At 40.1% G+C, this 57,671-nt stretch carries 41 protein-coding genes (1 of these 41 running past the window's edge); 9 read left to right on the top strand and 32 right to left on the bottom strand.

From position 1 onward, the window contains the following. The 3 genes from QZZ41_RS04400 to QZZ41_RS04395 form a co-directional block, all read right to left on the bottom strand. Nucleotides 1–7,594, bottom strand: the 5' portion of a protein-coding gene (locus tag QZZ41_RS04400) for a YodL domain-containing protein (protein ID WP_367267444.1). 1,577 nt of this gene lie to the left of the window's left edge; 7,594 of the gene's 9,171 nt are visible here — the first part of the coding sequence; its start codon is at nucleotides 7,592–7,594; its stop codon lies beyond the left edge, outside the window. A 1,298-nt stretch (nucleotides 7,595–8,892) separates the two neighbouring features. Further along, nucleotides 8,893–9,186, bottom strand: a complete 294-nt coding sequence (locus QZZ41_RS15415; protein ID WP_367267443.1) for a hypothetical protein — start codon at nucleotides 9,184–9,186, stop codon at nucleotides 8,893–8,895. A gap of 1,374 nt (nucleotides 9,187–10,560) precedes the next feature. Continuing rightward, complete coding sequence (locus tag QZZ41_RS04395; RefSeq protein WP_295068684.1) at nucleotides 10,561–11,343, bottom strand: helix-turn-helix domain-containing protein; 783 nt, start codon at nucleotides 11,341–11,343, stop codon at nucleotides 10,561–10,563. A 75-nt stretch (nucleotides 11,344–11,418) separates the two neighbouring features. Between QZZ41_RS04395 and QZZ41_RS04390 the strand changes: the two genes are divergently transcribed. Beyond that, complete coding sequence (locus tag QZZ41_RS04390) at nucleotides 11,419–11,574, top strand: hypothetical protein (RefSeq protein ID WP_295068682.1); 156 nt, start codon at nucleotides 11,419–11,421, stop codon at nucleotides 11,572–11,574. Between the two features lie 18 nt (nucleotides 11,575–11,592). On the opposite strand, the gene QZZ41_RS04385 is transcribed toward QZZ41_RS04390, so the two are convergent. The 23 genes from QZZ41_RS04385 to QZZ41_RS04275 all read right to left on the bottom strand — a co-directional run bounded on the left by QZZ41_RS04385 (nucleotide 11,593) and on the right by QZZ41_RS04275 (nucleotide 38,595). Continuing rightward, nucleotides 11,593–13,743 carry a type IA DNA topoisomerase gene (locus QZZ41_RS04385; RefSeq protein WP_295068680.1) on the bottom strand — a complete coding sequence of 717 codons (2,151 nt, stop codon included), beginning with the start codon at nucleotides 13,741–13,743 and terminating at the stop codon, nucleotides 11,593–11,595. A 255-nt stretch (nucleotides 13,744–13,998) separates the two neighbouring features. Next, on the bottom strand, nucleotides 13,999–14,193 hold the full coding sequence (locus QZZ41_RS04380) for a helix-turn-helix transcriptional regulator (RefSeq protein ID WP_295068678.1): 195 nt from the start codon (nucleotides 14,191–14,193) through the stop codon (nucleotides 13,999–14,001). 18 nt (nucleotides 14,194–14,211) lie between these two features. Further along, nucleotides 14,212–14,583: a hypothetical protein gene (locus QZZ41_RS04375; RefSeq protein WP_295068676.1), complete on the bottom strand. Its 372-nt coding sequence runs from the start codon at nucleotides 14,581–14,583 to the stop codon at nucleotides 14,212–14,214. Further along, nucleotides 14,576–16,693 (bottom strand): ZmpA/ZmpB/ZmpC family metallo-endopeptidase-related protein, encoded by a 2,118-nt coding sequence (locus tag QZZ41_RS04370; protein WP_295068674.1) that lies wholly within the window; start codon nucleotides 16,691–16,693, stop codon nucleotides 14,576–14,578. The genes QZZ41_RS04375 and QZZ41_RS04370 overlap by 8 nt, the downstream gene beginning before the upstream one ends. Continuing rightward, nucleotides 16,690–17,046: a hypothetical protein gene (locus QZZ41_RS04365; RefSeq protein WP_295068672.1), complete on the bottom strand. Its 357-nt coding sequence runs from the start codon at nucleotides 17,044–17,046 to the stop codon at nucleotides 16,690–16,692. Before QZZ41_RS04365 ends, QZZ41_RS04370 begins: the two co-directional genes overlap by 4 nt. Nucleotide 17,047: 1 nt before the next feature. Then, nucleotides 17,048–18,463 (bottom strand): hypothetical protein, encoded by a 1,416-nt coding sequence (locus QZZ41_RS04360; RefSeq protein WP_295068670.1) that lies wholly within the window; start codon nucleotides 18,461–18,463, stop codon nucleotides 17,048–17,050. Between the two features lie 36 nt (nucleotides 18,464–18,499). Continuing rightward, the gene (locus QZZ41_RS04355) at nucleotides 18,500–20,971 is read right to left on the bottom strand and encodes a VirB4-like conjugal transfer ATPase, CD1110 family (protein WP_295068668.1); all 2,472 of its coding nucleotides are present in this window, start codon (nucleotides 20,969–20,971) and stop codon (nucleotides 18,500–18,502) included. Between the two features lie 10 nt (nucleotides 20,972–20,981). Beyond that, nucleotides 20,982–21,377 carry a PrgI family protein gene (locus QZZ41_RS04350; RefSeq protein ID WP_295068666.1) on the bottom strand — a complete coding sequence of 132 codons (396 nt, stop codon included), beginning with the start codon at nucleotides 21,375–21,377 and terminating at the stop codon, nucleotides 20,982–20,984. A gap of 35 nt (nucleotides 21,378–21,412) precedes the next feature. Further along, complete coding sequence (locus QZZ41_RS04345; protein WP_295068657.1) at nucleotides 21,413–22,573, bottom strand: hypothetical protein; 1,161 nt, start codon at nucleotides 22,571–22,573, stop codon at nucleotides 21,413–21,415. An 11-nt stretch (nucleotides 22,574–22,584) separates the two neighbouring features. Next, on the bottom strand, nucleotides 22,585–23,079 hold the full coding sequence (locus QZZ41_RS04340; protein WP_295068654.1) for a hypothetical protein: 495 nt from the start codon (nucleotides 23,077–23,079) through the stop codon (nucleotides 22,585–22,587). A gap of 59 nt (nucleotides 23,080–23,138) precedes the next feature. Next, nucleotides 23,139–23,621, bottom strand: a complete 483-nt coding sequence (locus QZZ41_RS04335) for a hypothetical protein (protein WP_295068651.1) — start codon at nucleotides 23,619–23,621, stop codon at nucleotides 23,139–23,141. A gap of 21 nt (nucleotides 23,622–23,642) precedes the next feature. Next, nucleotides 23,643–26,114 (bottom strand): VirD4-like conjugal transfer protein, CD1115 family, encoded by a 2,472-nt coding sequence (locus QZZ41_RS04330; protein WP_295068648.1) that lies wholly within the window; start codon nucleotides 26,112–26,114, stop codon nucleotides 23,643–23,645. 108 nt (nucleotides 26,115–26,222) lie between these two features. Beyond that, entirely contained in the window at nucleotides 26,223–28,214 is a 1,992-nt protein-coding gene (locus QZZ41_RS04325) for a DUF3801 domain-containing protein (protein ID WP_295068645.1), read from the bottom strand. Between the two features lie 78 nt (nucleotides 28,215–28,292). After that, on the bottom strand, nucleotides 28,293–28,514 hold the full coding sequence (locus QZZ41_RS04320) for a hypothetical protein (RefSeq protein WP_295068643.1): 222 nt from the start codon (nucleotides 28,512–28,514) through the stop codon (nucleotides 28,293–28,295). Nucleotides 28,515–28,592: 78 nt separating this feature from the next. Then, a complete protein-coding gene (locus QZZ41_RS04315; protein WP_295068640.1) occupies nucleotides 28,593–28,991 on the bottom strand; it encodes a single-stranded DNA-binding protein in 399 nt (132 codons plus the stop codon). A gap of 104 nt (nucleotides 28,992–29,095) precedes the next feature. Beyond that, nucleotides 29,096–29,362 (bottom strand): hypothetical protein, encoded by a 267-nt coding sequence (locus QZZ41_RS04310; protein WP_295068637.1) that lies wholly within the window; start codon nucleotides 29,360–29,362, stop codon nucleotides 29,096–29,098. Nucleotides 29,363–29,640: 278 nt separating this feature from the next. Continuing rightward, a complete protein-coding gene (locus QZZ41_RS04305) occupies nucleotides 29,641–29,970 on the bottom strand; it encodes a hypothetical protein (RefSeq protein WP_295068634.1) in 330 nt (109 codons plus the stop codon). A gap of 194 nt (nucleotides 29,971–30,164) precedes the next feature. Beyond that, on the bottom strand, nucleotides 30,165–31,160 hold the full coding sequence (locus QZZ41_RS04300; protein ID WP_295068632.1) for a ParB/RepB/Spo0J family partition protein: 996 nt from the start codon (nucleotides 31,158–31,160) through the stop codon (nucleotides 30,165–30,167). Continuing rightward, complete coding sequence (locus QZZ41_RS04295) at nucleotides 31,157–31,834, bottom strand: ParA family protein (protein WP_295068628.1); 678 nt, start codon at nucleotides 31,832–31,834, stop codon at nucleotides 31,157–31,159. The genes QZZ41_RS04300 and QZZ41_RS04295 overlap by 4 nt, the downstream gene beginning before the upstream one ends. Nucleotides 31,835–32,008: 174 nt before the next feature. Further along, nucleotides 32,009–33,028: a site-specific integrase gene (locus tag QZZ41_RS04290; RefSeq protein ID WP_295068626.1), complete on the bottom strand. Its 1,020-nt coding sequence runs from the start codon at nucleotides 33,026–33,028 to the stop codon at nucleotides 32,009–32,011. A gap of 556 nt (nucleotides 33,029–33,584) precedes the next feature. Next, nucleotides 33,585–36,395 (bottom strand): glycoside hydrolase family 11 protein, encoded by a 2,811-nt coding sequence (locus QZZ41_RS04285; RefSeq protein WP_295068624.1) that lies wholly within the window; start codon nucleotides 36,393–36,395, stop codon nucleotides 33,585–33,587. A gap of 451 nt (nucleotides 36,396–36,846) precedes the next feature. Next, nucleotides 36,847–37,068, bottom strand: coding sequence for a hypothetical protein (locus tag QZZ41_RS04280; RefSeq protein WP_295068621.1), 222 nt, complete (start codon nucleotides 37,066–37,068; stop codon nucleotides 36,847–36,849). A 108-nt stretch (nucleotides 37,069–37,176) separates the two neighbouring features. Further along, complete coding sequence (locus QZZ41_RS04275; protein WP_295068618.1) at nucleotides 37,177–38,595, bottom strand: GGDEF domain-containing protein; 1,419 nt, start codon at nucleotides 38,593–38,595, stop codon at nucleotides 37,177–37,179. An 855-nt stretch (nucleotides 38,596–39,450) separates the two neighbouring features. Here QZZ41_RS04275 and QZZ41_RS04270 point away from each other — a divergent pair. The 7 genes from QZZ41_RS04270 to QZZ41_RS04240 all read left to right on the top strand — a co-directional run bounded on the left by QZZ41_RS04270 (nucleotide 39,451) and on the right by QZZ41_RS04240 (nucleotide 51,154). Then, on the top strand, nucleotides 39,451–41,853 hold the full coding sequence (locus tag QZZ41_RS04270; RefSeq protein WP_295068615.1) for a glycoside hydrolase family 11 protein: 2,403 nt from the start codon (nucleotides 39,451–39,453) through the stop codon (nucleotides 41,851–41,853). Nucleotides 41,854–42,407: 554 nt separating this feature from the next. Then, complete coding sequence (locus QZZ41_RS04265) at nucleotides 42,408–42,980, top strand: sigma-70 family RNA polymerase sigma factor (RefSeq protein WP_295068613.1); 573 nt, start codon at nucleotides 42,408–42,410, stop codon at nucleotides 42,978–42,980. A 9-nt stretch (nucleotides 42,981–42,989) separates the two neighbouring features. Beyond that, on the top strand, nucleotides 42,990–44,219 hold the full coding sequence (locus QZZ41_RS04260; RefSeq protein ID WP_295068610.1) for a hypothetical protein: 1,230 nt from the start codon (nucleotides 42,990–42,992) through the stop codon (nucleotides 44,217–44,219). Nucleotides 44,220–44,279: 60 nt separating this feature from the next. Continuing rightward, a complete protein-coding gene (locus tag QZZ41_RS04255; RefSeq protein WP_295068607.1) occupies nucleotides 44,280–46,040 on the top strand; it encodes a hypothetical protein in 1,761 nt (586 codons plus the stop codon). Nucleotides 46,041–46,669: 629 nt separating this feature from the next. Next, nucleotides 46,670–47,890 (top strand): hypothetical protein, encoded by a 1,221-nt coding sequence (locus QZZ41_RS04250; RefSeq protein ID WP_295068604.1) that lies wholly within the window; start codon nucleotides 46,670–46,672, stop codon nucleotides 47,888–47,890. Nucleotides 47,891–48,216: 326 nt separating this feature from the next. After that, entirely contained in the window at nucleotides 48,217–49,935 is a 1,719-nt protein-coding gene (locus QZZ41_RS04245) for a SulP family inorganic anion transporter (RefSeq protein WP_295068601.1), read from the top strand. A gap of 415 nt (nucleotides 49,936–50,350) precedes the next feature. Beyond that, nucleotides 50,351–51,154, top strand: coding sequence for a hypothetical protein (locus tag QZZ41_RS04240; protein WP_295068598.1), 804 nt, complete (start codon nucleotides 50,351–50,353; stop codon nucleotides 51,152–51,154). Nucleotides 51,155–51,550: 396 nt separating this feature from the next. Here the strand turns inward: QZZ41_RS04240 and QZZ41_RS04235 are convergent, their stop codons facing one another. Continuing rightward, nucleotides 51,551–52,423 carry a transporter substrate-binding domain-containing protein gene (locus QZZ41_RS04235; RefSeq protein ID WP_295068595.1) on the bottom strand — a complete coding sequence of 291 codons (873 nt, stop codon included), beginning with the start codon at nucleotides 52,421–52,423 and terminating at the stop codon, nucleotides 51,551–51,553. A 429-nt stretch (nucleotides 52,424–52,852) separates the two neighbouring features. Here QZZ41_RS04235 and QZZ41_RS04230 point away from each other — a divergent pair, with 429 nt between their 5' ends. Next, entirely contained in the window at nucleotides 52,853–54,457 is a 1,605-nt protein-coding gene (locus tag QZZ41_RS04230) for an ABC-F family ATP-binding cassette domain-containing protein (protein ID WP_074714651.1), read from the top strand. A 51-nt stretch (nucleotides 54,458–54,508) separates the two neighbouring features. Here QZZ41_RS04230 and QZZ41_RS04225 read toward each other — a convergent pair whose 3' ends face one another. The 5 genes from QZZ41_RS04225 to QZZ41_RS04205 form a co-directional block, all read right to left on the bottom strand. After that, complete coding sequence (locus tag QZZ41_RS04225) at nucleotides 54,509–55,240, bottom strand: hypothetical protein (protein WP_295068591.1); 732 nt, start codon at nucleotides 55,238–55,240, stop codon at nucleotides 54,509–54,511. Between the two features lie 10 nt (nucleotides 55,241–55,250). Then, the gene (locus QZZ41_RS04220; protein ID WP_295066597.1) at nucleotides 55,251–55,964 is read right to left on the bottom strand and encodes an NAD-dependent protein deacylase; all 714 of its coding nucleotides are present in this window, start codon (nucleotides 55,962–55,964) and stop codon (nucleotides 55,251–55,253) included. A gap of 3 nt (nucleotides 55,965–55,967) precedes the next feature. Then, nucleotides 55,968–56,363 carry a secondary thiamine-phosphate synthase enzyme YjbQ gene (locus QZZ41_RS04215; RefSeq protein WP_295066599.1) on the bottom strand — a complete coding sequence of 132 codons (396 nt, stop codon included), beginning with the start codon at nucleotides 56,361–56,363 and terminating at the stop codon, nucleotides 55,968–55,970. Nucleotides 56,364–56,534: 171 nt separating this feature from the next. Next, nucleotides 56,535–57,176 (bottom strand): endonuclease III, encoded by a 642-nt coding sequence (gene nth / locus QZZ41_RS04210; protein ID WP_295068588.1) that lies wholly within the window; start codon nucleotides 57,174–57,176, stop codon nucleotides 56,535–56,537. Further along, on the bottom strand, nucleotides 57,173–57,532 hold the full coding sequence (locus QZZ41_RS04205) for a hypothetical protein (RefSeq protein ID WP_295068585.1): 360 nt from the start codon (nucleotides 57,530–57,532) through the stop codon (nucleotides 57,173–57,175). The genes nth and QZZ41_RS04205 overlap by 4 nt, the downstream gene beginning before the upstream one ends. Nucleotides 57,533–57,671 lie beyond the last annotated feature (139 nt).

Here is a 57,671-nt window from a genome sequence, read left to right as displayed (position 1 = left end):
GTGGCTTTCCTGTCTTAACCTTTGGTACAACTATTGTCGGAGCATTACCGTCCTTATCAGGTGCAGCTATCTTCTCAATTGTTATAAGGTCTGCAAAGTCCTTATACATTTTTATTAGCTCAGGTCTGTTCTTAAATCCAGCAAAGCACGTTTTCAGCTTCAGCTCTCCTGTTGCCGTTTTCTTGTTTTGTGTCTTTATCATTCCGAACGTAGCAGCCCAATCATCGAAACGAGCACAGCCACAGTCCTCTAATAGACCAGGGCGAAGATAACGTGTCATGACATAAAGCTCTGTCATTGAATTTGATACAGGCGTTCCTGTAGCAAATAAGATATGACCGTTGCCGAGTTCACTATTGAAGTAATCACACTTCATCTGCATATCACCGGCACGTCCTGACTCTCTTGTATTAACGCCTGATACATCACCCATCTTTGTTGAAACGAAACCGTTTTTATACGCATGAGCTTCATCGACTACAAGATAATCGAAACCGAGCGACTCAAAGTTAAGCAGTGAGTCTTTCCCTCTTGACTTTGATTTTGGATTTGCAATAGCGTCTATTCTTGCTTCAATTCTCTTTATAGCAGCTTCAAGTTCCTTTACAGTAGGATCACGTCTGCCGTTTTCACGCTTACTCTGTGTTAGCTGGTCAAGCAGTTCAGCTTTTTGCTTATTCAGGAATTCAAGCTGATGTTGTGGTGACATTGGAAGCTTTTCATACTGCTCCTGTGACATTATAATAGCATCATAATCACCGGTTGCGACACGAGCTGTAAAGAGTTCTCTTTTCTTTTCGTCTGATAAGTCCTTATTATCGACTACAAGAAGCTTTGCGTCGGGGAAAGCTGTACGCCATTCTCTTTCCGTCTGCTCTGTAAGCGGCTTAGGCACTACTACACAAGCCTTGCGTATCAGTCCAAGCTCTTTTTTCTTCATTACCGATGCTGCTATTACCGCCGATTTACCAGCACCCACGCAATGTGCAGCGAGTGTGTTACCACCGTATATTGTTCTTGCTACACAGTTGAGCTGATGAGGACGGAGCTTAAAGTCATTTGCCATTCCTGAAAATGTCAGGTGTGAACCGTCATATGTTCGTCCTACAAGATTATTGAATTTCTCATTATAACGCTTAACATATTTTTCCTTGCGCTGCTCAGTAGCAAATATCCATTCTGAGAACTTTTCCTTAATAGCCTTTGCCTTAGACTGAGCAACCTGTGTTTTGTTTTTGTTAAGAACAGATTTAACTTTTTTAGCATCATTGGGATCAGGGAAATAATCAAACACCTGTATCTTTTTCTGATTGAGTAGATTCTCCAAGATATGGTACATATTCATATCTTCTGTTCCATATGTAGATATTTCATTCGGATTGAAAGTAGAAATATTTTTGGTTTTGGAATTTTCTATGCTGAATTTGCCTGTTATCTCCGAGAAGCGAATAGAGAAATTCCTTGAGTCATATTCCGTTCTGCCTGAAAGCTCACGCATGAATGCTTCATAATCAGATGTGTCTATCCATGTACAGCCGAGATCAGCACTAATCTCCGCAGCTCCTATCTCCTCTGGAATTACTTCCTTGAGAGCTTCAACATTTTTGCTAAAGCTACTGTCCTGATTTGCAAATGTCTCTGCCATCACAAGCTTCCTGCGTACATTACCACAGAGGTATTCAGACTTGTCTACGATTTCAGCATACGGCTTATCAGTTGCTATTTTCTCTGGATCACGGAATATCATTCCTTTATCGAGAAGCTCATCGGAAATATACTTCATTACGTCTGTAATTTCAGCATTTTCATACTTGTTTTGAAGCAGCGTTGCCATATATGCTATATCAACTCTGCCTTTTTTATCAAGCGAAATCTGCATAGCTTCCTCAGATGAAGCAACTTCTGTAATCTCTGCAACAGGACTTACTGTTCTTCTTGTGAATATATCTGCCTTTGTAATTTTCTTTGTATCGGGATCTATATTTTCCAGTGCGTCAAGTATCGGATAATCAGCATCGAGACTGAAAAGCTTTTTAACACTCTTGCTACTGAGTTCACCGTTATCCTTTACAAAGCTGTCATACTTTGCATTGAGCTTATTTCTGAGAGGAATGAGTTCTTCATCACGAGCATAAGACTGCTGCTTATTAAGAAGCTCTCTTGTTACATCACGCAGCTCACAAAGCAATTTCAACTTTGCTATTGTCTTATCACTGCCCTCAACTTCCTCCATAGCATTTCCTAAATTGTAGTAAACCTTATCGTCCTTAATCTGATATGTGAAGCTCTTTCCCCAAGGCTCAATATATCCTCTCTTTTCGAGGTTTGAACGCTCACGGTTTTCTATTGTAATCTTAGCATTGAGCTGACGAAAAGCAGTTTCAAGCTGTTCTTGCAGTGTTCTTCCTTCATTTGGTTCACAGGTAAGCATATCAAAATGAGTTGTCTGCTTTATAGTGCCGAGAACCATCTGCGGATTTTTTGCAAAATATGAGTTTATATATGCTGTGCGCTTTTCTCCCTCATATTTCTTTCCGACCATCTCTACCTCAATAGGTGCGGTGTAGCACCAATCAGGCTTTGCATCGTAAACATTAAGAGGTGTCTTACGCTTCTGCAAGAAGATAATATCTGACGTAACCTTTGTGTCTGCATCGGCAAATGCGTTATTCGGCAGCCTTACAGCTCCTATAAGGTCAGCTCTCATTGCAAGTTGCTCTCTTACTTTCGGATTTTTCTTATCAAGAGTACCCGATGATGTAATAAACGCTACAACGCCGCCAGCTGCAACCTTATCAAGAGCTTTTCTGAAAAAGGCATCATGTATAAGCCAGTCGTTCGTATAATCGGGATCGTTAAGTTTATAGTCACCGAAAGGAACATTACCGATTACTACATCAAAGCTGTTATTTTCAAGGTTTGCTTTTTCGAAGCCACAGTTCAGTATCTTTATATCTCTTGTATCCTCCAGTGCTGCTTCGTCCTTTTTCGCATATGGATTATGCTTAGGAACGTTCAGATGTTTTGCTATCTTTGCGGTTATTGGATCAAGCTCAACTCCTACGATACCACCCTTACCCATATCATGCGGCATTCTTGTTATAAAGTTGCCTGTACCGCAAGACGGTTCAAGAATACGGGAATTCTCAGGAAGTCCCATATTTCGGATAGTTTTGTACATTTCGTCAATGATGACTTGCGGAGTATAATGCGAATTAAGTGTACTGGAACGTGCTGCTGCGTATTCTTCAGCGGAAAGCTGCTCTCTCAGCTGTTTTCTGAGATTACTCATTGCTGTGAAACGCTCATCAAATACCTGCGAAACGCCGCCCCATCCAGAGTAACGTCTTAATCGCTCAGTACAAGCTTCTTCACTGTAATAAGAGTTCCTTCCAGCTGCATAAGGATAGTCTCCTTTTTCTTCACACTCTTCCAATCTGCGCATTTCTCTTATAGCTGTTATGTTGTCTCTAACTTTGCTGTAGGGATTATCAGCATATTTAATCTCAGGAAGATCATCCTGAACCATAGGAAGCTCCGTAATACCAGCATGATTTTTAGCCAAATTCTCATGGTTAATCTGCTGTGGAACTGTATAGCCGTTCTTTTCAGCTGTCTTTTCAAAGTTTTCAAGCGCAGCTGAGACTTCTTCGACAGTTAGCGGCTTTTCAGCGTTATACTTTGTTATGTACCATATTGGAACAGACATACCGTCATTAAATTTCTCATTTATGACAAAGCCATTGTCATTTGCTCTTATATTAAGTTCTCCCAAACCATATTTTTCGGAGAATTCATTAAGCACTTCACGGTAATATGCGCTATCATCGTGAATTTCAGGCTGTTCAGGTTCAGCGATATGTTCGGACCATTCCTGTAGCTCATGTTCTTCTCCGTCTGCATCGGTATATGCTGAAAGCTCTCTGCCGACTGCTACCGCATTTCTTATGTTCATGCGGAAGTTTTCTTCCAATGCTGCTTGCAGCTGATAGTCAGCAGTACCATCTTCAAGCTCTACGTTCTGATATATAGTACCCATCGGCGGTACACCGTCTATCTGATATTCCCATACATGAAGCTCTTTTCTTTCATGGTCAAGAGTAAATACAAAATCAGGATCACGCATTAAGTCACCATTCTGAACATACCACGTCATAAATGCATAGGTATTATCGCCCAGTGCTTCTACTGAAAGCGGCTCAAATGCATCGTTTTCGCCGTATTCATCGTAATCACCGTATCTTTCATGAGTATGTGAACCATTGGCAATATCAGGGAAAGCTTCTATGAACTCTCTATACAGCATTTCAGCTCTGGAAGCTCTCTTATGAGTTATATCTCTTGGGAAAATAGGTCTTATTGATGCTTCAATGTTTTTGCTACTTGTAACAACATCTGTTTCATCATTGCTACTTGTAGCAACACTATTCTGCTGCTGTTTCAGTTCTTCCTGATAATTCTTTGTAAAGCGTAATATCGGGAAATCTGTATTTTCATCGAGAAGTGTTTCTTTCCAGTGACCGTTTATAATACCCTTTGTTGCAAGTCCTATTTCGTTGTAGTCGTTTCCGGCAGCATCGGCAACACGAGTCATGCTAACCATGAAGTTGTCGTTCATACTGTCAATACGGAAATACATTGCTTCACCAGTTTCGGGTTCTCTTGTAAGAAGAATGTCACCGACTTCCACATCTGCCAGTGTCATGGCGTTCTTTTCATCGGTCAACTTCTCTATATCGTTACTACTTGTAGCAACGGCAGCTTCCTGAACTGATATATCCTGTATTTTTCCGTATTTTTCGGTATTTATTAAGAGCTGCTCAGAATTTCTTATAAAAGCTGCAACTTTATCTCTCAGCTCATGTACTTCATCTTTATTTGAAAGGTCAAATTCTGAATTTGTTGTAGGGCTGAAATCCGAATAACTGTTATATTCTTCGACATTTGCAGTTCCATAGGCATCGAGTGTTACGGTAAGTGTTGTACTCTGCGAAGAAAAATTATCCTTACGCTCATGACCGTTGCTATCAATACCACCTTCATATACAGAATAATCATCTCTGAGATAGAGCCTGTCTGTTTCCTTTAAATCTACGGATATACCGTATTCGGGAACATCAATGACTGTATTATACTTCTTGAACGGTGCACCATAATTGTTGTACTCAACGAGAGTATCATGTGCTATGTCAGCTCTTATGCTATCACTTGTGTCCTGAACGGCAGTGAGATATTCGTCTATAAAGCTGTAATTATGCTGTATAAGTGCTTTTTCAACATTCTGATATACGTTCAGATTATCATTCCACTCAAAAGCATTATCTTCATTGGTCTCAATAAAACCACGAATATCAACATACCTGTCCTCGTCCATTACAGCATCGAGTTCATGTATATTATCTGCGATAATGTCTATCATATTCTGCTGCTTCACATCACCGAAAGCCGCTGTGAATATCTTATCATCACTGAATGTTTCTGTTCTGTCAAAGTTTTCAGGTGCTTCATTCATATTTGGAACAGCTTCATCATTATAATATACTGTAAAGCCGTTCTCCCACATAGAAATCGCATCTTCTGCATTTATAGTGATTTTTTCAGCACCAAGACCTGTATTCTGTCTGCGATACTCAGATAACTTGTAATTCTCAATACTTATGTTATCATCGGTTCTATCGCCCTCTGCAATACCGCCCTGTCCACCATTAACGCTATAAATGCTTACGGTATCTTCATCAAAGTTAAGCTCAACTGAGATTAAGAATACTGAACTCTGCTGTATTTCGGCATATTCAACTTCACTTATACGTGTACCGATGTTTTCATAGCTAAGCAGCGGAGCTTCAGCTTTTGCAGTATTCATTATATCTTCCTGTGATACACCTGAAAGCTTATAGTAACTGATCTCTCCGTTTATCTCAGCACTTACAAGAGCCTGTGGCTCTGCCTTTGCTTCTTTTGCACGGATCTGAGTGATAATATCATTGAGTTGCTGTTCATAGCTGTCTATATCAGCTGCGGACAACCACTCTGGCTTCTCATTATCTGGAAGCTTATCATAGAACTCACGCATTATCCTAATGCAAGAAGCAGCATCTCCACCGTACATATACTTGTTAAGAGCAGTAAGATTATTAATTTTATCTGCTCTGTTTATAGCATAGTTGCAATCCTGCTGGCAACGCGATAATGTCATGTATATAGAGGAATATCTTTCAGTCTCTGGAACGTCTGACTGTTCATGGCGTTCTATTACATCATCTGGAACTGAAACAAGTTCATTAAAGTCAAGACCTGTCAGACCGTTTTCAACCATGTCTCTTATTCCGCTATACTGCTCTGTACTGTATATCTCACCGTCAAATTCATAGGTTATTCTATGATCTATGAGGTCAGCTGAAACCTGAACTGGTAGTTCAGCGTCGGTCAGAGTTGTATACGCAATACCTATGTTATGCATATCACTGAAATCAGCTTCACTGCCGTATTCACTCTCACAGAATGAATTGATAAGATACTGAGCTTTTTCAAAATCATTCTCGAAAGTACGCTCAAATTGCAGGAGCTGAACCTCTGTGTCAGGCAGAACTGCTTTCATTGCTCTTGCGACCATTGCAGGAACAGCACTTAATTCTTCGTAAGGTTTTACCGAAAATACATCATTTTCAAGCAGAACAGCACAAGCAGCGTTACCGTTGTGGTATACTTCGGCAAATTCGTTTCCGTCAGTATAGTTGATAGACCATGTACCGTCTGCACTCTTTACCTCTGAGCTGTCAGAACCATAGAACTTAGCAATAACTTCATCAAGTGTCACAGGCTCTTTCTCAGAAGTCTTTGCTATATTTGTCTGAATAGCAGCTACAAGCTCTCTTTCGGTACTTCCCAAACGTCTGCCGAAGATGTTACGGCTTACATACTCTCTGTTTCCGTAAGTGTTATGGAAAGCAGCAGCCTTTTCAAATGCCGTATCAATTATATTCGCTGTAACATTTTCGCTTACAGCAAAGTTTTCAAGGCGTTCCAAGAACTGCTTTTGCTTGTCGGAATAATTATGATTACCGTAAACAGCAGCAAATCCGTCATGAATTGCCTGTTCATTATCGTTGCTACTTGTAACAACGGCTGTTTCTTCGTTGCTACTTGTAGCAGCATTCACAGCTGTATGTTCAAGCTTTAAGAACTCAGGTACTCTCTTAAAGCCTACATCATCTACATAGTAAGCAGCCACATTTCCGTTATCATGTACTACGATAACATCACTTACTGAGAGCGAGTGTCCCTTGAAATCTTCTGGATGTTCAGCATTGAAACGAGTATATATATCCTCCAGTGTTGTACCACTTGTAAGCTCTGCTGTATATATGAGATTATAATTATCAGCGTCAACGATGTTTCCTTCTTTTGTAAGCTGTTCATAGCTTGTAAATCTGTGATAATGAAACTCTTCGCCATTTTTGAGCTGATATATCTCATAATAATTCTCAGGAGTGTTGCTATTTGTAGCAACGCCGTTCTCAGCTACAAATGATTTGAAGTTCTCAGAAGTAATTTCAACGCCCTGTTTTGCGGCAGTTTGTAGGAAATTCAGCATATTGACTTGTGTTGCAAGCTCATTCGGATCACCGTTAGCAGCTTCTATACGTTCAATACGCTTCCTTATATCGTCCATTGTCGTTTCAATTGCATGATTTCTGATTTCAGCAGTCTCAGCTTCATCAGCTTCGTCTGCTACATTATCTGCAAATGAAAGCTGTCCGATTTCCTCTGCCTGTTCTTCAGGAGAAAGTGCATTGAAAAGAGCTACTTCTCGGCTGTCCCAGTATTTACTATGCCAACGCTGTATGCTTTCGTTAAGGCTATCGGAGTAAAGAGAAAAGAATTCATCTGTTTTCTTGTTGTACTGTCTTGAAAAATATAAATCAATATTATCAAACAGCCCTTTATCAAGAAGCTCCCTTTTAGCAACAGCATAGTCGCAATCTTCCTCAAAATAATACCAGCCGTTTTCTTTCTGTGCAACAGCCTGGGCTTCTTTTGAAAGCACGATCCTCGCTATTTCGGATTTTATCATAATACCGCCATGTGAAGCTGTTGATACTTCATATATGCCATTATTAATATTAACGCTGCTCTGAACTTCACCCCATATACTGTTTTCAGGAGCTTCCACGAATTTAGAGTGACTATAATTGAAAGTCTGACTTTCGTTAAGCTTTGTAAACCTTGTATTTCTGAGAGAAGCACGGTATGCAGCATAGTTCTGATTGTCTATTAAATTGTCAAGCTGCTGAGTATATTCGTTTATGAACATCTCTATTTCCTTTGCATTGCCTGTTCTACAAACGAATAATGCCTTATTATTATCTGCAAAATCATAATAATAATTGGCAGTATCTGCGAAATCTGCCGCAGAAATATCAATAAGCTCCTGTTTTGCAATTGACTGTAAATAGTCATACGGATCTTCAAATCGTGCAGCATCTTTAAGCTGGTCATGAGATATATGGTTGATGACAAGCTGTCCGCCCTCTGTGCTGTCAGGATTGTAATATACCCAATCAATGGACTCATCACCGCCGGTTACGATAACGTCTATGTTTGTCCATTTATCGGCTATTCTATCATTTGGAGTTATTCTGTCTGAAACGTCAGTATATATCCGTTCTGCCAGTTCATTTGTGAAAAGTTCATCTGAGCTGAACTTTTCGGATAAGGCATCATGAAAGCTGCCAAAGTCCTGTAAGTTTTCCACAGTCATAAAGGTCAGTGTTTTCGCACACTGCGCCTTTATCTCGATAACAGCATTTTCTTTATCGCTGTTAATGACAGCATTTATAACAGGAGTTAATCTGCTGACTCTGGATATAAGGTCATTCAGGAGTGCTTCATTTATTCTGTCGTTACCGGAACGAGAACTATTTCCGTCATTACCAAGTGGTCTATTTCGTACTTCTTCATTCTCGACCACTGCTGTACTGCTTCGTACCCTGTTGTCGGACGAGGATTGTCCCTGTCCCACTTCTCGCTCAGCTGTTCGTAATACTCCGCTGCTCTCTTGTCCACTGACCGAGCTACCGTCAGATAATTGTGATTGAACATCATCAGCTCTACCTTCGATGGATAGTTCTTCTCCATGTTCTCCATCCACATTCTGCCATACAGTCCCACCGGTTCTTTCTCCATTGACGGTTCGTTCTGTATCATCGGGATATACAGTCCGTCCAACGGGTTCAGAAGATACGGCTGCTCTATCGTCATTTCCCCTGATGTTATAGTTTTCGTTATTGTTTCCGCTATCCAGTATGATTTCTCCTGATCTCCGACTTTCTGAATTATTGTCCAGCCCAGCTGTCCGTCCTTCTTCTCCAGACGGGACTCTGTCAGTCCGTTCTCCAGCTGCTCTTTCGGTATCTGAGGATAGTACGTTTCGGGGACTTGCATTTTCTGCTCTTCGCTGAGAGCTTTCCACTGTTCGTAAGTCATTATTCTGTTCTTCCTTTCGTAAAGCATTTTCGGTTCTCAGGGTATCAAAGGCATATTCTACGCTTGTAAGTGCTTTCCTTGCGGAAGATGAAGCACTTGTCAGAAGCATAAGCATTTGTTCATCACTTTTACAGAACTCTAATGCAGCTCTGTCAGGCTGAACATTGTACCTTGCACCGTTGATTTCTAATCTTCCAGCTATCATCGTCTGTATCATGTTATGATAAGAGTTGCGGAATTTGAGCTTATCTTCGTTTGAAAGGTCTGTAAGCTCCAGATCCTGAATTAAGCTCAGATCGTCAATAGCGGAAGCTGCGGACTCATCTAACGCACTGAAAAGAGGAGTATCCTTCGGAAGCCCAAGCTCTTTACGGATAGCATCGACATTCTTGTTCGTTATAGTCCAACGTTTTGGGGGATAATCACCTATTACATCTTCAAAATCGTATAGTGTGACTTCATTGCCTTTCTGATCGAGGAACTGAATGCCTATGCTTGCAGGATTTACCTGATAGCCAGCACGTTTCCATTGATTTCCCGAAGCAATGAACTGTGCTTCAGGTCTGTTCACATAGAATTCCAGTGCCACAGATACAGGATGCTTGAATACTCTTCCAAAATATTTGAGGAAGTTCATGTACTCAACATCATCGTTTGCCATTCGCTTGATTGTTTGCTTACCCAACTGACTGTAATGTCCTACGGGTATAGAATTTGCCATGATAATTTTACCTCCCTTTATCATAGTAACACTTTAAAGCGGAGAAGTCAAGATTTTTGCACGGATATTTGATTTTTTTGAATTCATTCTCTCTCCGCTACAAAAGCAAGAATGAAAAATAAAGTCTGATTGTGCAGATTAATGGCATTTCTTTAAAAATGACCGTCAGGAAAGTCTCTTTACAAAGTATTCAACAATGAAAAACCTCCTTTTTTTCTTTCTTTGCTTTATTGAAAAAGAAAAAACGCACCGAGCTTTTTATCATTTTCGGGCGCAAATCTGACTTTATATTATAATAAAGTTTTATATACTTTAAGTTATTAATATACTAAAAGTAAATCTCTTTTTTTATTTCAATAAAGTAAGTTATTGGGTACTTGAAGATGACTGTAAAATTGCGGACTACCCCTTTTATAAAAAGTGTTGCCGCTGACTTGACAAATCTTCTTTTTTGTGATAAGATTACAAGTGAACTTAAAGCTTTTTAAAAGCGATACACCAGTCCGATTGCATTTGCAGTACAATCGGGCTATTTTTTTGCCCTGTTTTCTTATCGTTCCTCTGACATACATTATGAGGAAGTAATGATTATCTACATACACTCTCTTGTTGTCTTTAGCCTTACGCTTATTCCTACGAAGCAGCTTCAGCTTTTCAAGCTCTGAGATTGTTTCTATTATTGTCTCACGCTTCATACCTGTCTGTGCAGCTATGTCATTGTAACTGTTCCAGCAGTCCTTGAGCTGCATGGAGAAGCTTTTACAGATGAATAAGTAAATCATCAGCTGTCTCGGAACGAGCTGTCCGAACACACTGCGATCTACAAAAAAGAAGCTGTCATTTATTGGCAGCTTCTTTACTTCATATATGTATGTACCTTTATATCCATTGGCTTTCACTGAGCGTTTAAGCGGTATTACAAGCTCTTTGGCTGCAAGACTATCAATTATCTTTGCAACTGTTTGGACAGCTTTTAAACCGCATTTCTGAGCAATTGTAGCTTGCTTCACCTTAATGGCAGCTCCGTCAAGCGTTGGATAATCATTCGGCAGACTGCAAAGGTAGGCATATATGCTAAGTTCCTTTGCAGTCAATCCGAGTTCGAATATCTTATTTGATAATTTTATATTTGTCACCTTTACACCTCTTTATTGACTTATTTTGATAAAAATGATATAATGCTCTTAATAAAACGATAGGGGGGAAACAATATGGATATTATTGATTTTGAACCTAATCCTTCATTAGGCGGTAATGACTGCTTAGGTAATGGAGAACACGAAGAAGTAGAAATCCAGTGCGATGAATGTGATTATTTCTTAGAATGTTTTCCTGAACAGAATATTGAAAAGAAAAGCAAGGACTAAATGTCTTTGCTTTTTCGTTTATTTTCCTTTCTTATAACTATTCTTTTGTACTTCAGGAAACATGAAACTTACTTCTTCCTTTTCTTTATTTACGATGAGATAAGCATCGAATTCACTCCCTTTTTTACTTTTAAATCCTTTTATTATATTAGTCATGCCTTTTTGACAAAGAAGAATCGCCTGTTTTTCTGTTATTGTCTTACCGGCAATGCTCCTGTTTATATGAAACTTGCATCCTTCTTTATATTCTTTACAACTCCAACCCCAATCAAGCTTTATAAGGTATTTACCGCAGAAAGGACATTTAAGCTGCTGCTCTGCCTCTGATGTAAACGTCTGAGACTTAGACTCAGCGATCAGCTTGTACCACTCTGCTGTCTTTTTCTTGATAAAAGCTATGTACTTATCGTAGCTGGCTTTGCCGAGAGCGATATTATTCAGCTGCTTTTCAAGTTCACCTGTGTACGCAGCTGATATCAACTCTTTCACAGGCAGACACTTTATAAGATACATTCCAAGCTCCGTTGGATATATGGACTTTCCTTTCCTTGCAAGGTATCCCTTTTCAAACAAGGATTTGAGTATCGGACCTCTTGTAGCGTCAGTTCCAAGTCCTTTCTTCTGTAACTTCATAAGCGTCCGAGCTTCCTCATCCTCAAGTTTCTGTCCTGCAAGCTCCATTTCGGATAGCATTCCAGCTTCTGTATAACGCTTTGGCGGCTCTGTCACTCCCTCTGTTAGCTTGTAATCGCCTTGCAGTTCCTGTTCCTCAGACAGCTGCGGCAACGCCTTTGTTTCCGCAGTTCCGTCAACGGCATACCACCCTTCATTGGTGATAACCTTTCCTGTTGCCTTGAAAACGTGCTTTTCAACGGTTATCTTTGCCGTAGTATCGTCATATTCAGCTTTCGGATAGATAATCTTGATAAGAGACCTTGCTAAAAGGTCATAGAGCTTTATTTCGTCCTCGGATAACCCTTTAAGGTCTTTAGGTACACTCTCAGTAGGTATCACAGCCGTATGACTGCCTACCTTGCTATCATCGAAATGCCTTTTGGAGAATTCTGCCCACTCAGGAATGATGTAGTGTGCGTATTCTGGCATTTTAAGCAGCTTTTCAAGTGTACGCCTTACTTCTGGTATCATTGCTTCTGTCAGATGTTCCGAATTTGATCGAGGATAAGAGATTAAATGTGCCAAATAGAGCTTCTCCATTAACTCAGATGTTTTGTCAGCTGACCACCCGAACTTATTACTGCAAGCAATCTGTGTCTGTGTTGTGTTATACAGCAGCGGCGCAGCTTCCGTCTTGTGTTTTACTTCAATAGACTTTACAATGCCCTTCTTGCCATTACACTCAGACAAGGCTGCCTGTGCAGCTGCTTCCTCTGTGAAGTTGCCTTGCTCATAAACAGCTTCAATCTTGCCTTTCGGAGAAGAAAAAATAGCTGTTAGCTTCCAGAAAGGTGCTTTTTTGAAATGAAGAATTTCCAGTTCGCGCTGTACTACCATATTAACAACGACTGTCTGAACTCTGCCCACCGTCAAGAGCTTGTTCCTTACATCGGATTTGCCATATTTAACTGTGCTTGCAACAGAAAAATTAATACCGTATAGCCAATCCGTTATATCTCTGGCTCTTGCTGCAAGCCTGAGATCATGTGCATTACCTGATACTGTAGGTGAAAGCTGTTCTGTAGGAGCTTTTAGATTTGCAAATGCAGTCTTTATCTTCTTTTCCGTCAGATCTTCTATCCATACTCGTTTGTAAGGCTTATCGCACTTGCAAACGTCACAAACATAGGTGAATATAAGCTCTCCTTCACGGTCTGGATCAGTCGCATTTATAAGCCAGTCAGCTTTATCGAAGAAACTCTTGACAAGCTTAAGGCATTTTATAGTTGCAGCCTTTGGTGCTGCTCTGAATGTATCAGGAATACATGGATATACGGACAAGTCCCATTTTTCGTATTTTTCATCATAAGATTTTGCAGGAACGAGCTGTGCAAGGTGTCCTACACCATGACACAGTACAGCAGGCTCTCCATTGAAAGTGAACTCATAGTAGCCCACAGTAGGCTCTGATTTCAATGGTATACGCTTCCCAGCACCTAATGCATGAGCTATTTCCTTTGCAAGACTTGCTTTTTCTGCATATATTACGACCATTTCTTTCCTCCATTACGAGTTTGACATTTGTTTTTTCTTGAATTATAATATATATGTGCATACATCAAAAGAGCAGCTCGTTAATCTCTATGATACGGCTGCTTTTTTATTATTCATTACCATATTCATGAGTACACTCCTTTAATTAAAGTCTTGACGTATATATAATTTAATGATATAATAAACTTGCTGTTACAGCAGCTACAAAATGCAGTCCGTTGCTTCAACTCTTTATGGCACGGGCTGTTTTTGTTATTATAAAAGATAAGTTATTTTAATACCAAGAGCTTTACACACTTTTTCATAGGTTTCAAGCTTTGCAGCCCCCTTATTGGCTTCTAAATTATATATGGTATTAAGACAAAGCCCAGCTTTATCAGCTAATTCTTTCTGTGACAAGCCTAATCTCATTCTTCTTTCCTTAATAATTTTGTTCGCAGCCGCTTTCATTATATTTCTCCTGTTCTATTATTCGTTGCTATTTGTAGCAACGTTTTCTTTTTCATCACTTGTAACAACGTTGTCTTCTGTTAATAATGAATTTAGCTCACCAGACATGATACGTTTTGTAAGTAGTTCAGCCTGTCTCTTTGAGAACTTGCTTAATATTGCATCATCGAGCTTCTGTAGAGCAGAAGAATACTCAGCCTTTTTAAGCAGAGCTTCTTTCTGTACAAGTTCAGCCTCTGTTTCCTCAATGCTTTTTTCAGTTTCAGAAAGTTCAGACTGTAGGGACGTTATTTTGTCCCTACACTTGTCTGCTGCTTCCATTTGCTTCTTTTTAGTGGTCTTGAGCTTCTGAATATCCTTTTTTAAAGCATTCATTTCCTGTTTATCCATTTGCATTTACCTCCATAATTGTTTTTGAAAATAAGTCCTCAATATTTTCAGGGTAACTTAAAGCTCCTTTTTCTTTGTCTCCAAATACATCGGAGCTATCAAACTTGAATATACCTGTAAAAATTTCCTTTGGATCATCAGGATTAACCGTAGGACTATTAATTACAGTGATGATGTTCCCCTGATAAAAAGCATAGTCAGGAGCTTGTCTTACCGTCTCATCATATTTAGATTTTATTTTCTTGCCAATAACAAGTTTATCGGCAACAGATACGGTATTTGTTACGGTATGACCATTCTTAAATGCACCTTCTGTACCGATAATACCGCCACAGATACCCTCTTTCATAAGAGTTTTCTTATCTTTTGAATATTCACCGCAATTGAAGTACATCTCCATTGCATAACAATTTGATATAATAGGATTTTCAGCATCGCTACCACCTACAGCAGCAATGCCACCAGCGGCTACTTCATTATTGAACCATACCATTCTTGCAGCACAGCCCTGTATGTTTCCACCGTAATAATCAGGAAGTTCTCTGCCTTTTGCATCATACATTCGAGAACCGGCAGCCGAACCTACAATTCCACCAGCATTGAATATATTACCATTTGCAGAGTAATTGAAAACAACACTGTTGATTACATTTGCTGGTTTGCCAGAAATACCACCTACATTGAGAATATAATCATCGGCATTTACCGTAATACCCATATCCTCAACGTAACAGTCCTCAATCTGACCTCCGTTACCGCTTATACCGCCTATCGAATATCCTTGTGCCATTTTTGTAGGCTCCGCTTTCTCTTTTTTGTCCTTTTCATCATGCTCAATAACTTTACCATTTTCGTCATATTCAATGAGGTCAGGTGGTACAACTTCGCCTGTTGCAACTTCTGTTGTTTCTTCTTCAGGCTCTGCACCAATAATAATCGATGCGTGAGCCACAGAACAATGCTTTATAAGCGTTTCTCCTGTCTGGTATAAATTATTGTCAGTTCTATATTGATAATTATAAGCATTACATACTATTGCACCATAATCTTTGTACAAATCACTCTCAACAACAACGTTTCTGAGATTTACATTCTTGATTGTTGCACCTGAAATCTCTCCAAACAACGGATTATCAAGATTATCAATTACAAATCCATTACCGTCATACTCAAAGCGTTCTGAGTCAGGATCGCTTTTAAGTTCATTTACAGTATTTATCGGAGTATGAGATGCATATTCAGGAAAGCTTATATCTTTAACCTGTTTGAAGTAACCTCTCGCTTCCTCCGAAGCCATAAGTTCGAGCTGATCGTAATAATCTATCAGATACGGATCTTCCTTAGTGCCTGAACCACCACCATATTTGACAAGCACACGATACAGTTTCTTGTTTTCTGTAAAATCATAAGTCTGACCACCATAATACTCTATTTTCTTACCGTCAGGGACGGAAGTAAACCCCCATGTATAGCCAGATACATGAGTAAAAAAATCAGTTTTATCAAACTCGGGAAGTGTGATAGCAGCTTTTCCATCAACTATTGCACCTTTCAGTTCCAAGTCCTCCGTAGGAATTGCTGAATATGAACGGTCAATTGAAACTGTTATTTGCTCCGCATCAGGTTCGAGTGCTATTTGCTGGGGGACAATCATTCCGTCCTCGTTAGTATGTGCTGCTTCAACTTCCTCAGACGGAGCTGCCTGTATGCGTCCGAAAATAAATTTTCCGCCTACAAGCCCAGCAAATCCAGCTATCAAAGCACATATACAGCTGATAAAAATTATAGTGCCTACCGATGTTTTTTTCTTTTTTACCACTTTATTTGAAGTAATAGTAAGCTCTCCCTGAGAATAATAAGTAGAATTCATACTTATTATATTTTCAAAAGTTTCAGGCTGCATACTGTTGTTTAACGCTTCATCGGTATAATATACGGCGTAATCTACATATACAATCTTTGGCTTATAGTCATGCATGAACTCTTTGAACTGCTGATTTTCTCTAAGAATATCTTCATTCAACTGCTGCTGGTTTTGGTCAAAAATAATATATGTAGTTATTTCTTTGTTTTTTGAACTTACACAGTGAACACGACTGAAATAAATCATTGTAATTTCTCCTTCGCCTTCTTCTTTTCTTGTAAAATCTTAATCAGACAGAAACCACCACCGCCAAGTAATATCCAGAGATCTATCCAGTAGAACCGCCAGTGTGTTTCATCTTCTTGATTGATATTTGTATCAGCAGAGCTTTCTTCCATATTATCCATTGTTTCTGTCACTGAGGAAGATACCATGTCTTTTGCCTTTGCTTCAGCAACTTTATTGACTATGAAATTGCCTATAAGCGCAACGACTATAATAGCTACTACAACAGAAAAAAGTTTATTTTTTTCAAAGTAAGAACGAACTATTTTAGCTCTTTCTGAATGAGATTTCATGTATTCTGTACCTTCTTTCATATTAGTCTTGTATATTCGGATTATTCAGGAAACCCTGATATGTAAGCTCTACCCACTGCTTATAATTATCATCGAAGCCCCATGAGTCCATAATGCTGTCTTTAGAGATTATGTCAAGTCCAATTGAATGCAAGTCATGTACTCTATCACAGGTAACTGTCTCAATAACATTGTTTTCTGGAGTCTTATTCAAGATGTCTATATAGTAGTCGGATATTCGATCCAAATCTGCAAGACAATCATATCCATAATTCGATGTATATGCGTTTCCCATTAATGAAGAATATACCAAATTCCAGTTGTCTATTCGCCAGCCTATGTTGGCGTCCCAATCCTGAGACTGAGCTGCACCATTAGGGATATGCATATTATGCTCTATTAGTGGCTGTATAACGTCCCTCCACTCATAAAATGCATTCACAGATGTATCGCAGTTATACTTTGCAGTATCCCAGTCTGGATTATGAACTTCTTCTTTATGAACAGTACAATTATGCTGTGGGCATTCTTGATTAGCATAAGTTGTCTCTGTCCATGAAACCATCTTATTAAGAAGATCATCAAAAGACTGTTGCGTAAACTCAACTTCATAAATCTGAGCAGATGTACTATTCTCATCATTTTTCTGCTTTTCGAGATATACATATACAAGAGCTATGGCTTCTGCTTTTGAAAGAGAATTGCTGAACTTGTCTTTTAGCTGTTGCTTTCTATTATCCGTAGCCATACTTGTCTGATATTCAGAACCGTCATGACTACACTTCATATACACAAGATTTGAATGAGAAAGATCGTCAGTAGAATAATACAGTGAGTCTATCATGGAATTAAAGGCATTTTGCTTGTTTTCAGCTGCTATTTTGTAGAATTCCTCAGCTTCAGGAAAAGCAGTTGTTATATCTTTATTAACTCCTGCGGCTGTTCCATAAGCTTTATTCGTTGTAGAACCACCACCAGCACCGCCAGCCAGTATAAGAACTACAGGAATTATGAAAACAGCAACCACAAGTAAAACAACTAAGAATATCCAGAATATTGGATTTAACAAGACCGCAGCAGTATGGACAACCAAGCTTCCAGCAAGTTTTACTGTGCCAACTGCTATCCTTGCTGTCTTGACAGGAGCCTTATATAGTACTTTGACACCTCTAACGGTCTTTTTTCCTGCCTGATATGTCTTTTTGGTAACTCTATATCCGAGCTTTAAAGACTCCGTTCCTGTATCCGCCGTATCAGCTTTGTTTACAGGCTTATCGAAAGGATTAGCCTTACCAGCTGTATTCTTTAGAACTGAAAATGATTTTTTTGCAGTTACCTTAGCGGCAGAACGTAATGGATGAAAAGGACTGCTTATTGGTACCTCATTGTTAAGAGAGTTATTGCTCTGTGGTCTTAGTTGTGTTTCTATGACACTCACCTCCATTCTTCGTTGATACAAATATCAACCATATCATCAGACAGCTTTTGTCTCACCAAATTTGGTTGATATGATTTCATAAATATGAGTATTTGTCGGGAATTTGTTTTCAAATGGGATTACACCATATTCATCAGCATATAGCAAACCACTTCCAGCACTGGCATTTGTTACAAATGCCATTGTATCATTTGAAATCTTTAGCAGTCGTGCAAGCTGTTCTCTGTCCGTAGCATTTTGTGAAAGCATAACAACAAACTGGGTATTAGACAGCATTGTTCTTGCTTGCTCTGATCGCAGCAGATCTTCTACATTCTGAGTAATGCCTGTTGGGACGCCACCCCATTTACGAGCACGTTTGTAAAGCTCATAGAAAAATGTAGCGGACTGCTCTGATTTGAAAAGAAGATACATTTCATCTATGTAAATTCTTGTACCGATGTTTCTTGCACGGTTTTTGGCAACTCTGTCCCACAAATTCTCAAGAACTATCATCATGCCAAGAGTCTGCAAATTTTTTCCAAGTTCTTTGATGTTATATACAACAATTCTCTTGTTTATATTAACATTCGAGGAATTTGAGAATACGTTCATTGAACCATGTACATAGAGATGTAACGCTTGTCTAAGATATGCAACAGCTGATTTCGTTTCATCGGCAGCTGTGTTTTCATACTTTTCAAGTTCACCATAATATTCCTTTAAAGTCGGAGCTGTATGGTTGTTATATGTTTCGTGCATTACATTGTCTATAATGGTTTTCTGGATAGGCGAAATTTCCTGATTTCCAAGAATTGTCGAGAAAAACGATAAAAGAAAATCAAGTTTTGCTTTAATCGGATCATATTCTTTATCTTCCTTATCAGGATTTTCTGTAAGGTCAAGAGGATTGATATGCGTCTGAGAATTCTCAGAAATATATATGACTTCTCCACCGAGCATTTCTGCAATAGCAGTATACTCGCCTTCAGGATCGACAATAAGTATCTCTTCGTCTGTTTGTAAAATAGAGTAAATCATTTCCAATTTTGCGAGGAAACTCTTTCCGCTTCCGGGGACTCCGAGTATAAAGCCGTTTGGATTTTTAAGCTTTCTGCGGTCAAAAATAATGAGGTTCTGTGTCATTTTGTTTTGTCCGTAGTATAATCCCCCTTCATGAAGCAGTTCCTTTGAATTGAACGGCATAAAACCAGCTGTGGCAGATGAAGAAAGAGTTCTCCTTATCTGGAGGTTTTTTTCCTTGTCAATTGAAGAAGAATTACCAACAGGTAAAACACTGCAAAAAGCTTCTTCTTGAAGTCCAGCACATTTCATAGGCTGTAACTGAAATTTGCGAAGCATGATTTTTAAAGCATCGGTATTCTTTTCAAGTTCATCGAACGTGTCAGCTGTTATCATAATAATAATATGTCCACGAAGCATTTTTTCATTTTTTTCCTGTAAATCAGAAAGGAAAGATTGAGCCTGTTCCATATCTTTCTGGAGCTGAGATCCCTCAATTGGATCAACGAAAGCTCCTTTTGCTGCTTCGGAAGATCTTCTTGTCTTTACAATAGCTTCCTGTCTCATATCCGTATTTTTACGCTGTAGAAGCCTTATTGCTTCTGCTTGTTCTACGAAGTCAAGATTTTCAGTTATTATCATAGTCTGGTTAAGCTCTATGATTTCCTTGAAAACTGTATCAATTATAGATGCTGGATACTTCTGGATAGCTATACAGCGAGCATACTTATCATTGAAAAGAAAGTAATCTCTTTTGAATTCCATATATTCGGGACAACAGTGCTGCTTTTCGGCTTTTCTTGCAAACTCATCACGGGAACAAGGAAAAATCTTACAGTCAACGTCCCTGAGTATATCAGCCATAAGTCTTACACGTTCATTGGCATTTAAAGGAATAAGGTCAGTTCCCATACGGTTCAAACAGTTTATCATGTGAGCTTCTAAATTAAAGAAACGTGTATTAGCAGTGTCAAAGTTGATAGCTGTTACTGTAACAGTGAACAGCTTTCTACACTGTAGACCATTCTGTCCATGAATAATCTTATCACTTAAAATGCCATTGAATTCCTGACGTTCAGAGTCGAGCCCATCATGTTTATCTTTGAGAAGAATTCTATCTGCAAAATCCTCCTTGTTTATCTGAGAATTTATGATAGAAATCTGTAAGCTTGCTGTATCATCGAAACCATTCAGAAGTTCAATATACAGAGCTTGCAAACCTTCCTGTTCTTCTCTTGTTACAGCAGAATAGTTAATATCAGGAACAAGATATGTTTTGGAATAGAGATTTGCTGTCTGTTTTCCTACCTTTATTCCTGTTTTATTAAGCATTACATAATTGCTGACAAAACACTCATATGGTAATGTTTGAATGGTAGTACGCTTTATTTTGCGCTTTTCTTTCTGAACTTTATCTTTTTTCTTTGATTTTCCCTGAACTTCACGCTCACGGTCACGATCTTTAGCTGAAGGCTTTTTATCATTTTTCTTTCCAAATAAATTCATATCTCTTGTTTCACTCCTCCTGATCTATTTCATATTCTCCACTGTCCACTCTTTGCTGTAAAAGGTTTTCTTCAAGCAAACTTTCGTGTAGTTCCTGTAGTAAGCTTCCGTCTGTATCTTCATAAACTCTTTTCTGCGGTAAGAGGTTAAAAGAAAGCCATGAACGAAAATAGTCCTCAAACTTCATACCTTGAAAGGTGAAAAACCCCCAAAGCACCCACGGAACGGTTGTTACTATAACAATCCACGGAATTATATCTGACGAAATGTGTCCTTTTCCAAACACACCTATTGGCAGAGCAGTAATAAATGCGCCGCCAACAGCAATTAACTGACGCAGTGATAAACCAGCTATAACTTTGGACTTATAGCTTTGTATTTCAATTGGAATTTTTACTTCTAACATTTTTCACCTCTACTGAGTTGCTACTTGTAACAACGTCATGCTATACCACATACTTTTTTAGCCCATGTTCCTGATCTCATTACTCCGAGTCCCAAGGCACATAGAACTATAAAATTCAGTAATTTCGCAGAACCATTTGTAGCAAATAAATCAATGACATATTTGTTTGTACCAACATATACCACGAACATCAGCACTATAACAGAAATCTGAATAACAACTGCTATGTAGTTTTTCAGGAAGTTTTTTGCAACTTCATGTGTCGTATCTGATGCAAATGTTGCTAATGGTAATGGTGCAAGCAATGTGTATACAGCAAGTTCAAATACTCTACCAATAACTATTACAAATATGATATATGCAATTGCTTTCATTATAAGGAACAATGGCTGTAATTTTGCCATTTCCCATGTAGGAAAGAAGTTAATTTTTTCTGTTGGTGAAGGGAATGCGCCATTGAATGAGTCCATATCATTAAAGCTTGTAGCACTTGGAAAAGTTGCATTTGGGTAGAACATTTTTACGGCATCTTGTGAAATATGATATGTATAAGTATCGGTTGTATTTCCAGCACCTACATCATACCAGAAATCCCACCATCCTTTTGATAGCTGCTTGATTAACCCTTGATCAATTACAGCTGTATAGTTATAAGCGTTTCCATTAGGCAAATAATTTAAAGTTGAATTTGTGGCTACTTTGTTTACCGAGTCAAACATTGAATAGACATATCCAACTATTGTATCTGCATTTTGCACTACTTGCTTTATAACAAGTATCTTTATCAGAAATATCAAAACGTTTTCCCACTTCGATGACCATTCAAAATTAATGGACTTTCTGAAGAAATCAACCATAAGAAGGAGCGTTGCAGTTACGAGAGCAAGTGTTTTAGATGCTTCTCTTATTCTGATAGCAAGTATTCCTGTTGATGATGATGGACGAATAGAATTAACGACATCATAAGGCGATGTTTGAGAGAACTTGAAAGCCTGTCCAAGAATATCATTCGTTTCATCAACATTCTCTGTAATTTCTTCATATACATCAGGAACATAAAATCCGAACAAGTCAGCGTGTGCTACCAGTGGCGGACAAAATATCATAAGCAGACCACATATGATAACAATCATATATGCAGTTCTGCGTATTTTCATTAATTTTTTGTACTGAGGATAAGGTATTACACCATGCATTATATCCCTCCTTATACGAATGTGTGAAGTATAGATGATACAGCAACAACAATACCACCAGCAGAAAGTGTTCTTAAAGCTGTGACTTTTTGACCTGCATCATTGCTTTTCATTGAAAAACCAAGCGCAACTGCGCCCATAAACATTCCAAACGCTCCGACTCGACGTGTCCACTTTCCAATAAACCTTAAGATCGACTGGAATTCCGCATTTGCAGCGGCTTCTGAATATGATGCTGGAATATTGAAAATATTCAAATCTTGAACAGCAGCTTTTATCATAAATCCTGAAACCATCACAAGTAATGCAAACAGCTGATCTCTGGAGTTATCATCCTTAATTGAAAGACCAAGCTTTATAGCTCCTATAAAAGCTATAAGTCCTCCACATCGAGCTATCCACGTTGCAAAAAATGTAATTCCATCTTTAGCAAGCTGACTGGGAGTTCCAGTTGGCGGAGTCGGAAGTATATCTAAAAGAACTGCAAAATGGGATAGTGTTTCCATTCTTACCTCCTATAAAGGTATTCTGCCCTTGCTTCTTAAACAAGGGCAGATATGTATTTTTAGCTGAAAAGGTCAAACATATCAACAGCACCGCAGATAGCCCATACAACAAATCCTGCGACCATTGCCATTATACCTCTTTCCTTTGGCTCTGGTTCGTTATTTTTAAGTCCAAGAGCAAGCATAAAACCACCAAAGAGTGCAATAGCTGCACCAACACGGCGTATCCAAGTAATGATAAAGTCCATTGTATTCTCATAAGCTGCGTCAGCTGAAGAAGAACCTGACTTGGAACCACCCTGCGGCTGTCCACCTCCCTGTGGATTACCGAGCTGCTGAATAACAGGCTCTTCATATGTATTTGCCATTGCCTGAACGTAAATAACTTCTTCCTGTTCTGTGTATGCAGGAACTTCTTCCTCAACCACAACAGCAGCAACTTCGTTTTCAGCTGCAAATGCTGTAACAGGGAGAGCTGCCATAATTGCCAATGTGAATACTGCCATAATCATTGTTGATATACGGATAAAAAACTTTTTCATAATAATTTCCTCCAATTTTTATTAAAAATCTCTGAATTGATCGTCCATATCATAATCGTCTTGTATCACATCATCTGACACTGTATGAATATCGGACGAAGTTATAATAGCTTCACTTATATTCTCTGAGGACAAGTCCTCAATAGTTGAAGTCACTGCTTCAGTGACTTCATAATTCATCATACCTTCTGACATGACATCGTTGCTACTTGTAGCAACGGCTTCGTCAATGCTACCATCTGGATTGATTACATCGGGCGTGACCTGTTCCTGATCCTCATTCTCATATTCCTCCTTTCTTATAATCGGCTCACCTAAGTCAAATCTTTCGATATTAAGATTGACTTTGTCATATTCGACTTCGTTGTTTGACAATTCTTCATCGCCATACACCCTTATTTTCTGTCTCTCAAAAAGTGTAAGTGCATCGATATATGGTGATATAGAATTGCTTGTATCAATCAATACTGTTTCATGTATAACTGAAAATTCAGGACTATCATCGTTGCTACTTATAACAACGTCCTTTATTTCGTTGTTACTTATGTCAACGAGATTATTGTCGATAGCTGTGTCTGAGCTTTTATCGTTGCTACTTGTAGCAACTTGATTAAGCTCTTTTACCGAAACAGCATGAATTGAACTGATTTGGAATGTCCTTTCTGCTTTTTCTTTATCTGTTTTAGCAGCATCAGCAAGAAAAGCGTAATTCGGATGCTTTTTCAGATTATATTTTTGGCAGAGAAACGGATTATGTGAACGCATTTTAACGATGCATTCTTTAATCGTAATACCAGCGACTTCATTGGGCTGCATCAACTCTCTACCAAGTATCTGATTGTTTGTCGATGTGCTTGACTGACGTCCTTTTGTACGACTGTCGTTTTTGATGTCAATCGTTTCTTTACCAAGATTTTCTGAGATATATTTAGATGTTGTTTCCTCGTTTCCACCGATAAACAGGATAGTACTACAACAACCTATGATACCTTCCCATGTCTTTTCATATTTTGATTTAAAAAGCGATAATGTCTGAACAATGACGTTCAGGCTTATATTTGCTGATCGCACAAATGCAATTTTACCCTCAAAATCAGGTATTTGAGATATGTTGCAAAACTCGTCCATGATGCAGCGCACATGAACGGGAAGCTTCTGACCTTTATCTGCATATTTGAAGTTAGCCCTGTTTGCGAGAACATCAAACATCTGCGTATACAGCATAGATACCATGAAGTTAAAGGTTTTGTCTGTTGCTGGTACTATAATGAATAATGCTGTCTTTTCGTCACCGATAGTTTCAAGATGAATATTATCACAGCAGCTTATATTCTGAACTTCTTCCAAGTTGTACATGAATGTCTTAACATTTGCTGAAGAAAGGAACGACTGTCCTGTTTCTTCCGGAGCATTTCTGACTTCCTTGTACATTCGTAATGCCAGACAGTCAGGTTTTCTTTTTTCAAGTTCGATGTAGTCTTTGTCCAGAGGACAAAGAAATGCCTTGTTTCTGCGCTCTGCAAAATCTTCGTCTGTTTCTCCGTCATTCTTAGTCATCGTATAACCGTCAGGCTTTCCTTTAGGCGGATATATCAGTTTCCTCATTTTTTCTGTAACAGCAAAGAAATTAAGATTTCTTGTATCACGGGTAGACTCTATTATATTTCCCTCATTGTCAAACTCTGCGTTATACTCACTTTCCTCAAAAAGAAGAAATATAATAGCCTGTAACAGGGATTTACCTTTCTGTGACCAGAAATCTTCTTTTTCTCCATCAACCTTTGTGGCAGAAAAAAGAACATCTACCATTTTCACAATGTCTTGTGTGGATAGATGTCCTTCTGGATCATATACATAATGGAACGGATTATAGTTGTTAGAATGTTTCATTTGAATAGTGTTGAACACTCTTACCTTATATCCAGCTTCTATGAGCATTTTACCTGTATCGGCAAGTATTTCTCCCTTTGGATCGGTGATTACATAACTTGTATTGAGCTGACATATATTTGGCTTAGCGACAAATCTTGTTTTACCAGAGCCAGAGTCACCGATTATAAACATATTCAAATTAAGATTATGCTGCCATGTGTTTAATGACAACTTTAACTTGTCCGCTATTATGATATTGTTGTCAATGGTTACTCCAATAATCCTGCCTTTCTTGTTAAACACTCTCTTTCCGTCACGTAAAATAGGGTGAAATTCAGGCTTAATTTCATTGTCAGCAAGACTTTTTATTTCCTTTTTATTGCCCCATTTGGCTGAACCGTATTCTTCGCCTCTGCGATGATACCGCTTTGGAGTCATAGAAAACTTATAGAGAATAAATATGCCAGCACACATAATGCCAAGTAGAAACATTTTACATACATAGCTGTCTTTATCAGTAATATGTTTCATTATATATGGCACATTTTTCGTAGCTAAATTCATTCCATTGCCGATAGAGGATAGATCAAGCTTACCGTCTGCTGTTCGTGAGAAGTCCATAGCGCAACCTAATATAGCAGACAACACCGCTGTAAGTACTAAAACAATACTATATACGACAATATCGGTTTTAGTAAATCGTGGCTTCGGACGAGGAGCTGACATATATTATCTACCTCCCCGTGAGGAAACTTCCTCAAATTTTTCAGCTACATCTTTCAGCTTATCAGCGGTTTTATTGATGTTATCCGATATTTTATCAGCCTGTTCAGAGAGAATATTACCCTCTGGATGTAATTCGTGACCGTTAATGGAAGCTGTACTACTTCGTTCAGAGCTTAAATCAACGTCAATCTTTTCGTTGCTACTTGTAGCAACGTCACTATCTGCATTTGCATCGTTGATATTTGTATCAACCTGAGTATCAACGTTGTTACTTGTAACAACGAGTTCTTCAGCCTTATCAATAAGAACTGATGAGGTTTTATCAGAAATATCAAATTCAGATGACAGCGTTCTCTCTGCTTCGTCACGATCAACAATAGATACCTCTACCGTCTTGTTACCTCTCATAAATACAAAAGATGTATCATTTATCTTCTTAACGCCAAAAATAGGGACGGCATTTTGTAGTTCAGCTTTATGGTAAACATTTTTTGCCATATCTTTTGCAGCTGCTTCTGGAACGCCCTGAGATATGTACATCTCTTTTAGCTCCTCCAGAGCAGTTTTCTTATTTGAAAAAGAAAGTATTCTTTGTTGCATTTGTGGTAAACTGTGTTGCTGCCCATTCTGATCTGTTTCTGTTACTGTAGCTGTACTTTTGACTTTAAATGCATTATTGTCTGTTCTTATTATTTCAGTTGATACACTATCAATCGGCTGCGTTTTAGTATATGTATTACCAGCTTCGTCAGTTCTAAGCATACCTGAAACTACAGCTGTATTTGTCATATCAAATGCACTTTTTTCAAAAGAAACTTTATGAATGCGAATATCTTCAATATTGCCGTTTACATTCCTGAATTTCGCATTTTCTGTAGAAATGTGTTCAGCTTTATCAATAAGAGCATTCTGTTCGTTGACATCCGTTATACCGAGCTCGTTTTTAAGAATATTTCTCATTTGCTTTTTGGTTTGCTGTGGTGGATTAAGAACAGCTATACTTCCGTCATCTTTTTGATATACCACTCTGGATATTCCATCTTCCCTTGGTGTAACATAGTAGCACTCATAAGCCTTTGCAAGAACATCTTCTTTCTCCCATGAAACCTGTGATGCATAAGAAAAATCATTAAGAGGACTATCTGCAAAATATTGCGTTTTGGCGTCACCAGAAAGCATTTCATTTCCGAATTTCTGTGCTGCTATATTAGCTTTGTTTTCATCGTAGCCAAAATACTTCTGCAATTCACGGGCGATAAACTTCTTGTTTGGAGTATCGTCAAAGGAACGGGAATTACCTGATATTTTATCTTTGATATTAAAGAACCCATCATTATCTTTTGAAAATTCAAGGTTGTTCTCGACTTCATTAGCTTTGCGAACAAACTCAGAACGAGCGATTTCAATTGCTTTTGCATCTTTGGCTTCATAAAGTGCCATATACTCGCCATTTTTCATCTTTGCAAATTGTGCCGAAAGATCAAGTCTTGACAGTTCTGCGTTAATAAATGGTATCTCCCATTCCTTGCACTTGAAGTTTGAAAGCTCCTGCGGTCTTGTCGCAACCTTTTCTTTCATATTTTCGGTAATTATCTGATTAAATATCGACATATCACCTTTTTTAAAAAAAACATATACGTTATCTTTGCCTTTTTCATTTCTGAAAGCAACAGGAACGCCGTATTTCTTCGCTTCTGATGCTATATAATGCATATCTTCTTTTGTTATTGCTATATCTGATGTAACGAGCTGATCTCCTCTACTTCTACAATAGGACGTTAAATCCTTAATTGAAACTTTCCCATTTTTGAGTTCAGTAATCTCTTTATTAGTTACATCAGTCTTCTGCCGCCTTTTTTCTCTGTCACGTTCAGCTATGAAATGTAGCAACTTATATATTGCTTTCATCACTGATCCTGATGTACGAAATGCTTCTTCGACACCTTTTGAAGTAGCCTGTATAACTGCACCAGCTATATCGTCACTCATATTCATTAGTACCACCTCCGTTTGGGTATAAAAAAAGCTTTAGTATTTATACTAAAGCTTTTATAATATGTATTCTATTATGTTTTATTTTTGCTCTTTTGCTTCCTTAGATTTACCAATGCTACGGACAATAATGCCTATCAGAAAAGATAAAAGACCGCCTACAGTGATGAAAAAGAAGTTGTGATTAACAAATCTGCCAAGCGGCGATGAGTCTCCAGCAACTAATACAAATATGATAGCAAGGGCAAGAACTGCACCTATTACCATAAAAAGAGTACCTACATCTTTGATTTGTTTACCCATATTTTGCTACCTCCTCGAAAAGAAAAATATATTAAACAAATTATATCATATCGTCACTGTGAAGTCAAGTAGCAAGTCTTAGAACGGCGAGTCCTCAGATATTATCTCATCAAACTCTGCTGGGAAATCCCTGTCAGCTTCATCTGCTGTGCCAGATGCAGGCTTATTATATCCAGCAAATTCGACGCTTTCAGCTTTGACATAGTTGTAATACTGTTTTTCACCGTTCTTATCGTAAACGTCACACTTGTTCTTTCCTATAACGGCTATTCTGCTACCTTTCTTAAAGTATTTGCTTACATACTCCGCAGTAGAACGCCATGCTTTACAGTTGATAAAATCAACGTCTCTTGAACCGTCCTTGTTCTTATAGTCCTCCTGAACGGCAACAGTGAAACGACACGTTGAAATGCCACTCTCTGTTTTCCTGAGTTCAGGATCGGCGGAAAGTCTACCCATAATAATTGCTTTGTTCATAATTCATACCTCCGTTTTTTATATTGTTTTTACGTTGCTATTTGTAGCAACGTAATTGACTTGAACTAATCGAACAGCCTTAACAATTGCTACTTGTAGCAATTTTACTGTCCGTAGTCATTAAATACAATTGTCAAAGCTCTCGCAACTTCAATGATGATACGTTTCTCAGGAATAGTCATGAACACCTGATACGGCAATTCGTACCTTATTTCATTATATCCAGTGAAACATACTATATCGGAAGATTGATTGCTTATAATACTGGAACAAGCCAGTATCTTAATGTTTGTTTGCTTTTCAACTTCTCTTATTCCAATTTCTACGGATTTTAACACTCTCATGCCATTTCTTCTTTCTTCATCGGTCATAACTATTCCTCCTTTGTTTCTTTATTTTTGTGCATAAGCACTCTATCAAGCGTACCGAAAGTTCAGTACGCTTAAACAATGCTTATTTCTCTTTATCCTTCAATCATAAGCTATCCACTCTTACAAATCCGATAAATACTATTGCAACAGGAATTAATTTTGCAATTAAACAAGCAGTAATTGCACCAACTATTTGCTCGAAGCATATTGCTTCATCAATCCATTTCCCTGTTTTTAAAAATTGCGGTAAATATCATTGTAAAAGCTCCTTATTTTATTTATCCATTATATTCTCCTCTTGGTACAAGATCGTACTCTGTTCCATTGATTTCGGTTGTCTGATAAGTTGTTAGTTGATCTGTTGCAGCTGTTGTTTCCTGAACATTGCTTCCAGAAGATTGACTGTTATACATCATACGTAATATTACTATAGACGAAATTAATGTGCCTATAAAGATTATTCCTAATCCTATTGTTCGCTGCATATAGCTCGTATTCCAACTTTCATCTGTTTCTTTCTTCCATTGAGAAAGCACACTGAAAAAGGCATAGACAGCAAAGCATGATATAAGGAACAATATAATTGGAATGATTAATAATATATCCATTTTTATTCTCCTCTTGGTACAAGCTCTTACTCTGTACCGTCAATTACTGTTGTTACATTTGTAACTGTTTCACTGGAGCTTTCATAGTTATGCGAGTCAAAGAAATCACCAACATTATATTTCAAGTAAACGTCCTCATTTACTGAAAATCTTTAGTGGCTGTTTCGTCGGTTCTTCCAAATAACTTTGTTTTTTTATCTTGAAAGGAACTTATTCTCAGCTTCTGCTTTATCGTAATTTTTAAGAGCTTTCATTATACCACCCAAAAGAGCATTTATCTGCTCTACTGAAAAAGAAGCTTCTTCAGCTGCAAGCAGTAAGTATCCTTTCATAGCAATTGTAGTATATTTGTCATCGTTGCTATTTGTAGCAACGGCTGTTTCATCATTGGTACGTTTTACTGCTTCTCTTAACTTTGCCTGAAGTTCAGGTTCATCATCAATACTTGTGTCGAGGACTTCCTCATCATCGTCATAGTCTGAACTATCATCGTTGCTACTTGTAACAACGGGCTTCTCAACTACTTTCTTTTTTATATCCTTTGGCTGTACTTTGCTGAGATCGGTAATCTTACTCTGCTCCTCTTTATCAAGCTTTGCTATCTCATTTGCAGTACTTATTGATAATTCTCCACTTGCAACGGCTGCTTTTACAGGTTCAATTGCGTTTTTATCTACATTCTGCATTTTTCCAACCTGTGAAGCTGATACGCCAAGTGTATTTGCAATATCGTCACGAAGTCTGCCGTAATACTCACCCTTATCCTTTTTCTCTTTTAAAATCTTATCGAGCGTTTCATAGCACTTCCAAAGTTCCTGATCGGAAATCTGCCTTGCCGAAACATTCATAAGTATAAGGTCAAGCATTTTATCATCTTCATCGGCATAGTTCTGAACAAGACAGGGGAGAACACGAGCTATGTTCTCACCTTTATCAAGGAGATACTGAACAGCAGCTCTGCGGCGATGACCACTTATTATTTCATAACCGCCTGTTTTTAGTGGCCTTACAATAAGGTTATCCTTAACACCACCCTGACCGAGTATTGTCTGAGCAAACTGTTCAATATGCTCTACGACAAAGAAATTATCGGCTGACTCATGCAGCTCATCAATATCAATCATCTTTATATCATCGGTAAGAGTGTTTGATACGACTGCTTTTAAGTTATCTAACATACTTTTTTTCATGCTTCTACCTCCCTCAGTATCTCATCTGCAAGACTATTGTACGCATTTACTATTTTCCATGATGTACCAATTTGCGGTACATTTCTTTTAAGAAAGTACGCTTCTATCGGAAGCCCAGCTTTCTGAGATTCACGAACAGTAGTTGAAAATGGAATAACTGTATTCATAAGACGATTTTTGAGTACTGTGCGGAATTCCTCAATAAGTTCCTTATCATTCTTTGCTTGAAACATAGTAACAAAGATACCACCGAGCTTTGTTCCCTGATTATTGATTTCGTCAGTAACCTTTTTTAAGCCTTGTATCTCAAATTCACCAAGCATTGTAGGTACATATACTTCATCGAGGTGCTGTATTATCTGCTTAACTTCATCGCTCAAAGCTGGGGGAAGGTCAAACAGGATATAATCATAGTCGTTGTTACAAGTAGCAACGTCCATAGAAATGTATTTCTGCCACGTTGTATGCAGAATACCGTCATATTCTGTATCAAATACTTCTTTTGTGGACTGATTTGAAAAGAAAAATGAGAAGCAGTTCTCCTGATTATCACAATCCACAACAAGTACACGCTTACCTTTCTTTGCAAATGCGTAAGCAATGTTTATAACTGATGTTGTTTTTGCTACGCCACCTTTGTTGTTATAAATACCTATTCTTCGTGTTTTATTCATAACGAGCCTTCTTTCTGCACATTTCTGTGCGTTATATTATACCTTCTTTTATGTATGTAATCACGGAACAGGGCAGAGAAGGCTCAACTGCCCTTTGTGTGTTGCAACCACCATCCGTGATGTTATAAACCCCATAGAGGAGAATAACCTATAGTTGTTGCTACAAATAGCAACTTATTCAAATTTTTTCATGTAATCGCCAAGCTGTTCTGCACCGTATATACGCATTTCATCCAAACAGTGTCCATATACGTCAAGAGTAAAAGCTGCTGAATAGTGTCCCATATTATATTGAAGTGTTTTTATATCCATTCCAGCTTTCAACGATAATACTGCATGAGTATGTCGCAGATCGTGAAAAGTTACTTTGGGATAACCAATAGATCTCATAACTTTCTTTAGTGAATTGTATAGAGCAGCTGGGGTAAAGTGTTCACCCTCTCTGTTTTTGAAAATAAAAACATCTTTATTATATACAATAGAATCTGGGCAATATTTGCATAGAAGCTCATATGCTTGTTGTGTAAGGCTTAGAACACGAGATTTGCTGTTCTTTAAGGATGTGAATTCATATATATGTTTTCTTTTATTATAAGTAAGCTGTCGATATACATTTAATGTCCTTTCTTCTCTATTGAAGCAGTCCACTGTAAGTCCTATTAATTCCGACTCTCTTAATCCTGTTAAAAGGTCGAATTTGTAAATATCGGCTTTTTCATGACATTTTATTCTATCAAAGAACTTTTCAAGTTGAATATCATTCAAAGGATTTTGCGGCTTTTTTTCAACATGAGGCAAAACGATATCTTTTGCGATATTGAATTCAATATAATTGAGCGTTACAGCAACATTAAGCGCCTTATGAAGTACGCCGTGAATGTTTCTTATTGTTTTAGGGTTTAATGGCTCAGGTAATTGATAGCCTATAATCAGGCTATTAATAAAGAGTTGTACATCTTCTGAAGTCACTTCATCAAGTCTCATGTCCTTGAATACACGCTTAATGTGGTTTTTAATCACCGCTTCATATGATGAACGTGTCGACTCCTTGAGATTGTTAGCTCTTGTCTGTAGCCAATATTCGCACCATTCAACAAGAGTTGTTTCCATCGGTTCGTATTTTGGAATGTTACTTATGCTACGCATATATTCCAAAACATCTTGCTCTTCCTCTTTTTTAACTACAAATTTCATAGAATACCTCCTGAATAATTATTGGGCATGAAGTTCTTTGCCATGAAAATTATAGCATAAAAACAAAAAAAGTCTGATACCTACTGAAACATTTATGTTCAGTAAGTATCAGACTTTTCATTAAAGCTCTTGACAAGCGATTTGCATTGTGCTATAATAATTTACATATAAATCGCTTAACTCACATAATATTGATTATACACATTAGTGTGTTGAGATGGAACTTTCAAATCCTTCCACCCCAACCAGAAAAGCCCGTCACAGATGTGACGGGCTTAAATTATAATGAAAAGCGAATAATGTATAAATCATAATATATGTCTGACGGGCGTTTCTGTATTTTATTTATTCACTATTCATTATTCTTTATTCATTGATTGATCGGCTCACGCAATTGCGTGAGCTTTTTGTTTATACTGATAAATGCCAATAAAAACGCCGCCCATAACGGACGGCGTTTATCTTTGAAATATAAGAACCTTTGCAATGTATTTATTTCATGTTTTTTATATTTTGAACTGAGTATTTTGAAAGGATTATTTAATCATTTGTGCTATTATTTGAATGCGTATCTCATGAATGTATAGAGATGTGGCTTTACAGAATCAGCACCGTGTCCGCCGCCAGGAATTGACTGGTAAACGTGCTCGACACCGTTTCTTGTAAGGATATCGCTGTACTGCTTAGGGAATGTACCAACAACAGAGTCGTTTGTACCGCCTGTGATCATGAATACAGAAGGCTCAGGACCTACATTTCTGAACTTCATTTCGCTCTCCTGCATACAGCCTGGGTGTGTCATGAACATATCGCTGCCTGGTGTGATACCTGGAGCAGGGCAAGCACCGCCTACATAGCCGAAGAGGTCAGGACGCATAAGACCGATATAGATAGCCTCTCTGCCTCCCATTGAGAATCCTGTGATAGCTCTGTTTTCTCTGCCTGTCTTTACAGGGTAGTTAGCCTCGATATAAGGAATAAGGCTGTCAGAGATATCATAGAGGAAGTTATCGTAAGCTGCGCAGGTTTCCTGATTGATACCGAAACCGCCGCCGTTGCCGTTCTTGCTTGTGTACTGGCTTGGGAGAACGATGATCATTTCCTCAGCCTTACCTGCTGAGATAAGTCCTGCGAGGAGTTCCTGAACGCCCATACCGCTTACCATGCTGTTCTCGTCACCGCCGATGCCGTGGAGTACATACATTACAGGGTACTGCTTGCTTGGGTTGTAGTTTGGAGGAAGAACTACGTTGCAGCTCTTCTGTCCGCCTGTAAACTTACAGTTATATGTTTTCTTCTCGACCTTGCACTGACCGCTCTTCTCAACGCCGCCTGGAACTGTAGTAGGCATATCCTGTCTGATCTTAGCGTTCAGACCTGATGTAGCGTTTCCGCCGTTGCCTGCATCTGTGCCGATAGTGTTATTTGTGTTGTTGAAGCCGCCAGCCATACCGCTCCAGTCAAAAGGATCGCCGCTGGTCTGCTGACCGTTGCCGAAGTCTAAGCCGTTGCTTGGACTGTCCCAGGTGTTCCATCCGGTATTCTGCTGGCCCTGATTGTTCCAGTCAAAACCTCCGTTTCCGCCCATGTTGCTGAAGTCGAAACCACCGTTATTCTGACCGCCCCAGCTGTTCCAGTCGTTGTTCTGGTTCCAGTCGTTATTTACAACGCCGTTCCACTGGTTGTTGTTCTGGTTATTCCAGTCCCAACCCTGATTCTGGTTGCCCCAGTTGTTCCAGTCAGTATTCTGCTGTCCCTGGTTATTCCAGTCAAATCCGCCGTTATTCTGGTTCCAGTTGTTATTGTTCCAGTCGTTATTCTGATTCCACTGGTTATTGTTATTCCAGTCGTTATTCTGATTCCACTGGTTATTGTTATTCCAGTCGTTATTCTGGTTCCACTGGTTATTGTTATTCCAGTCATTATTCTGGTTGTTCCAATCCCAGTTGTTATTGTTCCAGTCGTTGTTTACAACGCCGTTCCACTGGTTGTTGTTCTGGTTGTTCCAGTCCCAACCCTGATTCTGGTTGCCCCAGTTATTCCAGTCGTTGTTCTGATTCCACTGGTTGTTGTTCCAGTCGTTGTTCTGGTTCCACTGATTGTTATTGTTCCAATCATTGTTCTGGTTCCACTGATTGTTATTGTTCCAATCATTGTTCTGGTTCCAGTTATTATTGTTCCAGTCGAAACCGCCGTTGTTCTGTCCCCAGCTGTTCCAGTCGTTGTTCTGGTTCCAGTCGTTGTTTACAACGCCGTTCCACTGGTTGTTGTTCTGGTTGTTCCAGTCCCAGCCCTGGTTCTGGTTATTCCAGTCATTATTCTGCTGACCCTGGTTGCCCCAGTCCCAAGACTGATTATTCCAGTCGTTGTTCTGACCGAAGCTGCTCCAGTCATTGTTCTGGTTGTTCCAGTCAAAACCGCCGTTGTTCTGATTCCAGTCATTATTCTGACCCCAGCTGTTCCAGTCATTATTCTGCTGACCCTGGTTATTCCAGTCGAAACCGCCATTATTCTGTCCCCAGCTGCTCCAGTCGTTGTTCTGACCGAAGTTGCCCCAGTCATTGTTCTGGTTGCCCTGGTTCCAGTCGTTATTCTGCTGGTTAGTATTCTGGCTCCAGTCGTTGGTAGTCTGACCGCCGCCTGCGCCTTCTGTAACAGTAACGCTCTTTACATTAGCAGAACCGTTTGATCTGTAACCTTCAATATTGAGTGATACTTCGTAAAGTGTACCTGACATATCAAGTCCTGCCTTTTCCCAAGCCTCGAAGTGCTTTGATACGTCGATTGTACCCTTCATGTAGTTAGTCTGATTGTTAGCTGAACCACTTGTTGTTCTGATGCTCCAGTACTGTGGGAATGTTGCTGTACCATCGAGAGAAGGCTGATTGTAACGCATTGTCTTAGCAATTTCATATGTGTTGCCGTTAAGTGTAACGTTACCCTTTCTCTCTCCATCATTTCCGGGTGGTCTCCAGTCGCCCCAGCCTTCAACGATGTAGTATTCCATAAGAGGGTTTCTTGTCCAGCCGTATACACACATATAAGAGTTGCCTCTTGGTGTGTATTCTACATCATAAGTAAGAACGATGTTGCCGAAAGCCTTGTAGTTCTTCTTCTGGCTGTCGTAGTTCTTACCCATACGTGCAAGGAAGTTTTCAATGTTGCTCCAAGAACAAGTAAATGAACCTGCGCCCGGATTCATTGAAGCCTGACCCTGACCGTTCTGGTTCCACATTTCGTAGTCGTATCCGCCGATATTACCTCTTGTCTGCTGATCAGCAGCAGAAGCAACAGCAGGGATAGCAGCTGCGATCATCATTGTGGAAGCACCTGCGCCGATGATCTTTTTGAGTTTCTTAAAATTCACTTCGCTCACTCCTTCTGAGTCTTTTTTAGATTAAGTTATCCCTCAGAATAAAATCGAGCTCGTATGTCTATCTGTACATAATTATAGTATTTTGACTCGCTGTAATACAAGTCAAAAATTGCTGTTAAAATAATAACTGACCAATAATTGCTGTATTAAATTCCGATTTATTGCGGTTTTACGTTTGAACAGCGTACTTTTTTGCCTAAAACTCATTTAGCTTACAGATTGCGATTAATGCATATTTTTACCAAAAATGATTTAATATGGATATAAATGCGAGTGCTGACAAGATCTCGTTCGGTAAGCCGCAGGAGTGGGGGAGCAGTGCCGTGAACAAAAAAGAAGCACCGGACTAAAAAGTCAGGTGCTTCACCTCCATTATAAATCAGAAATTCAAAAACCTTTAGTATTGATCGGAAAAGAAAATGGTATTAGTTGGTGAGATTGATTAGCCAAGTTCGTGGATTATTTTTTCTACTCTTTTTAATGTCACAAGGCACTCGGCGATAAGCTTCTTTTCGTCCTCGTGCATTAATTTTTCTATTTCTTTCTGTCCCCGTACAGTTTTCTGCATTCCCCTTGCAGATGTTTTCTGCTTATCCCAATTGGTAAGTTCGGGTGTTGGTTGGTCGTATGGTCTGTGAATATTTCCAAACATTTCAATACACATTGTCATTTCTCCTTATTATGAAAATTATAAAAGTAGATTTTGTTTCGGGTCTGGTAGTAATTTGTATTTTCGATCAATATATGCGGTTTTGAATTTATAAATGCATATTCAGCGTTTTCGCTCAGGGTATTTTTTATAGAATTCTTCCTTGTCTGCGTACATATTAGTGTCCGCAGTCTGCAAGGCTTTTCTGATATTTCCCACAGTTTCGTAGCTCCAGCCTGCGGCGAAGCAAACTGTATCGGGTGCTGAAGTATCAGCTTTGAAACGTTCCACCTTCTTTGTGAATTTATCTTTGTCGGGTTCCAATGCAAGGACCATGAATTCATCGCCGCCTGCGCGATAAATCTCATATTCGGGAAAATGCTTCTGTAGGGTCAGTGCAGCATCTTTCAGCAGCAGATCGCCTGCGAAATGTCCGTCGTTGTCATTGACTTGTTTGAGACCGTTGAGGTCTGCAAATACAATGCCGACAGGCTCGTCTGAATTTGAACTGTCTGCAATGAAGCTGTCTATCCGGTTGTTCATGGCATTTCTGTTCTGAACACCTGTGAGAACGTCCTGAGAACTCAGTATTTCCAAGCGGCTGAAAAGCTGGTGGCTTGCCAGTTCTGAAGCGAGGAAATATGTGGTGAGCTCAAGAGTCTCTTTTATCTTCATAGCCTGATCCAGATTAAAATTTGAAGCCCAGATGAAACCGAGGATATCATTGCGATACCTGAGAGGGAAAAGAATGATATTGTCTATGCCCGATTGCTTTATAGAGCTGTACCATACAGGGTTTCTTTTTTGCAGATTTTCCCAGTCCTGCTTGTCTTTGACGAAAGCGCAGGTACTTCCTGCGATAGTTTCGTGCCATGTGTCCTCAACGGCAAAAAATTCGTCATCAACATATTTATCCAGCAAGGCAAGCTTGCTGTTTTCGCTGAGAGCCTCACAAAGTATTGAACACTTGCGCTGATTGAAATCAGTTGAGAGGATGCAGCAGTGTTCGGCGTTGCAGACTCTGCGTAAATCAGAGATTATATCATTTAAAGCAGCTGTGAAACTGTTCGCGCCGCGGAGCTTCATACATATTTGTAATACATTAGAAGCAATATCGGGAGCGATGTTTGTCATAAGCGAGTAATCGGGAACTTCCGAAAAGCTCTGCACATAAGCGCAGTAGCCGATATTCGGCTTGTCGGATTGCAGCGGTATAGCCGTCAGATGTATCCATATAGGCATACGCTCGGGACGGATATAGGTGTGCAGTGTTTCGCCGAGTATAGCACTTCGGTAGCAGAATTCCTCAAAATTCTTATCCTTGGGGATATATTTGTCGTAAGGCAGATCGGGAGCAAAATCAGTGTTGTGCATCGCATTCTCACCGATCTTTTCACGGTTATCCTCAGTTATCTTGAAGAATATCTTGTTACCCGTAACAAGTCTTATATTTCCGTAAGTCCCGTCTGGGAAAACCTCAACGGAAAAAACACTCGCCATTGCTTTTATATGCTCCGAGAATGAGTGAAAGCCTGAATTCAAAAATATCCCCCCTGAAGCTGCAACAGCTTATATAATATTATAAATGCATCAGCAGATTACGTCTAACCAATAATTGCTATCGGGAGTTAAAAATTGCTATTTTTTATGACCCTATAGTAAATTATATATAGCCACAAACAAATTGTATAAAAATATCTTATATGTGGTAATAATTTTGTTAGTTGTAATTATAACATAATAATATATATAAGTCAACCGTATGGCGGCGGCGAAAAAAGTGGGGTATTGAGAAAAAATATGGCTTTATTGCAACAATTTTTGAATAATTGTCAAAATTCACTAAAATGTCGCTTGCGATCATTGGCTTATGTGCAAAATGCTAATAGGCGTTTTTTACGAATTTTTTTCTTTCGGTTTGTGCATTGTGCGAAGTGTTTTTGAGCTTGTGACAAAGGTGTTCTTTGTGTGAAAACTATGTGAAAATGGAAACGCACGAAAAAAATAATACTTTGGGGAAATTTTTGTATAAACTGCGCGGTAGTTTCCGTGTCTGAAAACAGGAGATAAAGCATCGTCATAGTAAAATTCCTACGTTAAAAGATGAAAAAGCCATTATGTTTTGTTTTTTTTAAGTACTTTTTTACTTCTTGTAAAACAGCTTCTTTTGGTTAACTATTGTAAGTAGATACGTTGTTTCGGGCTTATTATAGCCGCTAATTTGGAAAGCTGTAATAGCAATTTTTGATTAGTTTGAACTATGAGGGCAAAAAACGACTTGTAATTTGTATTGTCGGGAATATATAATTATGACATAAAGAAAGCACCTACTCAGGGAAATTACTTAATTCTGAAATTACTTATTATTTTTGTAAAAAAACAAAGGAGTGATTAAGAATGAAGCTTACAAAACTCAAGAAGATCATTAGCGCAGGCGCATCTGCAATGATGATCGCAGCAAGTATCCCGGCTGTAGCTTCTGCTGCTGACCAGCAGACAAGAGGCAATATCGGCGGATACGACTACGAAATGTGGAACCAGAACGGTCAGGGCCAGGTTTCAATGAATCCGGGCGCAGGTTCTTTTACCTGCTCATGGAGCAATATTGAAAACTTCCTTGCACGTATGGGTAAGAATTACGACAGCCAGAAGAAGAACTACAAGGCTTTCGGAAATATCGTTCTTACATATGATGTTGAGTACACACCAAGAGGAAATTCTTATATGTGCGTTTACGGATGGACAAGAAATCCTCTTATGGAATACTACATCGTTGAAGGTTGGGGCGACTGGAGACCACCCGGAAATGATGGAGAGAGAAAGGGTAACGTTACACTTAACGGCAACACATATGAAATTGCCAAGACAATGCGTTACAATCAGCCTTCTCTCGATGGTACAGCAACATTCCCACAGTACTGGAGCATCAGAACAACAAGTGGTTCAGCTAACAACCAGACAAACTACATGAAGGGTACTATCGATGTATCAAAGCACTTCGAGGCTTGGGAAAAAGCAGGTCTTGATATGTCAGGTACACTTTACGAAGTATCACTCAATATCGAAGGTTACAGATCAAACGGACAGGCTAACGTAAAGAGCGTAACTGTTACAGAAGGTGCAGGCGGCGGTGGCGGCCAGCAGAGCAACGACTGGGGCGGACAGCAGCAGAGTAATGACTGGGGCGGTCAGCAGCAGAACAATGACTGGAACAACTGGGGACAGCAGAACCAGGGTTGGGATTGGAACAACCAGGGCCAGCAGCAGAACAACGACTGGAACAACTGGGGCCAGCAGAACCAGGGTTGGGACTGGAATAACCAGGGCCAGCAGCAGAACAACGACTGGAACAACTGGGGCCAGCAGAACCAGGGTTGGGACTGGAATAACCAGGGTCAGCAGCAGAATAACGACTGGAACAACTGGGGCCAGCAGAACCAGGGTTGGGACTGGAACAACCAGGGCCAGCAGCAGAATAATGACTGGAACAACTGGGGCCAGCAGAACCAGGGTTGGGACTGGAATAACCAGAACAACAACCAGTGGAACGGCGTTGTAAACAACGACTGGAACAACAATAACCAGTGGAACCAGAATCAGGGTTGGGACTGGAACAACCAGAACAACAACCAGTGGAATCAGAACCAGAATCAGGGCTGGGACTGGAACAACCAGAACAACAATCAGTGGAACCAGAATCAGGGCTGGGACTGGAACAACCAGGGTCAGCAGAATCAGGGTTGGGACTGGAATAATCAGAACAACAACCAGTGGAACGGCGTTGTAAACAACGACTGGAACAACAATAACCAGTGGAACCAGAACCAGGGTTGGGACTGGAATAACCAGAACAACAACCAGTGGAACCAGAACAATGACTGGAACAACAATAACCAGTGGAACCAGAATCAGGGCTGGGACTGGAATAACCAGGGTCAGCAGAATAATGACTGGAATAACTGGGGCCAGCAGAACAACGACTGGAACAACTGGGGCAACCAGAATCAGGGTTGGGACTGGAATAACCAGAACAACAACCAGTGGAACGGCGTAACAAACAACGATTGGAACCAGAATAATGACTGGAACAACTGGGGCGGTCAGCAGAACAATGACTGGAACCAGGGACAGCAGAATAACGGCGGTCAGCCTCAGGGCGGCGGCGTTCAGGCTGGCAAGAAGCTCTGCGCTATCTCATTCGATGACGGTGCATCAGCTACAAGCAAGTCAGATCCTGGTTACAGAATCATTGACGCTCTTATCAAGAACAACATGACAGCTACATTCTTCATCGTAAGTGACTGGATCAAGACAAACGATCAGGTTAAGTACGAGTACCAGAACGGTATGGAAGTAGCTAACCATACAAAGTCACATCAGTCACTGGGTTCACTGGGCTCACAGCAGATCAGAAGCGAGTGGGAGCAGTGCAACAGCAAGCTCAAGAGCATCATCGGTGCTGAGCCTTCACACCTCATGAGACTTCCATATCTCGATGGCGGCGGACAGGTTAAGTCAGCTCTCTACGATGTACCGCTTATCAGCTGTGCTATCGACACTCAGGACTGGAACGGTGCTTCAAAGGATCAGATCGTAAACACAATCAAGCAGGCTGCTCAGAACGGCTCACTTGAAGGTGCTATCGTACTCTGCCACGAGAACTATGCTGCAACAGCTGCAGCTATGGAAGAAGTACTCCCATGGCTCGCTCAGAATGGTTACCAGAACGTAAGCATTTCTGAAATGGCAGCTGCAAAGGGCAAGACTCTTGCAGGCGGACAGATCCACACACGTGTTTAATTGAATACGTGAGTGTTTAAAGTCAGTATGTGCCGATCGCAGAATCGGTGGTCGGCACATCTTAATTAAGATTTCTCCAATTTTAATATCCCCTGAAAGGCAGTCGTTTTACGGCTGTCTTTTCTTATGCACTGAAAAATCAGTTTTATATAGTATATTTAAATAGGAAGGGAGTACAGCCATTAGCCGTTAGCCATTAGGCATTAGCCGAAAGTGTTCGCTTACGCTCACATTATTAAAATTATTCGCCGAAGGCGACACATTGGCTAATAATTAACGCCTAAAGGCTAAGGGCTGAGCTTTATGATAAGTGAGAATGAAATAATACTTCCCTGATTTGATCATTATAAAAATGCTTTTTCCGTCGTCAGAAACAAGTCGGCGGAGAAATTTTTTTTGTAATTTTTTGTGCTGCGGATATAACGTATCACGGCGGTTTTGACAGTTTTTAGGTAAATAAGGTGAAAAAATTATTTGAAATTTTTGTCCGATTGAGTTAAATGGTTACGATTATTATTTATAGAAGCGATCGCCCAATAAAATAGAAGGGAGGAATGCAGGTGACTGACAAGGAACTCAGAGCAAGGATGAAGAAGTCCCCTGCGGAGGCAAGAAGAGCACTTTTTGATGAGTATTGCAATTATGTCTACGCTATTGTTATCAATAAACTTAGAAATTGCTGTAGCCGCGAAGATGTAGAGGAATGCGTAAGTGATGTCTTTCTTGATTTCTTCAAAGGATTTGACAATTTAGGAAAACACAATGAAGAGCTTAAAGGTTTTATAGGTGTCATAGCAAAACGCCGCGCGATAGATATGTACAGGCGTATGTGCAAAGGCATGGGCAGAACGGTTTCAATAGATGATGATGATCTTGAAGAGATAGCATCGTCTGAAAATGTTGAACACGAGGCAGAAAAGACCGAGAGAAATGAATTGCTGCTTGAAAAAGTACATGAACTCGGCGAGCCTGATTCAACAATAATCATTCAGCAGTATTACTATAACCGAACGACTCTTGAGATTGGAAAGGCTATTTCAATGACTGCTGCCGCGGTTCAGAAAAGAAGTATAAGGGCGCGGAAAAGGCTTAGATCAATGCTGACTGAGATCGGTGTCAGTATATAGGAGGATAAAATGTCAGAGAAAACCGATTTTTTTGATAAAATTATTGATGAGAAAACAGTTGAGAAGATATCAGAGGACTATCCCGTACTTTCAGAGGAAGAAAAGGATAGGATATTCTCACTTGTTGAAAGAAAACTGAATATAGATAAAGTTGAAAACAGTGACCACAGTGAAGAGGTAAGCGGAGTTGAAGAATACGTCAGACCTCGTTGGATGAATATTATCAGTATTGCTGCGTCGGCAGCCGTAGTATTCGGCGGCATAGGCAGCAGCGTGTGCCTCATGCGTAATATGAAACCAAGCATTTCCGATACTCCCTCACCGGAAGTAGTAGATGAGGCTGAAACTTCTCCAACTGATACACCTTTCGTGTCAGTTCAGACAAGCATAGCGGCTGAAATGAAAAATGATCCCGTACAAAAGACCACGAAAGCCGTAGAAGACCAGCTTGCTGTAAAAGCTGTAAAAACAAAGGATAACAAGCAAAGCTCAAATGCTGTGGTCGCTGTTTCATTAGATAATAATGGATCGGCAGCATCAGAACAGCTTAACTATATCGTAACTGATGCAGACACACCTGAGGTAGAAAACAATGAGCCTCAGATCATCGTTCAGGCAGACGTGCCTGTAACGACTACCGTAGTGACTACGGAATATGAAATTATACAGACAACGGCTGTTCAGATCAAAGATGAGAACGAAAAGCTGGTCGAGGTAGCAGAGTGTATTATTGCGGATTATGACAACGTAAAGGATATCATAGATGCAGATCTTCCTGTTATTGAGGGCAGTACTATAAGTGTTACTCACAGAATGGTAACTCCGTCAGGAGATGGAGTTTATAACAGGCTTATTGAATACGGACAGGTTGACCCTGATGTGTATTCAGATATGCAGACATTGAAGGAACATTTTTACTCTGTTATGTGCAGCTCGATGACCGAAATATTCGGGCCTGAGTTCTCATCAGAATCATCTTACGAAGATATCGTAGTTGATCACGCATATTCGTACATCACATATGACGGAAAGCTTTACAGGCTTATGGAAAATGAAAAGCATGAGCTTGAACCGCTGCCGTACGAAAAGGCAGTTGTCTACAATGTAAGCGAAAATGCGTTTACAGCAAAAAAAAATTATATTGATCTTACTGACGGCAGTACCGTTACGGTACACTTTGGTGTAGTAAGAGATTATAAAGCCAACAAGTGGTCTTTATTAAGAGTCACATCAGACTGAAATGATAAAAAGGATAAATATGACAGGCAAAATTTAATTGCATTACAGAAAGGAAAAAATATGATTAAGAAGATCTCTGCTTTCGCAGCAGCACTCACACTCACAACTTCATCAGCAGGTGTTCTCCCATACGCCGGCGAAGCTAACATACTCAATGTTTCAGCAGCAGAAGAGACAAGCAGCCTTCCTGAAAAGGTAGACCTCAGTGAAACAGGATTCTTTCCATCTGAGGTCATAGATCAGGGAAAGGTAAATTCATGCGCAGCTTGTGCTTCAACATATTATCAGTTTACATATGAAGCAAGAAAAGCTTATTATGATAAGTATGGAGTAAATTACAGCAATCTTGTTTATTCACCAACATCGACTTATTCTCAGGCAAATGGCGGCTATGACGGCGGTTCAACATATAGTGATCTTTATGATGTCCTCAAGTACAGAGGTGCCGTAACTATGGATCAGCTCAATTATGATTCATATTTAGGAATAGAATTTGAGGATAAAGAAGTGCCTGTTAATACAGAGGTAAAGCCAAAGGACGCATATTACATATTCGGCTGGGTTTACGATGAAAATCTTAACGACATTGAGAAGAATCTTTTTGAAAAGCTGAATGATAAGTATTACAGACGCAAGGGTGAATATATCACTGCTGATGAATATAATAATCTTAACGAAAACGAGAAAGAAAACTATCTTCCTATTATAAACGATGATAATTATTATTATCGTTTCGAGAGAACATTTACAAATATCCCGAACAATGAGCAGGACCTTCTTGACGCACTTAAAATAAGATTAGATAATTACAAGACTAAGAGATTAGGTACTGATCTTAATGAAGATGAGTTTATAAACTATATCAAGGAAAAGCTCAATGAAGGAAAGGTAGTAGCAGCTACAGCTCATTATGGTTACAATTTCAAATGTGAAAAGGAAATAGACGGAAAAAAATATGATATAGTATATCAGAATGCCGTTAATGAAAAGTCAGGCTATCATGCATTGACAATAGCAGGTTATGACGATAATTTTGAGTTTGATATAAATGGAAACGGCGAGATAGAAGAAAACGAAAAAGGCGCTTTCAAGGTCTACAACTCATATGGCAAATCCTGGGGAGGAAATGGTGTTTGCTGGCTGATGTATGATTCAGTATATAAGACAAGCAGAGTTGAGAATTGTCCTGATGCAAACAGTATTCATTCATATGACGATTTTGATACTATAAATGTAAGAGAAAGCTCTCTCTACGATGTTTTTACAATTGATGTTTCTGTAAAGGATGTAAAGCTTGTATCAGAAGTTGTATTTGATACAGATAACTACTTTGGCGTATCTGTATACAATTCCTGCGGTAATCACTATATTCCTTCCATAAAAGATATGAGCACAAAGAAGGCTTTAAGCTACAGCGGTCCTGTCTTAACAGATATAACAGATCTTTGCAGCGATTCCCGCGGTGACAGAGGAAACGGCAGAGCATTCAGAATTTCTTTAAGAAATAATAACAACTCAATGTTAAACATTAAGTCTATCTGCATTAAGGACGATAAGGGAACAGTTGTTGCATCAAAGGATCTCAATGACCAAAAGTGTTCATCATACTTTGAAGATTATCTTTCTATCAGTCTCCCAAGAGGCGATATGAACTATGACGGTGCATACGACAGTGATGATTACGCAGTCGTAAAGGCATACTTTGCTGATCCTAAGAACAGCGATCTTTCACAGTTCAAGCTTGAGCTTCTTGACGCTAATGATGACGGTGTACGTGATGAAAACGACCTTGCTATCCTTAGCGAAAATATGGCTGACTAAGCATTAAAACAAAGTATAGTCCTTCAAATAAACAAACTCACTTTCGGAGCAGCCTTTCTGTGATCTCCAACGCTCCGATTGAGTATATATATCCTGCTTTCATGCTGTAAATGCGGAATGAAAGCAGAAAAAGCCCCGACATTCCTGAGTCGGGGCTTTTTGTATATATAGCTGTGCCGCTTCTGAAAAGGGACTTGATTTATATGTGCTTTTGTGCATTATATACAATATATATGTTTTTTATATTAGGACATTTCGTTTAGCAATACCACTTATTTTGGTTGACACATGGGAAGCAATGTGGTATAATAATACTGTCGATACGGGCAATAAATAAAATTGTCTTTATAATAACGTTTATACTATTCGGCAGCGGATTTTTACAGCTGCAATACGCTTCTTCCTCTCAAAGAAGCAGATACAATAGTAAACTCCATACAAACATATACCATTATCAGACGATGCCGCACTTTTAAGTGCGGTATTGTCGTATACAGAGCTTTTACGTCCGAACTTATGTCACGGACGTTTTTTATTGTATTAATCCTTATCATTTTATTAAATCTTTATTAACCCGTTGACTTTGGCATTGCTCATATGCTACAATTTTATTAAAGGGGGGCGGTAATATGAAAAAATCTGACAGACCAATGGATATAATACCCGAAAAGATACATAAACGGCTTCATCTTATATATTTTACGCTGAAAGCATTGATAGCGGCTTTGATATTTTTGATACTCTATATTGAATTGTTTACTAAGATTATGGGACTTCCCGACAGAGGAACAGATGAGTCGCCGTTTCTTTTCCACCAGTACTGCGGTACGTTCTTCGTTGAGTTCGACCGTGCCAATTCTTTTGCTTCCGATGCGGACTATTCTGCATATTTAGAGAATTTCAACGCACCTGATGAACAAACAGCGGCGGAGACTGTCCTGAGCTATCTTGGCATGATACCGAGTTTAGCTCTTGTTGCTGCTATGATACTTGCTCTGCGCAGCGGCGACAAGAAGCGCATCTTCTGCGGCAGGGCATGGCGTTACTTCCTTTTTGGCGGAGCTTTGTATGCAGTCGGCAATTTTTATGCGTATATAAAAAGCAATTTTTTCGATAAGACCTCGGTTTTTGACGGAATGACAAGCGTATTCACAGAGCGGCGGCAGTACTGCCAGATATACGATATACTTGGTATACCGTTCATTATGATATGCGGAGCATTTGTGCTGTTGATGTATGAAAAGCAGCTTAATAACCAAAACTCCGCAAAAGTATCCAATACACTGAAAACGCTTTCAGCCGCAATTATTGCAGTTACGGCAGGCTTCATAGCATGGAGACTTGGTGTGCGCACCTATGAGCTTATCCGTGTTATGTCGGGAGATAAATACAGTGTATGGCTGCCGTTCACGGTAATGGATACTCCGTTAAGATATATGTGCAGGCTGCCCTTTGAGGCCGCAGTTTCGGCACAGGCTTATAAAAACGTGATACTGTTCAGATACCTGCGCGACCTGCCCGTTTTTGCACTTACAGGTGGGGCAGTATGGGCGTTTGTGCGTGTACTGCTGAATACAGCAAAAGGCGAGTTCAATACAAAGCGTAACAGAAAGCACCTGCGAAATTCCATGCTTATGCTGACAGCGGCATCGCTGATACTGAATATAGCTGGCTGGTTCGAGACAGACCTTTTCAACAGGAGCTTTACAGGCATATTTGGAAACACGACTTATACTATCGCATTACGCGCCATGACAGAGCCACTGCTTTATGTGGCAGTAATTTGGTTCTTCGGAACATACCTGCAGGCTATTCCCGAAAATGAAACGCTGAAACAATGCTTTTCATAATAGGGCAAAAAAGCGGGAAAAAACAATGAAAAACCATTGAATATCGGAAAAATGATCCCTAACTTTGTATAGGTGCATAAATGGGAATGCTTGTTTTTGTGAATATCTAATAATAAAAAGGACTGTCTGACGGCAGTCCTTTTCGTTTTTTTACTGAAAAATAAGGGCTATTTGCTACAGTTTTTTTCAACCGCGGACAGGAATATATATAAACCTACAAAATTTTCAGCCTCGTTTGAAATCTCTTGAAAACCGCTATTTTTAGTAGTATAATAGTAAACGTTGCGTGTCTTTAATAGAGATTTTTTGAGAAAGAGGTTAGAAAAATGGCTGAAAAAGCATTGAAACCAACAGAAGAAAAGTTAAAACCGAAACTTTTCTCGGTAATGAAAACCTATTCAAAGGAACAGTTCATCAAGGACATAATCGCAGGTATAATCGTTGCTATCATAGCTCTTCCGCTTTCCATAGCACTTGCACTTGCTTCGGGCGTAGGTCCTGAGCAGGGACTTTATACCGCTATTATAGCAGGCTTTATCGTTTCATTCTTAGGCGGAAGCCGTGTACAGATAGCAGGTCCTACAGCGGCATTTGCTACCACAGTTGCAGGCATAGTCGCTACTCAGGGTATGGACGGTCTGGCAATATCAGCTATAATGGCAGGTATAATACTTATAATCATGGGCTTCTGCCGTTTCGGAGCACTTATCAAATACATCCCCGGTACTATAACTACGGGTTTCACATTCGGTATCGCCGTTACTATCCTCATAGGACAGATAAAGGATTTCCTCGGACTTACATTTGATAAGGACATTATGCAGGACAAGCTCGGCATTTCTTCTCCTATCGAGACAGTTGACAAGGTAAAGGCTATTTTCCTGTTTATGGATTCTATCAACTGGCAGGCATTTGCTATAGGCGCAGTTTCACTTGTAATACTTATCCTCTGGCCAAAGAAGCTTGAAAAGATACCTGCTTCGCTTATTGCCGTTATCGTATGCTCAGCTATCGTAAAGTTCAGCGGCGTTAAGGTAAATACAATAGGCGACCTTTATCATATATCAAATTCACTTCCTAAGTTCACAATGCCTGAGGTAACATTTGCGAAGGTAAGAGAGCTTATTCCTAATGCATTCACTATCGCAGTCCTTGCAGCAGTTGAGTCACTTCTCTCCTGCGTTGTTGCAGACGGTATGGTAGGTTCAAAGCACCGCTCAAATATGGAGCTTATCGCTCAGGGTACAGCAAATATCGGTTCTGCACTCTTCGGCGGTATCCCTGCTACAGGTGCTATCGCACGTACAGCTGCCAACGTAAAGAATGGCGGACGTACACCTATTTCAGGTATGGTACATTCCGTAGTTCTCGTTGTTATACTGGTAGTCCTCATGCCCTATGCATCACTTATCCCTATGCCGACTATAGCTGCTATACTCTTCATCGTAGCTTATAATATGTGCGGCTGGAGAAATATCAGAAACACAGTAAAGACAGCTCCAAAGAGCGATATTGCTGTACTTTTCGTAACACTGATACTCACAGTAGTATTTGACCTTGTAGTTGCTATCGGTGTGGGCATGGTAATGGCTGCACTTCTCTTCATGAAGCGTATGGCAGATGTTACAGAGGCTCATGCCTGGGTAGATGTGGATGATGAGGACACCGATCCCGATAATATCCTCCTCAAGAAGATACCTCAGAACACAAGAGTATTCGAGATAAATGGACCTATGTTCTTTGCTGCTACAGATAAGTACAAGTACGTACTCAGCGATAAGGAGATAGACGTACTCTGTGTCAGAATGAGAAACGTACCTGCAATTGACGCTACGGGCGTTGAAGCTCTTATGCGTATCGTAAAACGCTGTCAGAGGCACAACGTAAAGGTGGTATTCTCACACGTAAACGAGCAGCCTATGAAGGTAATGACAAAGGCTGGATTTATCGAGCAGGTAGGCAAGGAGAACTTCTGCGACCATATCGACACAGCACTTATCAGAGCTGAAGAGATCGAAAAGGAAATAGCTGCCAAGAGAGCATAAAATAATGTGAAAAGGGAACAGGAGTTCCCTTTTCTGTATTTTTTACACTTAATCTGCAAAAAATGAGTTGTATTTAGCACAATTACATGGTATTATACTATCAGAGAACAGGTTCGTCAAGATCGGTTCTCTATAGAGAGCACTTGATGCTTTCTCTGAAGCCTGCGAGGGCTTAAATAAATCATCCTCATTGAACCGATGCCGAAGTTTCAGTGTTCTTCGGTGTCGGGTTTTTTTTGCCTTGACATAAGTAAGATGCCGTGATATAATTAGTGCGTCCTCAATAACCGCCGAAAGGCGGTTATTGCCCTGAACTAAGTTCAGGAGCGCAAATTCTTTATTATTGAGGAATTTGCGGGACGCACTGATTCAATTGCAGAAAAAGCGGTTGAATAATGACATAAGGAGAGATGGTATGAAAAAAACAGTTGCAAAGAAGAAAAAATGGCCTAAGGTATTGCTGGTGATACTCATTATTATCGGCGGACTTGTCGGCTTTACCTGCTACAATGCCTCAAAGAACATGAAGGTAATGAACAAGACTCTTGATGCAGGCATGGAAACTATATCTAAGTACGCAAAGCTCACACCTGTTGACGCAGGGGAGTACAAGCAGATAAAAATGTACGGTCTCCTAAAATTTGACGTAGACCAGTACGATGTAGAGGATATAGGCAATCTTTCCGTAATGAAGGTGAATATGGGATTTATGCAGATGGTCTCATACATCATCACACCCTATAAAAAGAATATGCCCATGCTTTCAATGGACTTCATGTATATATTCGGCAAGCGCAAGGCCTATGCGGAGTTCTACGACCTTGTAAGCGATACTGCCGATTCTGAATACGTAAAGGTGCTTGACTCAATAAAGAAGTTCGACAGCAGCTACAGTGACTTTAAGGACATAGAGACTGATCCTGCATGGTATGACGAATATCTGACGGTAGTGCTCCATAAGGAAGCAAAACGTGATGACGATGAGAGAGTTGTGCAGATGTTCTGCGATGCTATAAGCTGCTACATGGAAGCTGCAAAGGAACTCAAACCGCTTTCTGAGGCTGAAAGACTGAATAAACTGGCTATCACCCAGAAATACTGCGATACACTCGTGGAAAAGGGCGGAGTCTCCACAGATGTGTTCAAAAAGCAGCTCGGCAGGGAAAAGACAAAGGATTTCTTTGACAAGGTATTATTCGGCACAGAGCAGTACAGATAAAGAAAAGTCCCCGTATCTGCGGTACACATAAAGAAGCTTTTATAACTATTATTGAGGGAGACCCTTTTGAAAAAGGGTCCCTCTGACGGAGGCGTGCCCCTTTGTCACTGCGTGACATCTCCCCGCACTGCGGGGAGTCACCCTCAAACTCCCTCACTAAAACTTCTGTTTTTATTTTTTCCCAGATAGGGCGCGACCTGTATACTTGCAGGTCTTTTTTATTTCTCGTACGCGCCCTATCTGGGAAAAAATCAGATAAAAGTCTTTGGAAAGGGGTTCGGGGAAGAAACTTTCCTCAGAAAGGTTTTCCCCGAGTAATAACTATAAACTTTTTTATGCGTATCACGGTTACGTGGACTTTTTTGACAGCATATTTTATTCGGCGTTTATAAAAAATCAGGTACTGAACCATTTGTCGGATAACTCAATGAGCTTTTCGTCCTCTTTCATGGCATCGAGCTGATTTTGCACCTCGTCATGGAGCGTCAGGTCTTCCGCTCTGAAACCGACAACGTAATTGACAGTTCCGATGGGGGCGTCAAGGCTGGTGAATTTCTTGCTGAGCTGTGACATAAAATAATGTGCAGCAGCCAGATCAAGGCAAACAGCGTCTGATGAACCTGCTTCCATTTCGTCGATAGCGGTGTTGTCATCGTAAACAGCCTCTGTGATATCATTGAATATGTCGGAAGCTTCGAGTATCTCCTGTGCGGCAGAGCCTTTCTGGACACCGACAGTCTTTCCGCTAAGGTCGTCCATTGTTTTTATATCACTGTCGGTTGGAACTATGATAACAATATCTGTCATCGAGTAAGAGTAAGAAAGGTTCAGATCAGCAGCCATTTCGGAATCGGCTGACAGACCGTTCCATATACAGTCTATTCTGCCTGCATTGAGTTCCTCTGCAAGTTTGTCATGGCTGACGGGCTGCTTAACAAGCTCAATGCCCATTCTGTCACAGACTTCCTGCACAATGTCGATATCGAAACCGATTATCTCGCCGTTCTCATCAGTAAAGCTCATAGGCTCCAAGCCTGTATCAAATCCGATAACGAGTTTTTTGTTATCGTATACATTCTGGAGCGACTGGTCAAGCTTTGAGGAAGTATCGGGATTGGCTTCTTCCTCAGCTGAGTACTTTGTGTACGGAGGGACAGTTTCTTTTGTGGAAGAGTCTGAACTGTTTGTACTGCTGCATCCTGTCATAGCAGATATCATTGAAACAGCAGAAAGTCCTGCAAGAATACTTCTGAAAAAGTTTTTATTCATAAAAGAGCCTCTCTTTCGGTATTTACATAGATGATACATCTATAATAGCATATTTATGCAAAGGTGTAAAGCGGCAGGCAGCGTTTTGGTACTTCATATAAATAATCCTGTGCATATGGCAGTAATTTGGCGATTATTGGAAAAAAGCATTTATGGACGGCGATATATGGCGGCTTGCCCTTTACAAGCCGTCCATAATATGGTATAATGTTCAATGTTGTGCGGCAAATCAAAATTTTGCGGAGCAAAATTTTGATAGTGGCTAGTTGTTAGTGCTTAGTGATTAGTTCAACAGTATGAGTAACATAAAAACTAATCACTATCATAAGTGCTGTAAGCGATGTACAATTAAGAGTTTTGTTGATCGTAAGCAAGTTTACGAGCGGCAACGTGGCAAGGGTGCAGCGTCACGCTGCGAAGGGAGAAAATATGATAACAGTAAGCAATGTGAGCGTGCAGTTCGGCGGCTCAACACTTTTCAAAAATGTAAATCTTAAATTCACTAACGGTAACTGTTATGGTGTTATCGGTGCAAACGGAGCAGGTAAGTCCACGTTTCTCCGTGTGCTCTGCGGTGAACTCGAACCTGCTTCGGGCGAAGTAGTTATGCCCAAGGAGGAGCGTCTGAGCGTTCTCAAGCAGGATCACTTCGCATACGATGAGTATACAGTCCTTGATACAGTTATAATGGGAAATGCCCGCCTTTATGAGATAATGCAGGAGAAGGACGCTCTTTACGCAAAGGAGGACTTTACTGAAGAGGACGGCGTAAAGGCATCAGAGCTTGAAGGCGAATTTGCCGAGCTCAACGGCTGGGAGGCAGAGTCTGACGCTTCAAAGCTCATACAGGGACTCGGACTTTCCGAGGATATCCTTTATACACAGATGTCCATGCTCTCAGGTAATGAAAAGGTAAAGGTACTGCTTGCACAGGCTCTTTTCGGAAATCCCGATATCATACTCCTTGACGAGCCTACCAACCACCTTGATATAGACGCAGTACGCTGGCTCGAAGAATTCCTTTCCGAGTACTTCGGTACAGTTATCGTAGTATCTCACGACAGACACTTCCTCAATAATGTCTGCACACATATCGTTGATATCGACTATAACAAGATAAAGATGTATGTAGGTAACTACGAATTCTGGTACGAGTCCAGCCAGCTCATACAGCGTATGATAAAGCAGCAGAACAAGAAGAACGAAGAAAAGATAAAGGAACTGAAAGACTTTATCGCACGTTTCTCTGCAAATAAATCAAAGTCCAATCAGGCTACATCACGCCGTAAGCTCATTGAGAAGCTGACAGTTGAGGAGCTCCCTGCATCGAGCAGAAGATATCCGTTCATCGGCTTTGATATGGACAGAGAGCTTGGCAAGGACATTTTGCAGGTGGACGGCATCTCAAAGACCGTTGACGGTGTAAAGCTCCTTGACAACGTAAGCTTCACACTTGGCAGAACAGACAAGGTAGCATTCGTAGGTGAAAGCGAGCAGGCTATCACTATGCTGTTCAAGATACTCATGGAAGAGGAGCAGCCTGACAGCGGAAGCTTCAAATGGGGAGTATCCGTTACTACTTCATATATGCCTGTTGACAACTCAGAGTACTTCAACGGCTGCGAGCTTTCAATACTCGACTGGATAAGACAGTATTCCGTAAAGGACGAAACAGAGACATATCTCCGCGGATTCCTCGGACGTATGCTGTTCTCGGGTGATGATGTATATAAGCCTGTAAATGTACTTTCGGGAGGCGAAAAGGTGAGATGTATGTTCTCACGTATGATGCTTTTCGGCTCGAACGTACTTCTTCTCGACCGTCCTACAAACCACCTCGACCTTGAAAGTATCACAGCTGTAAACAACAGCCTTATCAACTTCAAGGGCGTTGTACTTCTCGCGTCTCACGACCATGAGATAATGCAGACTACTGCAAACCGTATAATCGAGATACTTCCCGAGGGCTGCCTTGACAGACAGGGCACATATGAGGAATTCATCGACTTCAAGAAAGCAAACGGAATGTTATGATAATAATAAAAAAGTCCTAAAGCACGGGGGGATTGTGCTTTAGGACTTTTTTCATTCTTCTGATTCTTCCCTTGGAAGAAGATTCTGACTGCATTTTTCACGCCAGTCGCTATAGAAGCTTTGTCTGTGAACAAAGTCTATGGCCTGTGAAGCCTTTTCGTCCTGTATCATACTTTCGTATGACTGAGTATACTCATAGGCACGGCAGATATTGCTGCCTATGACAAAGTCGATAAAGCTGTATGAAGTCTCGATGACATCGGGTGCAGCAGCTGTTTCGGGAGTCGTATAGACGCTGCTTGCGCTGTAGGGATCAATGCTGCTGATGATAGAGCTGATATTGTCAACCTTGGTATCATCGAGAGCAGCAAGCTCACGGATATCATCGAATGGCATGAAATCGTCTTCTTTTGTTTCCGTAAGAACAGAGCTTAACCACAGATCGTCCAGAAGCTGATAGCTTGACGAATAATCGGTTTCACTTGTCCATAATCGGTTGAATCTATCAATAGTGCCTTCTTCGTTCATGTAGAAACCGCACCATACTCTGCCGTCTGACTGGATAAAAAGGTCGGATTTGATATCTGAATTGATATTGTATAGTTTTTCGCGGTATATTATCGTGGTTTCCGCGAGTTTTTTAGGAGCAGATGAAGTGTTTGAAGCTACGGTTTTAGTGACGCTTGGCTGAGACTGCGATCCTGCTGACTCTTCTTCCGCTGAGCGCGAGACGCAGCCTATTAGCATTATGGCAGACAAGGCGGCTGTAACCAGTCGTTTCATGTTTAGCCTCCTAAATTCGGGAGAAAACTTCTCCTATTCTTTCGCAGATAAGAAGATCTGCGTTTTTGTCCATTTGGGTAGGTGCCATGTTGATAATAACTAAGTTGTTGCCTTTGAAATAGCGTATAAGACCTGCTGCGGGATATACGTTAAGTGAAGTGCCGCCAATGATAAGTGTATCAGCGTTTGCTATAGCCTGTACAGCACCGCTGACTGTATCATCGTTGAGAGCCTCTTCGTAAAGAACTACATCGGGTTTTACTATGCCGCCGCATTCGCATTTGGGTATGCCCTCAGAGTTTGCGATGAATTCAACATCGTGAAATTTACCGCATTTTGTACAGTAGTTCCTGAGTACGCTTCCGTGGAGCTCATAGACCTTTTTGCTTCCTGCTGCCTGATGAAGTCCGTCGATGTTCTGTGTAACAACGGCTGTAAGTTTGCCCTCAGCTTCGAGCTGTGCAAGCTTCAGATGAGCTGCATTGGGCTTTGCATCGAGGCAGAGCATTTTAGCTCTGTAGAAGCGGTAGAATTCCTCAGTCTTTTCCATAAAGAAAGTATGACTGAGTATCATTTCCGGCGGATATTTCCACTGCTGATTGTAAAGACCGTCAACGCTTCTGAAATCGGGTATGCCGCTTTCGGTAGATACTCCCGCACCGCCGAAGAATACTATTCTCTGGGAGTTGTTTACGATATCAGCAAGTTTTTCAATATTGTCCATAGCTCAATCTCCCATGACCTTGACGAAGAACTTTCTTGTCCTCGGTCCGTCAAATTCGCAGAAATAAATATCCTGCCATGTGCCGAGAAGGAGCTTTCCGCCGCTGATGATAATAGTTTCGCTTGCTCCGACAGCTGATGATTTAAGGTGAGCATCGGAGTTGCCTTCCGCGTGTTTGAAAATAGATAAGTCAGGGAACACCTTATCTATACCGTGTATAAAATCCGTCTGAACGTCGGGATCGGCATTTTCGTTAATGGTTATCGCTGCGGTAGTGTGTGGACAATAAACTATACATATCCCTTCGAGTACACCGCTCTCCTTGACAGATTCACTTACTTCGCGAGTGATATCAACAAGCCCCTCAGCGGGAGTGCTCAGTTTGAAATTAAATAACATATTATCAAAAAACTCCTTTCATATAGGTCGTTTTTATCAGGACTCGGCATCTCGTACAGGGAGAACAAGATGATATATGTCCTTTAGAATTGGTGTAGCTGAGTTGCGCGAGCTGACAGTTTCAGTAGCATATGCGGCGAAAAACATACAGCTTTTTAGCTCAGTTCCCAACTATTTACTTGTCTGTGATATATAGAATTTGCAGAAGTAATTCAGCGGACAGATATCGCATTTAGGTTTGCGTGCGTTGCAGATATCCCTGCCGAATTCAACAGTTCTGTGGCAGAAGTCCGATGATACATCGGGAGGAATGAGCTTTACAAGGTCCTTTTCCACCTTTGCAGGCTCTTTGTTCTTTGTAAGACCAAGTCTGCCTGTAATGCGTATGCAGTGGGTATCGGTGACCATTGCAGGCTTGCCGAAAACATCACCCAGCATAAGATTTGCAGTCTTTCTGCCTATGCCCGAAAGGGTGAGGAGCTCCTCCATAGTGTCGGGGACTTCGCCGCCGAAATCGTTTATGAGCTGATTAGCCATTTCCTTTAAGCTTTTTGCTTTGTTATGGTAAAAGCCGCAGGGTTTAACGTCCTGTTCAAGCTCGGTTATATCGGCATTTGCAGAGGCTGCGAGAGTGGGATATTTTTTGAAAAGGGTCTTTGTGACCACATTTACCCTTGCGTCTGTGCACTGAGCCGCAAGTCGTGCGGCAAACATAAGCTCATAGGGCTTGTCATAGGTGAGAGTGCATGAAGCGTCGGGGTAGAGCTTTTCAAGCTCTTTTATTGCAAGCTCGGCTATTTCCTTTTTGGTCATTGAGAGGACTCCTTTAGTTTTTTCTGCTTTTCAAGTATCCCGTCATAGACCTTATACATCTTCTGCACCGTGTTTTCAAGGAAGTAGTAGTGCTTGATGTAGAATGCGAGAAGAACAAGTATCATAGTTACCAGAATTATGACAGGTATATTAGGCTTGAAAAGTATAACGGCAATGAAAACTGTCAGCACAAGTGCAAAAAGCATTGTCACAAGGAAGTGAACTATCCTTTCGTGCTGCATGAAAGCTATCTTGTCTTTGTGCTCAGCCATTATCTCATCAAGCTCGGCAGCCGAAGAGCATTTTTCAAGGCGCTGCTGAACGTATTTCATGTAATTTGTAAGGTATTCGGTCATTTTCTCACACTCCCATGAACAAAGTTAACGAAACTCTAATAAAATTATACACCTTTTTAGCCAAAATGTCAACACAAAAGCTTCAAACGGAAAGAGATAAATAATGCTATTAACTAATGATAATTTAAGTTAAATTAAG

The sequence above is a fragment of the Ruminococcus sp. genome (assembly GCF_016283395.1).
This window is presented reverse-complemented; position numbering and strand designations above follow the sequence as displayed.

Excerpts from the sequence above, each read along its gene's own strand:
- QZZ41_RS04290 (WP_295068626.1), bottom strand. The coding sequence starts at position 33,028 with ATGAAATTTGTAGTTAAAAAAGAGGAAGAGCAAGATGTTTTGGAATAT.
- QZZ41_RS04245 (WP_295068601.1), top strand. The coding sequence starts at position 48,217 with ATGGCTGAAAAAGCATTGAAACCAACAGAAGAAAAGTTAAAACCGAAA.
- QZZ41_RS04225 (WP_295068591.1), bottom strand. The coding sequence starts at position 55,240 with ATGAAACGACTGGTTACAGCCGCCTTGTCTGCCATAATGCTAATAGGC.
- QZZ41_RS04235 (WP_295068595.1), bottom strand. The coding sequence starts at position 52,423 with ATGAATAAAAACTTTTTCAGAAGTATTCTTGCAGGACTTTCTGCTGTT.
- QZZ41_RS04260 (WP_295068610.1), top strand. The coding sequence starts at position 42,990 with ATGTCAGAGAAAACCGATTTTTTTGATAAAATTATTGATGAGAAAACA.
- QZZ41_RS04270 (WP_295068615.1), top strand. The coding sequence starts at position 39,451 with ATGAAGCTTACAAAACTCAAGAAGATCATTAGCGCAGGCGCATCTGCA.
- QZZ41_RS04390 (WP_295068682.1), top strand. The coding sequence starts at position 11,419 with ATGGATATTATTGATTTTGAACCTAATCCTTCATTAGGCGGTAATGAC.
- QZZ41_RS04335 (WP_295068651.1), bottom strand. The coding sequence starts at position 23,621 with ATGAAAAAGTTTTTTATCCGTATATCAACAATGATTATGGCAGTATTC.
- QZZ41_RS04265 (WP_295068613.1), top strand. The coding sequence starts at position 42,408 with ATGCAGGTGACTGACAAGGAACTCAGAGCAAGGATGAAGAAGTCCCCT.
- QZZ41_RS04220 (WP_295066597.1), bottom strand. The coding sequence starts at position 55,964 with ATGGACAATATTGAAAAACTTGCTGATATCGTAAACAACTCCCAGAGA.
- QZZ41_RS04280 (WP_295068621.1), bottom strand. The coding sequence starts at position 37,068 with ATGTGTATTGAAATGTTTGGAAATATTCACAGACCATACGACCAACCA.
- QZZ41_RS04380 (WP_295068678.1), bottom strand. The coding sequence starts at position 14,193 with ATGAAAGCGGCTGCGAACAAAATTATTAAGGAAAGAAGAATGAGATTA.
- nth (WP_295068588.1), bottom strand. The coding sequence starts at position 57,176 with ATGACCAAAAAGGAAATAGCCGAGCTTGCAATAAAAGAGCTTGAAAAG.
- QZZ41_RS04350 (WP_295068666.1), bottom strand. The coding sequence starts at position 21,377 with ATGTTAGAAGTAAAAATTCCAATTGAAATACAAAGCTATAAGTCCAAA.
- QZZ41_RS04305 (WP_295068634.1), bottom strand. The coding sequence starts at position 29,970 with ATGGATATATTATTAATCATTCCAATTATATTGTTCCTTATATCATGC.
- QZZ41_RS04340 (WP_295068654.1), bottom strand. The coding sequence starts at position 23,079 with ATGGAAACACTATCCCATTTTGCAGTTCTTTTAGATATACTTCCGACT.
- QZZ41_RS04240 (WP_295068598.1), top strand. The coding sequence starts at position 50,351 with ATGAAAAAAACAGTTGCAAAGAAGAAAAAATGGCCTAAGGTATTGCTG.
- QZZ41_RS04385 (WP_295068680.1), bottom strand. The coding sequence starts at position 13,743 with ATGGTCGTAATATATGCAGAAAAAGCAAGTCTTGCAAAGGAAATAGCT.
- QZZ41_RS04375 (WP_295068676.1), bottom strand. The coding sequence starts at position 14,583 with ATGGATAAACAGGAAATGAATGCTTTAAAAAAGGATATTCAGAAGCTC.
- QZZ41_RS04230 (WP_074714651.1), top strand. The coding sequence starts at position 52,853 with ATGATAACAGTAAGCAATGTGAGCGTGCAGTTCGGCGGCTCAACACTT.
- QZZ41_RS04320 (WP_295068643.1), bottom strand. The coding sequence starts at position 28,514 with ATGGGTAAACAAATCAAAGATGTAGGTACTCTTTTTATGGTAATAGGT.
- QZZ41_RS04295 (WP_295068628.1), bottom strand. The coding sequence starts at position 31,834 with ATGAATAAAACACGAAGAATAGGTATTTATAACAACAAAGGTGGCGTA.
- QZZ41_RS04250 (WP_295068604.1), top strand. The coding sequence starts at position 46,670 with ATGAAAAAATCTGACAGACCAATGGATATAATACCCGAAAAGATACAT.
- QZZ41_RS04345 (WP_295068657.1), bottom strand. The coding sequence starts at position 22,573 with ATGCATGGTGTAATACCTTATCCTCAGTACAAAAAATTAATGAAAATA.
- QZZ41_RS15415 (WP_367267443.1), bottom strand. The coding sequence starts at position 9,186 with ATGGAGAAAGAACCGGTGGGACTGTATGGCAGAATGTGGATGGAGAAC.
- QZZ41_RS04325 (WP_295068645.1), bottom strand. The coding sequence starts at position 28,214 with ATGAATATGAGTGACGATATAGCTGGTGCAGTTATACAGGCTACTTCA.
- QZZ41_RS04315 (WP_295068640.1), bottom strand. The coding sequence starts at position 28,991 with ATGAACAAAGCAATTATTATGGGTAGACTTTCCGCCGATCCTGAACTC.
- QZZ41_RS04205 (WP_295068585.1), bottom strand. The coding sequence starts at position 57,532 with ATGACCGAATACCTTACAAATTACATGAAATACGTTCAGCAGCGCCTT.
- QZZ41_RS04300 (WP_295068632.1), bottom strand. The coding sequence starts at position 31,160 with ATGAAAAAAAGTATGTTAGATAACTTAAAAGCAGTCGTATCAAACACT.
- QZZ41_RS04310 (WP_295068637.1), bottom strand. The coding sequence starts at position 29,362 with ATGACCGATGAAGAAAGAAGAAATGGCATGAGAGTGTTAAAATCCGTA.
- QZZ41_RS04355 (WP_295068668.1), bottom strand. The coding sequence starts at position 20,971 with ATGAATTTATTTGGAAAGAAAAATGATAAAAAGCCTTCAGCTAAAGAT.
- QZZ41_RS04255 (WP_295068607.1), top strand. The coding sequence starts at position 44,280 with ATGATTAAGAAGATCTCTGCTTTCGCAGCAGCACTCACACTCACAACT.
- QZZ41_RS04330 (WP_295068648.1), bottom strand. The coding sequence starts at position 26,114 with ATGGACTTCTCACGAACAGCAGACGGTAAGCTTGATCTATCCTCTATC.
- QZZ41_RS04215 (WP_295066599.1), bottom strand. The coding sequence starts at position 56,363 with ATGTTATTTAATTTCAAACTGAGCACTCCCGCTGAGGGGCTTGTTGAT.
- QZZ41_RS04370 (WP_295068674.1), bottom strand. The coding sequence starts at position 16,693 with ATGATTTATTTCAGTCGTGTTCACTGTGTAAGTTCAAAAAACAAAGAA.
- QZZ41_RS04365 (WP_295068672.1), bottom strand. The coding sequence starts at position 17,046 with ATGAAAGAAGGTACAGAATACATGAAATCTCATTCAGAAAGAGCTAAA.